Raw genomic sequence first — 57,671 nt, 5'->3', positions numbered from 1 at the left:
TCTGATTAAAAACCCTATACTCCTTTTACAACAGGAATTTAGGCTTCATTATATTGCTCGGCACTGCTGTTTCTCTTTCGATAAAAATGGAATCAGCATTGGGAAGTTTCGCTCCGAAATTCAGCAACTACCCGTTTACACTTGGTGTTGCTTCTGGTGAAGAAGCATAAAAGATATTGAATCATTCTTTGATGCAAAAACTTGGTGAGTTTACCTCCAAATAAAACCTAAATATGTCGTTGTAGCAATCAGTATATGAAAAATAAAGATGTTAAAAAACAATACGTTAACTTTTCCAAATAATTAATCTCTATAAATGTATATTTTAATAATAATGATGATATAGCCAAGTTAAATTTAAAGATATATTATATGATAACACATAATATATAATGACATATATGTTAAATTATGTTTTAAAACTTTTACCAAACCGTTCCTTTGATAGCGTTCTTTGCTGCTTTACAGCCAGTTGTTCTCTTAGATTTTAGAGGGAAGCGAGATGCCAAAAGATGTTAGGCTGCGTCTTTTGCTGCCTTTCATCCTATGAGCAGACCCTTAGGGCTCTCCAAAGAATATTTTGATCAGATAGCGTCTTTGAATTTATTCTGAGTATGCTTGCAAGATCGCTTCTGTTGAAAGGATTTTTGGGTGGCAGAAATCGAGTTCTTCGAATCTACCTAGAAAGGTATTAGAAGAAATTAACTTTTCTTTTAATAAAGGTTTATTTCTTCCTTTGTTCTATAAGGAGTGGAAAAGTATTCTTATTTAATTAAGATGTATGATGAAAATACTATGCAACACCAATTTTTTTGCAAAAAAAATAACCTTCAAAGAAGGTTTGCTGTCTGCACATTCCTGTTCTAATAACGTTCTGTAAGCCATGTTTTGTACCTTTGTACTGCAATCAGTTTTAACCTCGTACTCCGGTGGCAATCATCTATCTACGGTTAAAGCTCAACCGTCTATCTCTCCGTTTAATTCCTTCGAAATAGTTCCCCTACCAAATTTGGGTTTCTCGCTCGTGGGGTTTACCGCGTTCCATCTCCATCGTTTCCAATGAAGTTCGTCACTGTGGCACGTTAGGAGGTACTAGACCGTATCCTTAGACTTAGGTGTTTTCCCTCGCCGTCAATCCAGCTTTACGCCGAACTGCCCTAGCTTATTGATTGGCTAGGCACGAACACTACGGGCATCTCAGCTCCGTGCGAGCATGGACTTTCCTCTACGCATAAGCGCAGCGATTACCTGAACGCTATTTCGAGTGTGCATGAATTAGTATAGCAAGTTAATGACTACTATGCAAAAGCAATTGTTGGAAAACACCACTCAACACAATCTGCAAAAGTCACATAAAACGAACGAAAGGCCTCTCAACATTTTAATTGAAATCTTCACTAAGATTTTGTAACTTTTCTGCGGCTTCACTTCTTGATTAGTATGAAATCTCCGTTTTCTTAACCTTTTACGAATACGAATCACACAATTTCAGCTCCCTTCCAGCTAAAAATTGCTATATAAATTAAAAATATTTATAAATAAATGTTTTACATCTTTGACTCACTTTTAAAGAAAATCCTTTAGAAGTTGTTTTAAAAAAACAATTCTATAAATACATTTGATACAACGATTTTTTGTTCTTATTATTTTTACCATCAATTACAAAAACATGTAAAACTCTCCTGAAAAATGAGATAGTGGGAGACGGCTAGGGTTCATCATAATAGACTGATTCTAAGGGGGGGTTACTTAGATTAGTTCGGAGGAAAACCAGTTTACTATACGTTCGGTTACCCGAATAAAATTTTGATTTTGAGTCCTCCCTGGTTAAGTAAAAAGGGTCTAACTCTTTAAAAAGCAGACCCTTTTTATACTGTTTTTTTGTTTCTTATATTATTGAGCTTTAAGTTCCGTTGCTAAATTTATAGGTTCTTCTTTTGGCTTTCCACCAATAGTCAACGCGGTAACAGCTGCTATAACTAAAGCCGCAATCATTATGATGAAAGAGGAATTGAAGGAACCGCTAGTTTCGATCATGTAACCCATTAAGAATGGAGAGATGAAACCTGCAATAGATCCAAAACAATTAACTGTTGCTGAACCGGATGCCATAATTTTTGCGGGAAGAGTTTCAACAACCAGACCCCAAAACCCACCTTGAGCCATGAACATAAAGAATGCTGCAAGACATTGGTAAACGATGACCATAGTTAAAGAGGAAGCTTGAAACATTAAAAATAAAGCTAAACCACCAGCTAGTGCGTTAGGGATAAACACCCATTTTCTATTTCCTTTTACTCTGTCTGATAAATAACCACCAAGAACGATCGCTACTGTACCAACTAAATATGGTAATGCACTAAAGATACCCGTATCCATAAGAGAAAGACCTTTTTCGTTGATAAGATAAGAAGGAAGCCAAGATGTAAAGCCCCAGAACGTAATATCAAAGAAGAACCAAATGAGCGACATTTGCCATAAAATCGGTTTTGTTAAGAGTTGTTTAAAAGATACATCCGATTTCTTTTTGGATGGAGAATTTTCGTCTAATTCTTCATCTAATTCTGCAAGTTCCTCGCTGGCCATTTTTGGATGATCTTTTGGATTATCTTTTAACTTTATCCAAATATAAATTCCGAGGAAAAGACCTGGAATACCCATAACGATAAAGACTGCACGCCAGCCAAATAATCCTATGATCGAAGCTGCTACAACAGCCGCTATAGCCGGTCCCAAAGTGTTTACTGTTGATTGAATTCCTGTTGCTGTACCGCGTTGCTTACTAGGGAAGTACGTAGCGATTCCTTTGAATGATGCACCCGGTAAACACGCTTCACCTAAACCGAAAACAAAACGAGCAATTAACAAAAGAGGAAAAGTGAAAATAAATCCCGTTAAAGATGTAAAAACGGACCACCAAATAATGGCGATACTCATAACACGACGGAAACCAAATTTATCTGATAACATTCCGCCTGGAATCTGGAACAATGCGTAACCGGCAAAGAATATACTTAGTAGTAATCCTTGTGCTGTTGCATTTAAGTTAAAATCTTCCCCGATAAATGGTAAGGCGATGGTGATAACCATTCGATCCAAGAATGAAAATAACCAACATAACCATAATACTAATAACACTGAATAACGAACTTTCCATTTTTTGTTTGGCTTTGCTTGCGATTGATCATTCATTGAAGTTCCTCCTTTAATATTTTTTCTTAATTCAAACCTTTTAATAAAAGCGCTCTCATTTCTGGGAATAATCACAAATTCCTACTTAAAATTCTATTTACCTAAGGTAACCTTTCTTAAGTTATAATTTTCTGAATATTCCGTAATTCAGATTATATAAAACCATTTGTAAATTTTGTTAAATTAGTGACGAAATGTGTTTATTTACAGATAAAGCGCTTTCATTTAGAGGCGAATGGCATCTACTTAGATAAAGTAGTTGTAATGATATAAATGACCGTATAAAACAAATTCTAAATTCTAACTTCTATCTTTTAACCCAACATTCTCCAACCATAGTAGATTTAGATAAATTAAGACAATAAAAAACTGACGTAAAATAAAACGCCAGTCAATTAAAGAGAAACCTTCTAATTTTAAATAGTAGAATGATAGGATTTTGTTAAAAACCTAAGTGTTTGCGAACGTTTTTTATATAAGAACGGCTAACTGGAACTTTAGATCCATCACAAAAAATTATATTATAGGTACCGTTAAACCATTGTTCTATTTCATTAACAAATTCAAGGTTAATAATATATCCACGATGCACTCTTAGGAAAGAGAAATTTTCTAATTTTTGTTCTATCTCATATAGGACAGAATCAATTACGTACTTATCATTTAGTGTTTTTACAAATACTTGGCGATTTTCTGTTCCAATATACATAATGTTATGGATATCCACCAATATAATTCGTTCATCTTTGACTACCGCAAGCTTATTTATATTTATGCTCGGCTTTATTTCTTTTACGATCTGTGATTGGTCATCTTCTGTTTTTAATCGATTCCACTTTACTATTTTTTCTATTGTTTGTTCAATTCTTTTTTCATCAAATGGCTTTAAGATATAATCTACTGCATCAAGCGCAAAAGCTTTTACAGCATACTCATCGAAAGCGGTTACAAAAACAACAAAAGGTGGCTTTTTTAATGTACGAAGTTGTTTAGCTAATTCAATCCCGTTTCCTTTTGCCAAATGAATGTCTAAAAATACAACTTCGGGCTCTAATTGATGAATCTCCCAAATGGCTTTTTGTATTTCATCTGCTTCACCTACTACCTCTATTTTATTACTTTGACAAAGTAAATCGTTGAGGTCCTCTCTGGCAAATATCTCATCTTCAACCAAGTAAGCTCTTATCACATACTTTTCCTACCTTTCATAGTGTAGCGGAACCACAATCGTAATGATTGTTCCTTTTTTAAACTGACTTTTTATAGAAAAAGAAGCTTCTGAACCAAAAACTAATGATAGCCTCTCCCTAATATTTTGTATCGCTATCCCAGTCCCTTTATTTGATGGGGTTGCTTGGCTTCCTATTTGTTTCAGTCTTTTGCTAGTAATTCCTATACCATTGTCTTTAACTGAAATTTTCAAGAAACTTTCTTCATTGTATACACTAATTTCAACAGTTTCTTTTATAAGCCGTTCTAAAAATCCATGAACAATTGCGTTTTCAACTAGAGGTTGAATGGTAAAGGGCGGTATCAATGCCTTTTCAAGACTGGAATGTATAGAAGTTTTAAGAGTAAATCGTTCGGGAAAACGGGCTTGTTCTAAAGAGAAATAAGCCATTACACTTTCCATTTCCTTCTCAATAGGTATTAAAGTCTGGCTTGTCGCTCTCGTATTATTACGAAGAAAGGTACTTAATTGTATAAGAAGTTTCCTAGCAAACAAAGGGTCTCTTTTGCATAGAGCGACAATAACATTAATCGAATTAAAAAGAAAATGAGGATGAATTTGAGCTTGCAATGCTTTTATTTTTGCATCCTGTAGTAATTCCTTATGACGCTCAGCCTCCCCTATTTCTAACTGTGTGGAAAACAACATGATTAACCCTTCAGCTAATTCCTTTTCCGATTCATTAAGTTTAAAAGGATTTGTATAATACATTTTCAAGGTGCCAATAGGTTTTTCCCGAACAAATAATGGGACAATAACGACTGCTTTCAATGGATGCCTGGTATTTATAGATCTATCCTCGCTAATAGATTTTAAAGTAAATATCTCTCCTGTTTTAAGTACTTGTTTCATGGCATATTGATCATTTTCCTGCAATAATTGATCATAATTTTTCCCTTTTCCTACATGAGTCAAAACTTCATTTAAATCGGTAATAGCTACAGAATCTGCATTTGTATGAGTACATAGTATATGTGCTACTTTTTCGCAAGAGTGCTTATTTAAACCTTGACGAAAAAATGGCAATGTTTTATTTGCGATAAATAAAGCCTTTTGGGTCTGATTCGCTTTTGCTTTATCTTCTTCACGTAAGACACTATAAAAGATTAACGCACAGATCCATATTCCAATACCATTTACAATGATGATGGGTAATCCTGTAAATTTTATTAATAGAACTCCCACTTCATGGGATTCAATTAATACAGGGATTAAAATAATTTGAATGAATAAGATACAAACACTTATCATTAAAATATATGATGGTTGAATCCTTTCCTTATAGGCAATTTTCCAATTGATCCAACCAGCAATTAATCCACCTACTACTGTTAGAATAAAAGTTGCCGTGTTAATAAATCCTCCTAGAAGGTACCGATGTGCTCCTGCAATAATTCCAGCGCCAATGCCTACTGCTGGACCGCCAAAAAGACCTCCTATTATTACACCTATATTGCGAGTATCAGCAATTGCTTTAAAGGATTCTATATTATGGAACGAATAATCAAATGGTATTTTTGAAAAATCTGGTTGGATAACAACCCCTGTATAATTTCCGATTATTCCGAATAAACCAAAAATAAAAATCATAACTACTTTACCCTTCCAGCTTAAACGCTGGTAAATCATTTGTCTAAAAAGATTAAGTCGAGTAATCAAGAATGCAATCGTAACAATCATACACATCCGCCAAATCATTTGATACATTAAATCCAACATAGAAACTTCTCCTATTTTTTTTAATTAAAAAAGTGAGAAAAATAGAGATGACTGTTGAAAAGTCCATCCCAAGTGTATATATAAAATTAAGAGAAGCGACTGTCTTCATTACAATCGCTTCTCTTTAATCATTTATTTCATTAATAAGCATCAATCGATTTTTAAAGAAGGATACTTAAATTGTTGTTCATAATACTTCAATCTACCTGTTTTCAAATATCATTGCCAAAATTGAAAAAGTCTAGTTATATCCTTTTTGTTCCTCTATAAGCAACGATGTTTCGTTTTGCGGGTAAAATAAAACCTTTTATTCTATATTTATACTATCACCACTAACTTGGCTTTTCAATAAAAAATTTTAAAATTCAGAATGTTTCTGACGTTGAGAGGCAGCTCTTTCCAACTTGAGAATGATGTAACCGAGCACTTTATTTCAGACCATTAACACTCGTTGATTTTAAATCTTTTTCTGTTTTAAATGTGTTTGATAATTTGCCAAGTTTATCAATTTTAACTTTTACTACATCACCATTTTTTAACCAAACTCTCTTTTCTTCAGGAAAGCCCAAAATAACCCCTTCTGGCGTACCAGTAAGAATAATGTCACCCGGTTGGAGAGTAATATGTTCTGAAATATAACTAATAAGTTCTTCACAACTAAAAATCATATCGGATGTATTAGAGTTCTGTCGAATTTCTCCATTTACATATGAGACGATATTTAAGTCATTGGGATCCCCGACCTCCTCCTTACTTACAAGGTATGGCCCGATTGGACAGAATCCATCACTCGTTTTCCCAAGGAGCCACTGCGAGCTTTGAGATTGTAAATCACGTGCAGAAACATCATTCGCATTACAGTACCCATACACGACTGAAAGTGCATCTTCCTTTTTAACATTTCTCGCTTTTTTTCCAATGATAATTGCTAATTCTGCTTCATAATCTACTTGTGATGAATGTTTAGGCAGCATGATTTCCTTTTCGTGAGCATTAATGGTATTGTTAAATTTACTAAATATTATCGGGGCTGCTGGAAAAGTCATATTACACTCCTCAGCGTGTTTTTTATAGTTCAATCCGATACAAATAATATTTTGAGGTTCAGGTACACAAGGACCATAATCAAGTGAAGCTTCTTCTAAAATTAAAGAATCTTCCCTTAAAGAAGCGCCGATTAACCTTGAAATTTTTTGTTGTAGATTTTCTCCTTCAGTAATGAGATCATATACTGATCGAGAAACATTATTAATAGAAGGAAATTTCATAGAAGCAGCTTCAACGTCTAAAATCCCCTTTTCCGTTTTAATTCCCAAAACCAATCGATTACCTTTATAAAAAGTAACAGAAATCATTTTTATCCACCTCCCAATTTATTGATTCCTATAACAAAGTCTATTTATCTATTCATTTTGAAAATATTTACATTAAGTTTCAAACGTTTTCCATTCATGATATAATAAATACGGCATCTGCACTTTGAAAATAGCATACATAAGGGGTTGAGACAGCCAATCTTCTGTCCGTAAAATGTTATGGAGTCGTCAGAGAAGACGTTAATTCACCATGCAGATACCTGTTGTTTATTTACTAATGTAAATGAACAGAGCATTGCAACCCCTGCACGGGTTGAATGCTCATCAATGGTTACTAAATTAGCTATTTTGATTTACTCTTGAAAATACTTTTCCCCAGCCTTTAATAATACTTGGATCTAAATCTACCATTTTTAAACACTCCCACATAAGGACATTGATGGTGTCATACATTGGCAAATTATATTTTTCTTCATAGTATTCTACTTTATCTACCGCAGGGAAGTTAGTACAAACCACACTTAATGCGTCTGCAGGTGAAACGGATACAGCTTTGATCTGTTCTTCAATTCTATCTTGGGGTACTAGGCTAAAAGAACGATTTACTGTTTGACCAAGGCCTTGAATATTAATCGTTTCCACGTTACAGTGCTTTTTGTATTGTTCCGCAATCAATTGGTTGATTTCTGGAATATATGGAGTAACAAGGTGTACAGATTTAATATTATGCTCTTTAAACGCTCTTACTTGAGATAACATTGAAGTCGTAGCTGGTATACCTGTTCTTTTTGTTATCGCTTCGCAAAGTTGTTGGTCCACTTCGAAACCAAGCCATCCGCCTGATGTTCCATTCCAGGCTATAACATCTACTTCTGCATGTGCTAATAATTCTGCTGCCTTTAGCATCGGCTCGAAATCAAATTGACTTAAAGCATCCTGTTCTAATGAAATTTTAGTAACCTCAAAACGAGAATAGTGGCACGTCACTTCCGGAACATTGTATAACAATTTGGAGCAGATCGGCTCTAGTGTAGTATTTGATGAAGGTGTTAGCATTCCAATTTTTTTAGGTTCTTTCATTTTTTAATTCCTCCTAATAACTGATTTAATTTGCACTTCCAATTTTCTTATTATAGTTAATTAAGCTTGATACTGTTGCTAAAAGAAGACCTGCTACAACAAACACCATAAGAGCTAAGAAATATGAATCTGTTAACGATACAATAACACCAATATAGATCGGAGTTAGAACACCTGCAATATTCCCTGCAAAGTTCATACATCCACCAATTGTACCAACATGCTCACGTTGAGAGATTGCAGCAGGTACACTCCAATATAAACCTCCCCAACGAAGAAAGAATAATGCAAATGAGAGCGTGGTAATTGCCATTGTTACCGAAGTAGATTTACTTAGCAGGAAGATCGAAAGTGCAGTCATTATTCCAGCAATTGACAACATTGTCCTCATAACCCTGTTAAAATTACCACCCTTATCACGCCATTTATCTGTAATCCATCCACCAATAATTTCTCCAACAAATCCAGAGCCAAAGATGATTAAAATCGATCCACCGATTGCTTTTATATCCAAATTTTGTGTTTTAGCAAGATAAGATGGACCCCAAGTCATTAATCCGTAAAAAACAGTGTTAAACGAAAACCAACCAAGACACATACACCAGAAATTCCGTGCTTTTAAGTAATCTTTTGCTCCGATTTTAATCCCTGTAGCATTACGTTTATGCTCTTCGTATTCCTCTTCGAGGGCTTTCCTAATATGTTCACGTTCTACCTCATTAACATTTGGATTTCCATTAGGACCACCCTTGATGACTCTCCATACTAACCAGGCGATAACAATTGTAAGGATACCAGCTCCAATTAAGGCTCCACGCCATCCTCCAAACCATGCCATAAAGGCAATAATAATTGGTCCTCCGACTGCAGTTCCTAGTGGTGCACCGCTATCAATGATAGTTGCCCCACGACCTCTTTCTTTTGAACTCAACCAAATCGACTGTAACTTCGAACATCCTGGCATTACTGGAGCTTCTGTAATTCCGAGCAAAACACGGAGAAACATAAGTGATTTTGCCCCAGTTATGAAACCTGTCATCATTTGGACAATACCCCAGGCAAATGCAGCACCATACACAATTTTATCTGGACGATATTTATCCGCCAACCAGCCTGAAGGTACCTGCATAAGTGCATATCCCCAGAAAAAGGAACTTAGTATTAAACCTACAATGGCAGGATCTAAAGATAAATCCTTTTGTATCTCCGGCATGGCAATTGATAGAACAGCACGATCAACATAGTTAATTGTTACAAGAAGAAGGAGCATGATAAATACTCGCCAACGTATATTCGTTGGTTTGGCAGTTAAATCGACTTGTGGTTCTAATACTTTCTGACTTGTGTTACCACTTGGCATAAAAATCCCCCTTAACTAAAAATGTGTTTTGCCCTGAACTATTATTACGTATGTTTTAGGCTAATCACCCCCTTAAAATACTAAGCAAACACACCTGGGGACTTATAATTAAGTTTTTTATGCTAGCAAGTAACTCTTGTCTCAATATTTGAATTTTTCTTCCTGAATAGATACTGTCCTCGTCCTTGTTCGCCAATAACATATCCATCTCGAACTATTTCCTCGCCACGCGAAAGAACTCGTGTAATTGCTCCTTGGACAACCCTACCCTCATAAAGGTTATAATCCACATTTTGATACTGTTTTTCTCTTGAAATAACTCTCGAAACATTAGGATTAAAAATGACAATATCTGCATCGAAACCTATTCCAATTGATCCTTTTTTCGGATAAAGTCCGAATAATTTAGCAGGTCCAGTAGAAATGATTTCCACAAACTTTTGTAAAGAGATTCTTCCTTCATGAACCCCATAGTGGTAAACAATGGGGAAAATATCCTCAAGACCTGGAACTCCATTAGGTATCATCGTAAAGTTGTTTCTACCAACTGTTTTTTGCCCTTCAAATAAAAATGGACAATGATCTGATCCAACGGTTGAAATGAGACCAGAGGAAATTCCCTTCCAAAGAAGGTCTTGATTCCACTTTTCACGAAGCGGAGGGGAGCAAACATATTTTCCTCCTTCAAAATCTGGTAATTCTAAATAGCTTTCATCAAGCACTAAATAATGTGGACAAGTTTCCGCAAATGCTTGTACACCGCGCCTTTTAGCCTGTTCCACTTTTTCTAAAGCATCAGCACAGCTAACATGGACAATATAAATAGATGCATTCGCTGCTTCTGCTATTGAAAGTGCTCTGCCGGTTGCTTCAGATTCTGTAATGGGAGGACGGGTATAAGCATGAAAAATAGGGTCTGTATTTCCGTTCGATAGCGAATCTTCAACCAATTCATCGATAATATCACCATTCTCAGCATGAACATTTGTAATAATTCCAACTTCCCCAGCTTTTTTCATTATTTTAAACATTTCACGATCATTGACCATTAACTCACCCTTGTAGGCCATAAATAGTTTAATAGAAGTAACACCTTCTTGTTCGGCGAGGATTGGAAGTTCTTGAAGTACATGGTCATTGTATTCACTGATTATCGAATGAAATCCGTAATCTATTAAAGATAATTCACCCTTTTTCTTCCACTCTTGTAAATTATCAAGAAGGGTTTGCCCTTTTTTAGGATTCGTAAAGTTGATAATACTCGTAATCCCACCTGCAGCCGCAGCTCTGGTACCGCTTACAAAATCATCAGCAGTTCCGGTGCTTTGAAATGGCCAGGCAAGATGGGTATGTACGTCTATCCCTCCGGGAAAAAGGTATTGTCCACTGGCATCAATGACATGTACATCTTTTTCGGGGATGATTCGATCAGCTATAGCTGTTATTACTCCGTTTTCTATCAATAGATCTCCCTTGTAAATATCAGCAACGGTAACAATTGTTCCATTTTGAATGATCGTTTTCAACTTATAGTCCTCCTTTTTTTATCTGATGATTTCGGTAACCCTAATCGTCAACTGTCAACAGCAAAAACCTAGCGGGTTGCCTCTGTATCCAAATCCCTTATTCAGATGTCGTCTGTCGACACTTTATGTCTTTCACCTGTAAAACTCATAATTTACCTATACCATTCTTGAAAACGGTGGCATATTCTCCTTGTCTAAGTTATTACTGGTTCCGAACATTTCTTTTAAATGAATTAAGTCGTTTTTCATATGATTTTGCATCGCTTCACATGCTTTTTCTTGATCCCTATTCACAATTTGAGTAAATATTTCTTGATGCTCGTTAAAAACATTCCATTCTCTATTTTCACCCTGGAAATTTAAAACTCTATAATAATGACTTAAAGATTTTAAATCTTTAAGTTGTTTTTTCAATCTTTTATTTTGACTATATTTCATGATTAGATCATGAAATCTTGCATTTTCCTTAATTAATCCATCCCTTTTTTCTTCACAATAATCCTCAAGGTATTCACTGCTTTTTATAAGAGTATCCTCTATTTCTTCTAATTCTAGTTTCGTAGCCAGCCTCGTTGTTAAACTAGCAGCTAAAGACTCGAGGACTATTCGGCATTGATAAATATCTTCAATATCCTTCATGGTTGGTTTATATACTGTAATTCTGGATTTTTCATCAATTTCTAATAACCCTTCTTTTTCTAAGGCCCTTACAGCTTCCCGTACTGGGCTGCGGCTGATATTTAATTCTCTTGCTATTCTAGCTTCATAAATACTATCACCGGGTTTTAAGGTGCCTTTGACAATCATTTCTCTAATCGAATTATAAACTTGGTCATAATATCTCAATGGTTTTTCTATAGAAAAAGTATCCATAATTCTCTCCTTTCTTGTCGTCTGTCGACACTTTTTTTTGAATCTTTTTAAGAAAAAATTAAGTTCCTTTGAATTTTGTTGTTCATTAAGCAACTTCGTTTCTTTATTTTTCTTATCTAAAGAATATCATCTTAAATTACCAATATCAATATTTATTTTTAAATTTTCCCAAAATTCCATTAACTTGTAGATGTAAAGGGCGTAAAAGGAACCAAGCAGAAAATTGTAGTAATAAACACAAAAATACCTGTTACAAAAATAGATCTTCTGTATTGATTCTGTTAAACCTTATGCTTGTATACATCAGCAGTAGCTTGAATAGATGCAAAAGAATTCGTTAAAGTCAGAAGGGCTGCAAAAAACGAGACGAAAATACTTGGAATCAATCGGTTTTTTATATAAATTCCAAATCTTCGCTTTTGACAACAATAAAATTAAGAGAAGCGAATGTCTTCATTACAATCGCTTCTCTTTAATCATTTATTTCATTAATTTTTATAGCATTAATCGATTTTTAAAGAAGGATACTTAAATTATTTAGTTCAACTTGTTTAAAGTTTAATAGATTTATTTTTAATACTAATATCTAGTTATATCCATTGGCAATGAACCAGCAGCAAAGCCCACAAACACGAATCGGTCTTTTCCTGTATTACGCATTCCGTGAATTTGGTTAGGTTTGGCCAATAATACCATTCCTTTTCTGATTGCGATTTCATTCTCTAAGTCTGGGAAATATGTTCCTTCCCCCTCCATGCAAACCCAAATATCATCAACATTCGAATGGGAGTGTAAATATAATTCCTGCCCAGGCTCAAGACACCAAATTGCCCCAACCGTTTTATCTGTTTCATAGAAATAGTTCTTTTGCGCTTCATTTGGATCAAATTTTGCTATCTTATCAATTTCAAAGACTCTTTCTGCTGTTATCTCCTCGATTTTTGACAAAGTCGCTTTCTCTTCCACTTCTATACACCCCTTTTTATTAATAAGTTTTCGAATACATATTAATATGAAGAATGTGACTTTTACAAGGCTGCATCACGGTTACAATCTTTAGAGTAGACATATGTTAAATTTTCTCTTCCTACCGCATAAGCTGCCTGATGTACGTATGGACCCATAAATATATAATCCCCTTTTTTCACTGGAATCCATTGATTGTCTAGATTATACATACCTTCTCCTGAGAGTAGGTAAGCACCATGTTCCTGCACATGTGTTTCGATAAATGGATGACATGCAGCAGGATCAAAAGAAAGAATATGAAAATTCATATCAAAATCTATATCTGCAGGCAAAAGATCTTTAATATTGACATTATGCATGTCATCATAAATCCTATATTCAATCTTGTTGGCATGGTTTGAATAGACCCATGGCTTCCGTCCTTCGAGTGGACGATATTTTTGCTTATAAAGGAATAGTCTGGAATCTCCAGCCCATTGATTCTCTAAATACATTTTTGTACCTGGTGGACAGTATAAATAACCGCTTTCTTCAAGACTAAACTCTTGTTCACCTGCAGCAGCTTTAATTTTCCCTTCAATAACATAGACGAATGTCTCTACATCTTCTTGCCCACCAAACCCCTCGGTATTCTTTCCTTCATTTTGCATTGTCACAATGTAATCAACAAAGCTCGCTCCAAGTTTTGGAGAACCCAAAATAGAAATGATACAATTCTCAAACCCTGGTATAACATTATTAACTAACCCTTCAGGTGCAATTAAAGCATATTTACCGTGTTTAATTATTGATCTGCTTGATAATAAATCTTTAGGATAACCCATTATTAATACTCCCCTTTTAATTGTTTTGCTTTCTTATTTACATGTTATTCGCTATTACATCATTAGTCATTATGACTAATCGCTAAAAACACTTTTAGTTTTTGTCTATTATAAATAAAATGCTTCCCTTTTATAAACCTAGATTTATAGTTTTTTCTTATGAATTGATTTCTGTTTTTTCCACAACTGTTATGTTTCCATCTTCAAAGACTACATTCCCATTGACAATCGTAGTCGTTACTTTTCCTTTGAATGTTCTGCCTACATATGGCGAATGCTGATGGCGGTAAAACAGATCTTCCTTTTTCAGCTTGAAACTTTCGTTAAGGTTAACAATTGCTAGATCCGCGTCGCTATCAACGGCTATTATTCCTTTATGAGGATAAAGTCCAAACAACTTAGCAGGATTCGTAGCCGTTAACTCAACAATTTTTTCTAAAGGAAGATTACGGTTAAAATACCCCTCTGTCAACATGATATTTAGTGTAGACTGGGCACCTGAAATCCCCCCCCAAGCCTTGAAAAAGTCTCCATTTGTTACCTCTTTCATGCTTGCTGGTGCTGGTGAATGGTCAGAAGCTATGAGGTCTATTTCACCATTTGCTAAAGCAACCCATAATTGTTCAACTTCTTTTTCATCACGCAGTGGAGGACAACATTTTGCCAATCCGCCTTTTTCCTCTAAATCTTTTATTGTCAAAGATAAATAATGAGGGCAAGTCTCTACTGTAATATCTATACCTCTTTGCTTTGCCTCATTAATGACATCGACTACTTTTCGGCTGCTTGCATGAACAACATGTACTTTACAGCCTGTAACCTCAGCATATGAAATGATTCTTCTTACAGCTTCAATTTCAGAAATAATCGGTCTTGACTCGATAAAATCCTTTGCAGATGTTTTATTTTTGCTTTGTTTTTCTTGAGCAAGCTGATCACAGATAACTGTACTTTCAGCATGAACGGCTAAAAGAGAACCGACAGAAGCAATTTCATTCATTCCTTTAAAGAGCGTAATATCATCAACATGATTGAAATCGGCAATTCCACTCGGTGACATAAATGCTTTAAATCCAATGATGCCATTTTCATAGAGTTCCTTAATATTCTCAATATTTTCTGGTACAAGTCCACCCCAGAAGCGAAAATTAACAATAGATTTCGCTTCTGAACAAGCTCTCTTTAATGCCAAATTTTCTTTATTAATTGTTGGAGGTGTACTGTTTAATGGCATATCAAAATAGGTTGTTACCCCACCTGCAGCTAAACTTCTGCTCCCAGTTTTAACACCTTCCCACTCCGATCTGCCCGGTTCATTAAAATGAACATGAGTGTCAATTAATCCAGGTAAGATGTGTTGTCCTTCAGCATTGATTTCTCTTATTGCATTAGCTGCAAGGTTTTTACCAAAAGACACTTCTTTTATTTTCCCTTCTTTTATTCCGATATCACCTTGAACAATCGAATCCAACGTTACAATTTTTCCGTTTCTAATAATTAAATCAAATGTAGCCATAACTCCCCTCCCCTTATTAAAACCAAAGTTATAAGTCTTTACTAATTTTAACTCTTTTTCATTAGAGCTTTAGTTTTTACCGGGAGATTTCCTTCTCGATGATCATGATTGTTTTGTAGCTAGTTTAATTACCGTAGAATAAAGAACTTCAGCTCCTGCACCCATATCTTCTTCAGTAACGAATTCATCAGGATGATGACTAAGTCCATCTTTACAACGAACGAAAATCATTGCAACATTAGTTACATCAGCCATAGCCATTGCATCATGACCAGCACCACTCACAAGACTGACAGCGCTTCCACTTCGCTCACTAATGGACTCTTCGATTAATTTAATCATTTCTTCGTTACAGTATACAGGGTCAGCTTCCATTACTTGTTCAAACTTCATTTGAAGTCCTCTAGATTCAGCTATTCTTTCGCTTTCAGTTAAAATAGCATCAATAGCTTTTTGTTTGCGTTCAACATTTAAATCACGAATATCCAGCGTTCCTGTTACAAGACCAGGTATAACATTACTAGCACCTGGACTAACAGTAAGTTTACCAACAGTTGCAACTAATGGTTCATTTTGTAGAGCAATTTTCTCACTGTAAGAAATCAGATCAGCAGCACCTAAAAGTGCATCTTGTCTAATCGCAACAGGAACTGTCCCTGCATGACCAGGTTTTCCGATAATTTCAAATGAGAATCTTGTAGCACCAGCAATCCCACTAACTACTCCAACAGGTTCATTCTCCTTCTCAAGGACAGGCCCCTGTTCGATATGAAGTTCTAAATAAGCGAGAAGTTCTTCTGGAGTCCGACTAGCGTTTTTATAAGCATATGGATCAGCAATTCCAATTCCTTTTAATGCTTCAGCAATTGTTATTCCTTTTTCATCTGCTCTTTCTAAATCTTCATCAATAAAAGTTCCTGCAATTGCCTTACTTCCAAGGAAAGTTGAATGAAACCTTACACCTTCCTCATCACAGAAACCAACCACTTCGATTGGATTGTCTAAAATAAGGCCATTATCTCGAAGAGTTTGAACAACTTCAATTCCAGATATAACTCCTAAAATACCGTCATATTTACCTGCTTCAATCACGCTATCTAAATGGGAACCAATCATTAAGACTGGAGCAGAAGGATCTTTCCCCTTATAACGTCCGATAATATTGTTAAGACCATCTTTTCTTACTGCCATTCCGGCTGCTTTCATCCACTCTTCAACTAGTCTTTCTGCTTCTGAACTTTCCACTGTGAAAGGTAGCCTTGTGACACCAACAGATGTTGATGAACAACCAGCAAGTTCTTCGATTCTAGTACTGATTCTTTTAGCATCAATGTCATGCTTGAGTTTAATCAAACGATCACTTCCTTGCCAATTTGATCTCCAGAAATATTTTGTTATTTATTACAAAACATAGTTTATTATTTATGTTTAAATACTAATAACATCCTGGTTAGATTAATTCCCCAACTAAAACGTAGATTAGTATGTGATTTAATTTTATATTATACTCAAATGAGTTTAACTAGCGACAAGCAAAAATACTTGTCGCTAGTTTAATACAGAGAGGATCCATCGAGATTTGGTTAGCTTACTAAACTACTTTTTTTTGAATGTAATAATGACCATGCATCAACGAGAGTACGTTTTGACTGTGCAATTACAATATCTGATGACTCTGTTCCTACAGGTTTTACTTCAAAAGCAACAATATTCTTATTCCCCTCACCGATATATCCAATTTCTAATAGTGCTCGTAAGTACTCTGCCAATTCTGGAACATCAACTTCACTTCCAGGATAGCCGAAACGCGGATGCTGATCACCGTAAGCAGGATCAGAAGTATCTTTAATATAGCAGTTTCCGATATGAGCATGATTAATATAATCACGAGCAACAGTTAATGCATGATTAGAAGTTTCACGTTGCATTGGTAAATGACTTAAATCAAGCATTAAACCGAAAGTAGGATCCACTTTACGAACTTCTTTTGCCACTTCAACCGCAAGTGTATTAGAACCGATTAAACATTTTTTATCAGTCTCATCATCAAAAGTTTCAAGTGAAAGAATTAAATCACCTTTAGATTTTGCATATTCACATAATTCTTTGATTGATTCCGTTAGTAATTGTAATGCAATGTCTTGTTTAGTTTCTGGTTTAGCACCACTTAAGAAACCAAATTTAGAAGCATTTAATTCATAAGCTTGGTCGATTCCACCTTTAACTAAATCGATAGCTCTTCTACGCTCAGCCTCATTAAATGAGTTCAGGTTTCCCTTGTTTCTTAAAAGAATTGGTTGTGCTCCAAATCCTACAGTCATTCCACCAGATTGTAGAGTTTGAATAACTTCTTTACGATCCTCAGAATTGTTAATAGATGTAATCTCAATCCCAGAGAAGAAATCATCTTGTACTATTTTCTTTATTGTTTCAACAGTTGGACCGTCTCCACCCATTGTTTGCGGATAAGCCATAAAATGAACAATTCCGACTTTCATTGAATTATGAAGGTTTGCTGACATTGTTTCGCCGACTTTTCGGCTTCCCTCCTTTAATAATTAAACTTTTTTATAAACCTCGTTACATTGAAGTAAAGTCAATTTTACTTAACATTATTTAGATGTCATTGAAGCAATCGTAAATGACCAATTGCTTCAATAAAATCTCACGTTTTTCAAAAGCCATAATTATTTAGAAAAATTAATTTGGTTAGAGTATTTAAATCCGCTAAGTGCACCGTTGTTTGAGAACTCGCATGCTTTATTAGGATCAGGATCAACAATAACTTCGATTAAATATGGTTTTCCTGAGTCAACTGCACGTTGTAGAGCTGGTTTGATATCATCATAATGAGTAACAAGCTCACCACGAACACCCATTCCTTCAGCAGTTTTAACGAAGTCGATTCCGCGCTCTTCATTATCACATAATTCATTTTTGTAAATTAAGTCTGTAGAAATTTGGCGCTCATCATAGAACCAGTTTTGTTGTTGGCGAATTAATCCAAGTAATGAGTTATTCAAACAGAAAATAATTACCGGAATATCATGTTTTGCAGCTGTAGCGATATCTTGTAATGACATACCCAAGCTTCCGTCACCAAGAAGGTTTACACTTTGTCTTTCAGGGAATGCAAGTTTTGCTCCCATTGCTGCACCAAGCCCCCAACCCATAGTACCTGCACCACCAGTTAATAGGTATGTTCTTGGTTCATAAGTTTCAAATAATTGACAAGACCAGATTTGGCTGATACCGCAGTCATGTGATACGAATGCATCGCGATCTAAGAATTCACGAAGTTCGCGTATTGCACGCTCTTGTCTGATTGGAAGTGATGTGTAATCAGTTTTACGAGCCCATTTTTTACGGTCTTCAGTTAAGTCAAGTTTAGTACCTGCTTCAGCAGTTGCAGCTACAGTAGCACTAAGTGCTTTATGAGTATCGGCAAGTTTAACCATAAATGTTTTAACATCAGAAACGATACCTAAAGTAGTTGATACAACTTTACCAATTTCTTTGTTATCAAGGTTTACGTGGATAATTTTCTTACCGTTTTGTGTGAATACATCAACATTACCAGTAGAACGGTCAGCGAAACGTCCAGCAAGGTTGATTACTAAGTCAGCTTCAACAATTGTTTTGTTACCGAATGGAGTATCAAGCATTGTTCCCATACGCCCAGCGAATAATGGATGATCGTTAGGGAATGTATCCATACCCATACCAGAAGTTACAACAGGGATTTGAAGTTCTTCAGCTAATGCTTTTAATTCAGCAGTAGCGTTTGCAATGTTAACCCCACCACCAGAAAGTAATACAGGTCTTTTAGCATCTTTTAATAATTCTAAAGTTTTCTCGATATCCGCGTCAGTAGCTTGTGGTAAGGTATCTGCTGGAGTAGAAGCGATAAGTGCATCTAAGTCAACTTCTACTACAACTTTTTGTTGATCAACTGGCAAATCAAGTAAAACCGGGCCCTTTCTACCAGTAGTAGCTGTTACCCATGCTTCTTGGATAAATTGAGCAGCTTTCGAACCGTCTGTTAAACGATATGAAGCTTTCGTTACAGGCTTAGCCATTTCAACGATAGGAGCTTCTTGGAATTGCATGGTTCCAATTAAACTATTTTTTTGTTGGCCAGTAATAGCAATCATTGGAATTGAATCCATCCATGCACTGTAAAGGCCTGTTAAGAAGTTCGTTCCACCTGGACCTGAAGTTGCAGCACATACACCAACTTCACCAGTTGCTCTTGAATAACCGTCAGCCATGAAAGCACCTGTTTGCTCGTGACGAACAACATATGATTCAATTTTCGTTAATTCTTTTATTGCATCGTAGAATGGTAAAATTGCAGCTCCCGGTACACCGTAAATGTGTTTTACCCCTCTTTTTTCTAAATACAATGCAATTAATTCTGCAGCTGTCATTTTTTGTCTAGCCATTTAATTCTCTCCCTTTTGATCGTTTTTAATATTTTCAAAGATTTGAGCAATCGATTCTTTTTCCCCTACATTGCCCGGAAATACTATATAAGGTGTATCTTTGAACTTAGCTTCACTTCCAGTTAACCACGCTGGCACACCGGCTATTGCTTGCCCTAAAATTTTTGCATATTTTATTTCCAAGCCGTCAGTTGCCACATCACTAGAAGTTATACCGCCTTTTGCAATGATGAACTTTGGCTTAACTTTTAGTGAACGAACCACTTCAACCAAGGAACCTGAAATAGTTTGACTAATTTTTAAATTTTCTTCTATTTCTTTTGCAATAATTACATCTCTACTTGTAAAAACAAGCGTATCGCGATTAGAAGAAATATTATTATCTACTAATTGGCATACTCGTGTTAGCTCTTCAGCTCTAGTTTCTTCATTTAAAACTTTTACAACATTAATTTCGATTTGTTCAATCGGGTATTTCTTCATAAGTTCGTTGATTTGTTCCGTTGTTTTTTTCGTGTGAGAACCTACAACGATAAATCCACCATTGTCACGGCATTCATCTTTTGAAACAATCTCATCAGCTGACAAATATGGACGATCATAAATTCCAGCAATCGATTTTACAAATGATGCTGCAGTTCTAAATAAGAATTGTTTACCAGAATCAATTGCTTTAAGGACAGCTAATGATACGATGTCTAAATCATAATAAGATTTAGCATTCACTATAATAGGAGTATTATTGTTTGCAGAGAGTAAAATCTCGTAAACTTTATCAATACCACCATTATGAATATCTTCAAGTGAAATGATCAATGCGGACTCTGAAGCTACTCTTCCATTTGTCTTCTCTTCAATCCATTTTGGCAAATTAGCTGTATTGAAGCCGAAAACTGAATCATTCGCAAATTCGGTTTCACTTACTGGGACAAGCTGCCCATCTACACCTAAATAATGAGTATTATCTAATGTATAACGATGAGCTTCAAAGAAGGCCGGTACGATTAAATGACCTGAAATCTCAACATTAAAAGCCTTTAAAAGTTCATCTTGTAGTACATCAATTTCCAGTGGATAATGTCCTCTTAATGTTGAGTCACTTCTACTAATAATTGAGAAGTTAATACCCAACTCTTGAGTGACTTCAACAATGTTTCGAATAATCTCTCTATTGATGTTTTTAGTTTTTTCTTCATTGTAACTTCTTGTGTTTGTTAAAATGTAAAGTACACTTCTCTCATCAGATAAACCTTTTTTTATCCAATCTTTTCCCCAATCCGTAATGACAAAAATATCATGGACAGTTTGGACACCAGTTGGGTCATCATCCAAAACAATAAACTTATGTTTTGTTTGTTTTAAATGACCTTTGATTTTAGCACGCAAACTATCATCCGATTTAGAGAAGAGAGGATTTTCTAATGTATCTTTTAAGTTTGGATATTGGGTTACGTTTGACAAAACCCCTCCCCCTTTCATTATCTAAAAAGGTAATTAGCTATTTACTTTTTCACCTAATAGTTCATTTGCCGTTGATACAATACGATGTGCTCTTAATTCAAAGAGGTCAAGTAACTCATCCATTTTTCCAGAAACTCCGAAACGGTCATTTGTACCGATTCTTCTTAATTTAGCTGGTTGGCTTTCTGATAATACTTCAGCAACTGCACTACCTAATCCACCTATAATTGAATGCTCTTCAACGGAGATAACATTTTTTGTTTTGGCAGCTGAAGCTACAATTGCTTCTTTATCAATAGGTTTAATTGTATGAATGTGTAATAGTTCAGCGCTTACACCTTGTTTTTCTAATTCTTCTACTGCCTTTAGTGATTCATCAAGCATAATACCAGTACTGATGATTGTAATATCAGAACCTTCACGGTATTTAATTGCTTTACCGATTTTGAAAGGTTCTTCTTTCTTTGTAACTATTGGTACTGGTAATTTACCAACACGAAGGTAAATTGGTCCATCATGATAATAAGCAGCTTCTACTGCTTTTTCCATTTCCACAGCATCTGCTGGAACAATTACAGTCATACGTGGAAGTGATCGCATTAAAGAAATATCTTCAAGCGGTAAATGTGTTGCTCCTTCTTGAGCAGCTGATGTACCAGCGTTATGACCGACAATTTTCACATTGTTATTTGAGTAACATACAGAAATTCTCATCTGATCAAATGCGCGTCCAGTAAGGAAGTTTGCATAAGCATTCGCAAATGGCACTTTACCAGCTATTGCCATACCAGCTGCAGTTCCTACTAAATCACATTCAGAAATACCGATGTTAAAAAATCGTTTTGGAAATCTATTTTTAAATAGATTTGTCATATTTGATTTTGCGCAGTCCGCATCAAGTACCACTAAATTATCATGTTTTTCTCCAAGTCTAATTAGTGCATCAGCAAAACCTTTACGTGGTGCTTCTAGATTTGCCATCTAAGCCAACTCCTTTAAAGCGATTTCTAATTGCTCATCATTTGGAGCCATTCCATGCCAATCATGTGTATCTTCCATATATGAAACTCCCTTACCTTTAACGGTATGAGCTAGAATTGCAGTAGGTTTACCTTTTGTACGTTTAGCTTCTTTAAACGCTTCGTTTACTGCATTGATATCATGGCCATCGATTTCAACTACGTGCCAACCGAAAGCTCTAAATTTATCTCCAAGATTTTTAACACCTTTTACATTTTCAACGAAATCATCAAGTTGGATTTTGTTCCAGTCGATAATTGCACAAACGTTATCAAGATTGTAATGTGCACTTGTCATCGCTGCTTCCCATATTTGACCTTCTTGTAATTCTCCATCACCAATCATGCAATATGCTCTTCTATTGCTACCATCTAGTTTTGCAGTTAAACCAACACCATTAGCAACTGATAATCCTTGACCAAGTGATCCTGACGATATGTCTACACCCGGGATATGCTCTCCACATGGGTGTCCATGTAATCTACCGTCTACATCCCTGAATGTCATTAACTCTTCAACTGGGAAGAATCCTTTTTCAGCTAATACTGAGTAAAACACAGGTGTACAATGTCCTTTTGATAGGAAGAAACAATCACGATCTTGCCAATCTGGATTGTTAGGATCAACATTCATCTGTTCAAAAAATAATACGGACATTAGTTCAGTAGCTGATAAGGATCCTCCTGGATGCCCACTTCCAGCATGATTGGTCATTTTAACTATGTGCCGGCGGATTGTTTTGGTTAGATCATTATAAAATTCGCTTTTCTCTTTCGAAAAAACCACTATTATTCCTCCTCCTTGTTTCTCAATAAGGAACAATGTTCCATTATATGATTAAAAAATAAAATGCATTAGTCTCGCAATAAGCAACCGCGTTTCATTTTATAATCAAAAAAATAAGTTATACCGTTGCTTATCAACTAACTGTGTTTCTTATTTTGATATTATCATCGTTTTTTGAATATTTCAAGTATTTTTGTCATTAAATTTTTTATAAAAATTTTCGAAGGGCAAAAAATCAGATTGCCCATTAAATAACAGTCTCACAAGCTTTTTGGACATTGAAAGTCTAGAAAAAGTTCGAATTTTATTTAAAAATTAATTAATTGAAAATTCCAAAGATAAATTAGTTGTTTTCGTGGATACAAAATATCTCAGACAAATCCTTAACTTTCGAAGATAACTCACAATCAATAATTTTCCATATAAAAAAAGAACTGGTCTTATACCAATTCTTATCTTATTTCACATCATTTAATTGTCTGTGTAACCAAGCCTCTTTGAAATCTTTTTACCTATATCCATTATTATTGGTTTAATTTCAGCCAATCTTTCTTCAGTCATTCGGATGCTTGGCCCTGAAATACTAACAGCACCAGTAATTTTCTTCCGATTATCAAAAATTGGCGCTGCAATACAGGAGATACCAGGTTCGTTTTCTTCAACTTCTGTACCAAAGCCTTCGTTCCTTATTTTTCCCAATTCTTTAAAAAAAGAATCTTTATTTGTAATCGTTTGTTCAGTATGTTTTGGTAAACCATACTTGTCAATTATATCTACAATCTCATTTAGCGGCAGATGTGCTAAGATTACCTTCCCAACTGCCGTACAATGCATCGGGGCCCTTCTTCCTACTTGTGAATGTGTTCTAAGGGTTTCACTTCCCTCAAGTTTTTCAATATAAATTACCTCTCCTTGATCATATACAGTCAAGTGGATCACTTCATTAGTATGTGATTCTAACTCTTCCAAAAAAGGCTTAGCTTGAGTTCTCAAATCAATAGATTCAAGTAACATCGTACTTAATTCTAAATATTTATAGCCTAATCTATATTTTTTAGTTTCAGGATTTTGTTCGATGAATCCATGTTCTACAAGAGTACTTAATAATCTGAATATAGAGCTTTTATTTAAATCTAGATTGGAGGCCAGCTCAGTAACACCCATCCCTTCTTTACGCTTGCTGACCAATGAAATAATTGTTAACGCCCTATCTACTGACTTAACCATTTATATTAACCTCCGATTAATGCCTAAATTACTGATCCTGTTTCTTTATTTTATCAAAAAAAATGTTGCGTAGGAAGCAATAATGTTTTAACAATACCGCACTTAAGTATTTTCAAATAAAATTTTACCATAAATTTGAAACTATTCAAATATTTTAAGATTCCTCTTTGCCTCAAGTGACTGATTTGAAAGAATTACAAAAGAAATACATCATTCAAAATTTATGCTTTCTGATAAAACGAAAAGAAGGTATGACGCTATTAAGAGCACCTTAAGTACCCTTTTTTAGGTCAACCTTCTTTAGAGAATCACACAAGTACCTTTATTTAGTTTCAACTTGTGACTTCAAAGAGCTAGGTGCTGGTAGTTGCTAGGCACCGTCCTGTCGTAGCATCTGCACTAGCACATCCTGTGCATCAAAACGACACAAGAATTCTGTCTAAATATTCATCTTTATGCTTCTACGAAACTACTTTTTGCCGAGATAAATTTCCCAATTGGCTGACTTACAATTCCTTTCTTAAGGTCAAATACTAGATGTCCTCTTACAAACGTTTTCGTCACTCGACAGTTAATATTTCTTCCAACATAAGGGCTATGTTGATGACGGTAATACAAATCTTCTGGCTGAACGATGTATGATTTATTTGGATCAAGGAGAATGATATCAGCGTCATAGGATACTTTAATGCTTCCTTTATTTCTTATGTTAAATATTTCTGCAGGCTTTGTTGCAATCATCTTTGAGAATTCGCTTACAGAAACACCACGTTTTTTTACAGCCTCGTCAAACATTAAATCAACATTATTTTGGCAACCACTAATCCCTCCCCATATCTCAAACATATTATTTGTGTTGCTCTGCTTCATTTCAGGAGGGCATGGGGAATGGTCTGATGTCAGAATATCAATTTTCCCATCCTTAAGGGCTTCCCATAATTTATCTTGTTCTGTTTTAGCACGAAGCGGTGGGGCACATTTCGCAACAGGACCTATTTTTTCAAAGTCTTCCGTATCTAAAGTAAAATAGTGAGGACAAGATTCTAACGTTACCTCTTGTCCTTGTTGACGTGCTTTAAGGATTTCCTCAACAGCCTCTGCACTACTAATATGAACAAAGTGTAATTTACATCCAGTTTCTTTACCTAATAACAATGCACGTTTTACAGCATCAACTTCAGTAAAAATTGGGCGGGACTCTACATAATCTCTTGCTCTTGTTTTCCCTTGTTTTTTCTTTTCAATTGCTAGTTTATCAGTAAGCTCTGCATTCTCTGCATGTATAGATAAAACATGTCCCAATTCTGCTAGTTTTTTCATACCTTGATAGAGTGTAAAATCATCAACATTTTTAAAATCTCCAATTTCCTCACTACCACATGTTGCCATAAAACATTTGAAGGCCACTACACCTTCGTTAGAAAGATCCTCTAAATCTTCGATATTATCAGGAACTAATCCACCATACAAAGCATAATCAACAAACGCCTTATTTTCAGCAGATTTTAATTTTAAATGCAGTGAACTCTTTGTAGTCGTTGCTGGCAGAGCATTTAAAGGCATGTCAACAAATGAAGTAGTCCCCCCTGCAGCTAGTCCTTGAGTTCCTGTTACAAACCCTTCCCACTCCGTTCTTCCTGGCTCGCAAATATGAACATGGGCATCTATCATCCCAGGCATGACATATTGATGAGAAGCATCCACAATTTCAGCAGATTCCCCGGCTATTTCTTTTGAAATTTCAGCAATTTTACCATTAAGTATACCTATATCAAGTTGTTCTACTGAATTTCCCATTACAACATTACCGTTTTTTATCACTAAATCAAACTTCATTCTTCCAACCCCTTCATTTTTAAGAATTTTCTGTATTCTCATTCCACTCGGCTACCTTGCTTATTTCATCCTCTATTTTCTCTACATAAATGTTTTTTGTTACAGGAAAACATTAAGATACGATAAAGAAGGATTAAACATTCAATGAAGATAATTAACACTACTATTCCTGTTGCAACAAATGCCCGGAGATGATAAACCTATAAAATAAGAATATTCCACCATTGGCAGAGTTTAACCTCGTTCTCATTTAATTCTCGTCTTCGTATGATGTAATAATTTGCAATACAACTGCCCAGTCAGTATAGATAATAGATAGCATTGTAGTGGATGATAAAAGTACATCCACTCCTTTATTATTTACTTATTGATTTTATTGGATCAACAGGTTTTCCATTATTCTCAAATATAGTACCCTTTTTGAATTTTGAATCTTTAAATGCAAATTTCATCAAAAGCAAATATGCAATACCTGCCACAACAACCCCGATAATCCATGCCAGCTCCACTTTCACAAAGGCTGCACCGGCGCCGATAAGCAATGCAAGCACCGCTGCTGGATTATACCCAGCAAATGGACCGTCTTCCTTATACAAATCTGCAACATTTACTTTTTGCTTTCTTAATATATAATATTCGACTAATAATATAGAAACAATCGGTCCTAAAAATGCAGAATATATAAGAATGAACATTCCAAGACCCTTTGCCGAAGAATCCTGCACAAGAACCCAAGGGAATGAGCAAAATGCAAGCAGTCCGGTTATGGTAACTGCAGGTTTATATTTCATTTTTGTAAGCAATGTAATAACATAGGTTGGCGGAATAATATTGGCAACCATATTTACTGCAACCGCACCCAAAACAATAAATGCGGATACAAAGAGTGTAATATAAGAGTTATCCACCACGACCGCAAACGCTTTCACTGGATTGTTGATGCCGGTTGCGGAAGCAAGCATTCCACCGATTGCAAGTGTCAAGCCGTATGCTATTAAAATAGGAAGAAAGTACAAAAACCCGCGTTTTCTGTCGCTAATACCAGATTTTAGCTCCCTTGAATAGTCCGCTGCACTTAAAAAGATAGCCGCATAATTTCCCATAAACATCATTATCAATGCAAAGAACGGCAAGCCCCATGAGCCTTCTGCATGAACCCATTTTTCTGTAATAACAGTGCTATGGGATGTTAGTAGAACGCCAAATACATAGAGAAGCGCTAATATAATAACAATAGATGCGAGCGTTTCCACCCATTTAATGGCATGAAAGCCGTACAGCGAAAGCCCGATTTGCACCAGCTGAAGCACCACAAAGCAAATGGCGACATTATCAAAGGCGCCGCCCGTAATAATCTTTGCAATTTCATTTAAGGCCGTACCGCCAATCCAGCTTTGAAAACCGTACCAAACGATGGCGGGGATACCACGCAAAAGTGATGATATGATGGAACCTTTCATCCCAAAGGACATTCTGAGCTGTACAACATATGGTATTCCCGTTCTGTATCCAAGCCTGTCATTTAAAGCAAAAAAAGTTGAAATTATCCCAATTGCTATGATAGCTGCAGCAAATGTCTGAAAGATGTTTAGCGTAGCGATTCCCGCTACAACCAAACTAGCCCCAAGCGTCATATTGCCTAAATTAACACCGTCTCCAACCCACATAAAAATATAGTCTATCGGACTTACCGTCCTACCCTTATCGGTTTTCGGCTTTAGTGATTCATCCACACCCGTATCATGTAGGATCTGCGTCTCTTCTGTAACGTAACTTTCTAAATTTGTAGACATTGTACGCCCAACTCCTTTTTTTGTTTGCCGTATTTCTGATATAATGCATTGGTTTACAAATTAGGTCTTGGATGTTGGCCAATAGGCTTTGATACAATCTTTCCATATTAAAAAACAGTTGTTCCCCTGAGAATTGTGGTGTCACTGTCCAACAAAACAGTCAACAACACAAGGGCTTACTTTGTTTTAGAAAAGAGCCTCCGCCTAAAATGATGCAAATTCTTCTCTGTTCTTCATTCACAGGTATTAAATCATGGTTTGAAAGTAGTTTGCTTTGTCAAACGTACTAATTCCCATCGAAACATCCCTCACCATTTTATTGAATTGTTTGACAAGAGGCGTCGTTGCTCATTAGACAACTTAGTTTCCTTTAGAGTGTAAAAAAACAGCATGTCAAAATTCTCATTAGTTTGTAAATGAACTCGATGGGCTTCATCACCTCCTTTAGAAACCCTATAAGTAAGCGCTTTCAATAAATACTAAATATTAACTTACAATTAAAGAAATATATCTGATAAGGAAGACGAGTATTGTAATTCCTCACTAAAATGAAGATTTGACTCAATTTCACTAAGATGATCGAGGGCTAAGCGTTCTGCAAGATCACCATCCCTTTGCTTAATAGCATTAAAAATTTGCAAATGATCGTGAGAACCGCATGTTTCCGCTTTCCCTCGTCCGTAGATTGCTATAATCACATAAGTTAGGGAAATTAAGTCTTCGAGATATTGATAAAAATACGAATTCCCTGCAATTTCAGCTATTTTCAAATGAAAATCCCCTGATATTTGTAATGATTCATAAAAGTCCAGACTACCATAAATATGTCGTTCTTCTTCAACCAGCGTCTCTAGTTCTTTTAATTGTTCCTCGTTAAAGAGTATGCATGCTCTTCGCACAGCTTCCCCTTCTAAGATTCTCCTCATTTCAAATACTTCTTTTGCCTCTTCAATCGTTGAGCAAGAGACAAAAGTACCTTTATGCTCTTTAATTTTCACTAATTTTTCATATTCCAATCTACGCAGTACATTACGAACTGGGGTACGACTTACTCCAAACGATTCAGAAAGATCCTTTTCTATTAGTTGCATATTAGGCCTAAGCTTTTGCTGGATAATAGCTTGCTTGATTTTTTTATAGATTTCTATTTCTAAATTATTCAACTCTCTATACCTCCCCTCAATGAAGAGTACAAAATCGAGTGCAGTATTGTATACAATAGTAGGTAAAAAATTATTTGAATTGAATAATTTATGATACTAAATTGTATACAACCTGGTCTTCAAAAAGTGAAATCTTAATTACTATAACTGAAAGAAATCCATTTAATTCATACCAGTTACTAAAGATTTGTAGCGCTTTCAAATCTTTTCTACTTAGTTCGTCCTTGTTCAAAGATATGAACATGAAAGTCAATCATTCCAGACAGCATTAATTATTTCTCTATCATAGACTACCATTAATGATAATAAGAAGACTTAAATTAAGTTGTTCATAAATACTTCAATCTACCTGTTTTCAAATATCATTGTCAAAATTGAAAAAGTCTAGTTACATCCTCCTTGTTCCTCTGTAAGCAACGCTGTTTTGTTTTGTGAGTAAAATAAAACCTTTTATTCTATACACTATAATCACTAATTTGGATTTTCAATAAAAAATTTTAAAAATTCAGAATTCTTTTGACACCTAATAACAAAAATTGAAAATAAAATATTACCATAGCAAGACCCAATTTGTTAACTTTATCCCTTTTTCCTTTAAGGTGATAACAACTTTTTTAATGCAATGTTTGTACACCCTCACCTCATTATTTAATAGAAGAAAGAGGCTAACCCTGGGCTGTTGACAAAAATTGTTCACAGACCTGTTGAGAGGCAGCTCTTTCCAACTTGAGAATGAGACCATAATATATTGAGGAATAAGAGTTTTTCATGCAATAAACATTTTTCTTTGGATTAAATGAAAAACAATATGCATCCTCCAACCTAGTGTATATTGATTTTTATATCACTTTTTAACTTTTATTATTGACTTAATTGCTTCTAAAGCTGCTTCATAGTTAGGATGTTCCGTAATTTCCGGAACGTATTCAACATACTGTACAATATCTATTTCATCTACAACGAATACTGCACGGCATTCTAAACGATATTCCTTTATATAAGTGCCATAAGCTGTTCCAAACGACATCTTAAAATGATCTGAAAGGGTTTGGACTCGTTCTATTCCTGCTGCTCCGCACCATCTATTTTGTGCAAATGGAAGATCTACACTAATTGTTAACACTTCTACATCATTTCCTAGATTGCTAGCTAACTCGTTAAATTTCCGTGTTTGTGCGTCACATACTCCTGTATCAAGAGAGGGTACACATGAAATAAGGCGAACTTTCCCTTTTGAGTCTTCCTGTGTAACTTTTGTGAGATCGTTTGCTAATACTTCAAAATTTGGTGCTTTATCACCAACACGAATTTCACTCCCAATCAACGTTACTGGATTACCAGCAAAGGTTACTATACCAGATCTTTCTTGAGTCATATTATTTTTCCTCCTAATCCCTTAGCAATATTTCTAAAAATAAGATTATCTTCCACGATAAGTATTATAGCCATCTAATATGTGGTTAAAGGTTTTTTTATGTCTGTCTACAATAGGGGGTACAGTTCAAGTTCATGTAATGTTACTGCTTAAACATAGTAAGAAGCACTATTGATACTTATTAAAAAGTTTTCAATTTTTTCTTTTACTACGTTCTGCACTGTGTTTTGGACTAAAGTTAATGTTTCAGTCGGTAGTTCCAACCACTCTTTTTCTGTAACATAATTTTCTCTATTAAGAGTTTTTATCATCGTATGTTCTAAATCTGTTGCAATATTTACTTTACTAATTCCACCGTTAGAAATTTGAATTGCATTCTTAATCATCTCTGAAGGAGTGCCTGAACCGCCATGTAACACTAAAGGTACAGATGTTAACGCACGAATTTCTATTAAACGTTCAATATCAATTTTTGGATCTTTAACAAGATAAATTCCATGTGAAGTTCCGACAGAAACCGCTAATGCATCAACACCTGTCTCTTCAACAAACTGTTTTGCTTCTTCAGGCTCTGTAAATAGCTCTTCATCAACGTCTGTTTCAATAAAGTCAGTTGTCCCAATCTTACCTAATTCAGCTTCAACTGTTACACCCTTTGAATGTGCAAACTCAACAACCTTTTTTGTTATCTCGATATTTTTCTTAAACGGATGCTCTGATGCATCAATCATAACAGATGTAAAACCAACTTCGATAGCTTCAGCAATTACATTGAAATCCTTCGTATGATCTAAATGTAATACAGCAGGGATGGTAATATTCTCCTCTTGGATCACACGATAAAACTCTCTGCTAAATTCCGCTAAATTTATCCCATATCGTTCTTGCTCTCTCTCAGAAGTCTGAACAATAACTGCAGAATTCATTTCTTGAGCCGCTCTAAGTATAGGAGCTATCATCTTTGTAGCTCTAGGAGTAAACGATCCGACAGCAAATTGATTTTGAGTAGCTACTGCAAGTACTTTAGTTAATGAACAAACATTGTTTGCTTTTAAATTTGTTTCCATTCATTTCTCACCTCCTTTCTGTTGTAGATACAATAATTTTAAATTTAAACTCTTTTTAAAACAGTTTGATGTATTTCTTTAAACCATTTTCGTTACCCAATAAGCAACGTCGTTCCAATTATATTTTAATCATTTTTCAAGAATATTTCAACAATTTTTACTCTTTCTTTCCACAAACTACAAAAAATACCTCTGCAAAAGGTTTTAATAGAAATAGGAAAAAAATATTAGTTTTAGCACTTAAAAATACCACCAAATTTTTCGAGGATTTAGGAAAATTGTTAGTAAACACTTCATTGGCTGATACTTACAAATATGCTAATCCATTCAAAATATTAAATAAAAATGCCTTAAGCGATTAGAATAAAAAGGGGCAACTTCTTCCTAACGGTTTCCCTTTTGAGGTGCAAACATTGCAAATCACATCATATTTTTTGTCACTAATATCAATGCAATTCTCTGAGTAAATAACATCAATAAACGCAAAGAAGGGATAGCTTAATGGCTATCCCTTAAATTCTCTATCCACTCCCGTTAGTTAAATAAATTTGTTGTCTGTTTTTATTGAGTGTCTTCGTCGCTTTTGTACTCCAAAATATCACCTGGCTGACAATCCAAAGTCTTACATATCGCTTCTAATGTTGAAAAACGAACCGCTTTTGCTTTCCCATTTTTCAGAATGGAAATATTCGCCATAGTAATTCCAACCCTCTCCGAAAGCTCCGTTACGCTCATTTTTCGTTTTGCTAACATCACATCAATATTAATAATAATTGCCATATCCTCCACCTCAGACCGTCAAATCATTTTCTGATTTTATGTTAATCGCTTCTTGTAGAAGCCGTTGGAGGATAGCAGCAAAAACGGCGATAACCAACGAAGCAAAAATGATGATGAGTGCTATTAATGCAATAGGAGGGTCAACTTTCTTCGCTATAAAATGAAAGAGTGGCAAACCTAATACATACAAACCACTGATTGTAATCGCACAGCACTTTATGTTCTTTAACGCCTTTACAGATAATTCCGAGAAAGCTGTGTTCTCGTCAATATACCGTAAAAGATTGAAGGCCTGATTGAGAGCAAAGTAAAAAGGCACAGCCACTCCATACATCACGATGAAAACGAGATATTTCATTGGGGCAATATTTGGATACATTTTTGCTGCGAAATTCGCCATATGGGGCACTAAAAATATACATAAAGCAAGCACTGCAATTCCACCCAGAAAAATAATTACCTTTAAAAAAGTGGTTGAGCCTCGTTTAACATTCATTTAAAACACCTCACTTATTTAGTGACAACATGATTTTAGCATATTATTTATCGTTTAACGATAAATTAGTATTGTTTTTTATTATATTATTATTGTTATTGAAATATCCTTTTAATTTTGACAAAAATAAAAAGCATTTCTCATTACAAAGAAATGCCCTTACTTTAAAATGTTAATTTTACAACTTGTTCTACAAAACTTCCAAATAGTTTCTTCTGCGAATTTCCACTTCTTTGGGTTTTCTTGGGTTTAAAAAGCTCCATATCTGTTCCTCCTTCATAATTCACAGTTAAATTCACACTGTACAATAATTATTTCCATATTCGAGAATTGGTGTGCGAAATCTTGCTTGAATTTTAATAAAAACATCAAAGAGTGTAGTAATTTCAAGGAAAGAAAAAACGTGAATTCATGTGTGAATTCACGTTAAAAATGTATTGTGAAATTGATTTTTGCACCCCAAAAAGAACCCGTTAACTTCTTCCCTACTCCTTTTATTCCTTCTTCATTTTTGATGTTATCGAATATCCATGATAGGAAACGTTCACCTTTTGTTTTGAATCATTCAAATTACTATTCTAATGAAAAAAAGCTAGCCTTAAGCTAACTCAAAATTGTGTATGAAACTATCTCTCAACAGTTAACATGCAAAATATGTTTCAGGATCCTGAAAAAGGATACCTACGCGTTCGCTTATTTCACGAAAACTTAATACATTCGGTTTGTTACCATCTACCGTTACTGTACCAGTCATTTCAGCTTCAATTGATCACGGAATAATCCCATTGAGCGTAAGAGCTAAAGTACTTCTTCCACCACCGCTAGGACCAGGAATTAGTACTTTTTCTCCTTTGTTCATCTGTAGGTTAATCCCTTTCAACACGTTTTTTTGTTGAAGGGGATAGCTTACTGTTAAATTATGAATGTTGAGATAGTTCATCTTTTTTCACTCTCTGTTGCCGATAAATTTTTCCCAATACAAAGTTATCTAGTACGCCTGTGCGACTTAAGGCATCAGCAATATTTTTGCTTCCCCATCCAGCTAAAAAGCCCAGCTGTAGGAGATAATCTAATCCATTAAAAAAAGCCGCTCCAAAGTGGAGCGACTTTAATAAAATCTTAGGAGAGTGGAAAAAGTGAAGTAGTTTGGTATCGGGAAGCCACACAACTCAAAGTACATTAAAGAGTTTTAGGAGAAAGAACCGGAACAAAGAATGAATTTTGTAGGTGCATAGGGAAGAAGACTTTCTTCTTAATTAAGAGACCAAATCAAAGAAGCCTATTTTTTAAAAAATGCTTTTTTCCCAAAAGTCTCGGTGATTCTCGGAAACATATTATACCATTTCCCAGCTAAATCCATCCAGCCAGGGAGGTTGATTTCCCTCTTATTAGTCAGCATAGCCGCCACAATTTTGGCTGCGACATCCTCCGGCTTAAGCATGAATTTTTCGATATTTTTCACGTATGCCCCAGATTCATCCGCAATGCTAAAGAAATTCGTTTCTATTGGCCCAGGATTGACCGTGGTCACAAAAACATGATCTTCCATTAGTTCAAGTCGGAGAGCGTTTGAGTAGCCAAGCACCGCAAACTTGGTCGATGAATACAATGTAGATTTGGGAGTGGCAATTTTACCGGCCTGTGAGGCGATATTAATAATGTGCCCCGATTTTCGCTTCTTCATATATGGGAGTACAAGTTTTGTGCAGGCCATCAATCCAATCACATTGACAGCAAACATCGCTTTTGTCTCATCTAATTCTGTATCCAGAGCTTCTTTAAACGTGCCGAAACCAGCATTATTAACCAATACATCCACTTCACCGATTTGAGCATGGATATCGGCAAATACCATTTCCACCTGGTGGGTGTCTGCCACATCAAGTTTATATGCATATGCATCAACTCCATATTGATTAGTTAGTTCATCCCTTAGCAGGTGTAATTTATCCAGGCTTCTTGCCAAGAGAACAAGGCGCCCTCCCTGCTTTGCTGCTTGAATCGCCACTTCCTTACCATTCCCTCCGGAAGCCCCGGTAATTACAATAACTTTCCCTTGCAACTTATTCAAAAAATTATCCTCCTCGAGAACGTTTAAGCGATTGAAAACAGAATTACTCCTGATTGAGTTTCTGTTTCGATTTCACCTAAGTCTTCTAAATAGTCTAGCTGACCGATCGTTTCCGATAGTGTTAGGCCGACTTCCTGAAGATATACTTTCGGGAAAAGTTGCTGACACACTTCAAATGCCGATAAAGGTTTATCTTGAAGCATACTTTTCACCTGCATGGCACGATTATGCTGCCGCTCATATCTATATTGAATCAAATCGGCAACCGCGTCTCCATCTACTTCAGATCCATGCCCAGAGTATACAGTGGATATAGATATTCCTAAGAATTTCTGAAGCGAAGCGTTGTATTGCAGTAGCGGACGTGGACGGTCACCGCCCGGAAGTAAAGGCGGTTCCATTAACGGATTAGGTGAAATTTTCGCAAGCAAGTGGTCACCCGCAATCATCAAGCCATCACTTTCACGGTAAAAGGATAAATGACTTTGAGCATGTCCAAGAGTCTCGATTGCTCGCCATCCTGGAAGTCCCGGAAGTTCATCTCCCTCAGCTAAAAACCCCTGTAACTTTCTTTCACTAAGGAATTTGATTTCGTCACGGTAATGAATCAAATTATTTTTCAACTCTTCAGCTACTCCAAACTTCGTAGCATAGTCCAGGAAAAAACGATTATGGTTTTCAAGGAACTCATCACTGATAGTCAGCCACCGCTGATTATTTTTATGTCCGTAAACAGGAACTTCTTTATCAAAGAAGTCGAGTGCACCGGCATGGTCCGGATGATGATGGGTCAAGATGATTTGTTCGATATCAGACAGTTTTAGCCCCAATTCGCCAAGCCCGTAAGTCAAAGCTTCTTTTGATTGTTTTGTTTTAACGCCAGTATCAATTAAAGTTAAAGCATCCCCTTTAACTACATAAACATTTACATCGCCAACTGCAAATGGCGTTGGCAAAGCAAGTTTAGCAATATCTCCATTCCAATTCACCATAATCATTTCCACCTTAAATATTATATTTATATAAATCTTTTTATACGCAATACCGATAAACCTGTCCATTTATCAAGAAAATGAATGTTTAATTACCATTTTACATGTATTCTTAAATATTGTCATTATTTTCACATAATTCGCGTATTTTTTTTGAAGCTAATTCATATATTATCATTGACAGAGTACTGATTCATCCTTCATAATCACAAGTAATTAAAGACGGCATGGCTGTGATTAAGGCCAAGTAAATTTATTGATGGCGTAAAGAGAGTGAAGCTCGGAAAGTGCTGAAAGGCTTCATCGCCCTCTCATTATTGAACCTACCTTATGAGCCTTCAGGAAAACCTGACGTAAATCCCGCGTTAGAGGAATCAAGTGCAGCTTTTCTATTTATTTTTTATGGAAAGTTGAACAAAGGTGGTACCACGGAAGCTAGACCTTTCGTCCTTTATCGGATGAGGGGTCTTTTTATTTTCCAAAAAAAGCGGACCATAAATAGTATGTACAAAAGGAGTGAGAAGTATGAAAAAAATCGCATTTATCGGAGCTGGATCAATGGCTGAAGCAATCATTTCGGGATTGGTCACTCAACAGGTAATTGACTCAGCAAATATTTTTGTTACAAATAAATCAAACGATGAACGATTTGATTATTTAAAGAAGCAATATGGTGTGACCGCAACAAGGTCACTGCAGCAATTACTACAAGATGCAAATCTAGTCGTACTAGCAGTGAAGCCAAAAGATATTTTAGAAACGATGCAATCAATAAAAGAATACATTCACGAAGAGATGCTGTTTATTTCCGTTGTGGCAGGGGTTCATACAACAAGTTTGGAAGGAATTGCCGATAAGCAAGTCTCCATCGTCCGGGCTATGCCTAATACATCGGCAGCTGTCGGAAAATCAGCAACGGCTCTTGCCGCGAATAGACATACAGACGAAGTACAATTACAAACAGCGATTACCCTTTTTGAAACGGTAGGGTCGGTCTCCATTGTTGAAGAAAAGCAGCTCGATGCAGTAACAGGCTTATCTGGGAGCGGCCCCGCTTATATTTATTACTTAGTCGAGGCATTAGAAAAGTCAGCAGAATCGATAGGGCTCGATTCTGAAACCGCGAAGCAATTAATCCTTCAGACACTAATAGGTGCGGCCGAGATGCTACAGAAATCACCGAAAACACCTAGCGTGCTTCGAAAGGAAGTAACATCACCAGGCGGAACCACAGAAGCCGGTTTAAAAGCCCTTCAAGCGCATCAAGTTCAGGAAGCGTTCATTGCCTGTGTTGAAGAAGCGACCGAGCAATCTAAGCGGATGGGTAAACAAATTAGTAAAGAGCTCGCCAAGTATGTAGTACCGCAGTAAAAAAGGACATTATAATAGGCTGTTGACTTAATACCCCATAATCGGAGGTGTTAAGTCAATAGCCTATTTAAAAGGAAGTAGTTCTTGTTAAAGAATTTAGCACTAAAACGTTGGTTTTTGTTATCTGAGCAAAAAGGGACCAGCCCCCTCAATTGTTATAACTATTACTTGATAATTAGCATATCAGCTTCATCAAAACTCCAATCCTCCGAATACGCAACTTCCCAATAGTAACCATCGAGGTCTGAAAAATAGCCACTATATCCTCCCCAAAAAACACGTTGTGGTGATTTCTCGATTATTCCTCCAGCCTTTTCAGCTTTTTTAATAATATCATCAACTTCTTCAATTGATTTAGCGTTATAAGCAAAAGTAACACCTGAAAATCCATTACGTTTAGGCGGTTCTTTCTCATTAATGTCTTTTGCTAACTCTTCTATAGGATATAAAGAAAGTTTTGTTCCTGCATTATTAAAAAAAACAACAGCAGGATTGTCCTCTTTACTCGGTGTATGGAATCCTAATCCATCCCTATAAAATCTTAGAGATTTATTAATATCACTAACCCCTAAAGTAATAAGGTTTATTCTGTTCATACTTGTCCCCCCCCTTTTTCTTTCTTCATATGATAATTCGACACTTAGATTTTTTTTCCTTTTTTTATTTTTGAACATCACAGTTACTAAAATAGCGCAATAAAAAAATCCATTCTTTATCAACCTCTAAAAAACGAGCAGAAAATGCCTAAGTGATTTCTTTAATCATCCATTTGGATGCAAATTACGTAGGAAATTCACTTTCTTTGCCGAATGATTACTTGTTTTGTCATCTGTAAAGGAATTCGCTCTTACATCTCGAATTCTACACCCAAAAGGGGGAATCTCAATGAATACAAGTGCAGTTGCCCGGTTACTGAATGTTTCCCATAGTACGATTCAACGCTGGGTTACCCAATTGAACATGGAGGTAGAACGAAATCAGCTCGGACACTATCAGTTTTCAGACGATGACATTGCATTATTGAGAAAAGTCCAAGATCAGCTGAACGAAGGAGTCATTCTCCAAAAGGTCAGCATATCAGAAAAGAAGATTAGAAAAGCAACCGTACAGAAACAGCATTCTGAAACGAATAAAGAACAACATGATCGAATGATAGAGCGGATTGTTAGGCTTGAAAATGGACTAAAGACAAAAGCAGATGACGTTGTCTCCTATCAGATTTTACAACACAGAAGCGATATGGAAGACATGCAAAAACTCGTTAAGAAGCTTGAAGCACGTATTGAAGAGTTAGAAACAAAAAAAGTTCCGCCAATCGATAATTTTTTTCTGGCTGCTGAAGAAACGGCTGCCACTAAAAAAACGAAGAAATGGCCGTTCATGAAAACGATTTTTGGAAATAACTGAACGTGTTGCTTCTTCATAGAGCACAGCCGTCAACGATTAATACAAAAGAATATGATTACCTTCCTTCTTCTACCTGCAAATTTAAGATTATACGAATGCCATTTGACCTCGATGTATATCCTTTAGCCCAAGACTCTTCGAACACAGAAATAATTCAAGAGCCTGAGCTGGTAATTAAATTACCTCAAATATAAAAAGGCCGCGGCCCCAAGGTTAAATTCCACCTAAGGGCCGGGCCTTTTCATCATTTAAATAAGCACAGCACGGTCATTGAGCATTTTTTCACCTTTAATACGCTGGAATTCGTTCAACAGTTTTTCAACAGTAAGCTCCTGCTTTTCGACGCCCCTAGCTTCAAAAATGATTTGACCTTTATCCATCATGATTAATGAATTTCCAAGATCTATTGCCTGCTGCATATTATGAGTCACCATCAGTGTCGTTAACTGATTTTTTTCGACGATTTCCTTCGTCAGATTCGTTACGAGCTCTGCTCTAGAGGGATCAAGAGCAGCTGTATGTTCATCTAGAAGCAGGATTTTAGGATCTGTGAAGGTTGCCATCAACAATGATAATGCCTGCCGCTCCCCTCCAGATAATAATCCGACTTTTGCACTCATTCGATTTTCCAAGCCTAAATGAAGCGTACTCAAACTTTCTTTAAAAAGTGCTTTCCGTTTTTTTGTCACCCCGAAGCCCAAGCCTCTTCTATTAGTTCTGCCATAGGCAATGGCCATATTTTCCTCAATCGTCATATGCGGGGCTGTACCAAGCATCGGATCTTGAAAAACACGGCCAATCATTTTCGCACGAGCATGCTCCTCGATTGTCGACACATTTTCACCATCAATGATGACTTCACCGGCATCAGGGAGAATCTTTCCGGATATCATATTCATCAACGTCGATTTACCTGCGCCGTTACTGCCAATGACCGTAACAAATTCACCCTTTGTCATTTGTAATTCAAGATTTCCGAGGGCTAGCTTCTCATCCGGTGTTCCTTCATTGAAGACCTTATAAATCTGATTTAGTTGAAGCAATTATTATCCCCCCTTCGATAAAGTCTCGATATGACGCACCTGTAATTCTTTGAGACGCTTTTTCTTGCGGCTTTTTTCCTTTTGTTTATCAGAAATTTTTGGAATAACAAGTGCTCCAACCACGATAAGCGCGGTAATTAATTTAACATCACCTGTATCAAGGAATTCTACACGAAGTGCCAACGTAACGACGATTCGGTATATAATCGCTCCACCAATAACTGCAAGCGTCGCCCGCGCAATCGTTTTTGCACCGAATAACGCTTCCCCAATAATGACGGATGCCAATCCAATAACAATGATTCCAATCCCCATCCCAATATCACTAAAACCGTTATATTGAGCGACCAAAGATCCAGAGAAAGCAACAAGTGCATTTCCAATTGCAAGTCCTAAAATCTTCATATTACCTGTATGGGCGGAAAAACTCTTAACCATGGCTTCATTGTCACCTGTCGCCCGTAGTGCAAGACCTATTTCCGTTTTTAAAAATGCTGACATTCCAGCCTGAATAATTACAGCTGCAATCAGCATCACAATTAAAATAGCCCATGTTTTTGGCAAACTATCACCAAGGCCTATGATCGATAATAGACCATTCAACATATTGTCCAACCCAGTGCCAGACCAGGCATCCTGAATATTCGTAATAATTGTTGTTTGAGAAAGCAACGGAATGTTCGATGCACCCATAATTCTTAAATTGATAGAATATAGGGCAATCATCATTAAAATACCTGCAAGAAGTGGATTAATTTTCCCTTTCGTATGCAGCAGTCCCGTCATTGTCCCTGCGATAAACCCGGCAACCATGGCACAAAACGTGGCTACAATCGGCGAGAAACCGTTAACAATCATAATAGCGGCAACAGAGGCCCCTGTCACAAAACTACCTTCAACTGTCATATCCGGGAAGTCGAGAATCCTAAATGTTAAATAGACACCAAGTGCCATAATCGCATAAATCATTCCCGACTCAAAAGAGTTGAATACGGCTGAGAACATTTTTTTCTTCCTTCCCTGAACTAAAGCAGAGTTTATTTTACAAACTCAGCATCTGCTTTCCATTCTTCTTTTATTTCAACACCCATACCTTTTGCTGCTGTTTCATTAATAACCAATTTCAACTTTTGTGGATATTGAACGGCGATGTCTCCCGGTTTTTTACCATCCTTTAAGATTTCAACCGCTTTTTGTCCTGCCTCATAGCCAATATCATAGTAACTGAAGCCATATGCAGCGAAACCACCAGCTTTTACAGAATCAAGTTCACCAACAAATAATGGAATATCCTGATCATTCGCAACCGAGATGACAGATTCTAATGCAGAGACTACTGTATTATCAGTAATTATATAGAAAGCATCTGCTTTCCCGATTAATGATTCTGCTGCCTGTTTGACCTCAGCAGAAGTCGAGACAGATGCTTCCACGACTTTTAATCCAGCTTTTTTCGCTTCCGCTTTTACACTTTTTATTTGGACGACGGAATTTTGCTCCCCTGTATTATAAACGGTTCCAATTGTCTTGGCGCCAAGTTCTTCCGCTAGGAATTTCATTGACTTTGCAATCGCTTCAGGATGGGAATCCGTCGTACCCGTCACATTTCCGCCTGGCTTATCCAGGGATGTAACAAGTTCCGCTGCGACTGGATCCGTTACAGATGTAAATACAATAGGAATATCCTTTGTTGCATTTAAAGCACTTAAAGCACTTGGAGTCGAATTAGCAAAAATCAAATCCACTTTATCCCCAACAAAGTTATTGGCAATCGTCTGACTGTTGTTTTGATCGCCCTGTGCAACTTGGAGATCATATTTGGCATTGATGTCGCTGTCCTTCAATGCCGCCTGGAATCCTTCATATGCCTGATCGAGAGAATCATGCTTAACGAGTTGTGTTACACCAATATTGAAGGTATCCTTACCGCTTTCATTTTTCGCAGTATCATTCGTTTTTTCATTTCCACAGCCTGCCAGTAATAAACCTGCGACCAATGTCATAGCTGCAGTTGAATATAATTTCTTTTTCATATTTTCCCCCCGCTTTTTTCTTAATTTAAGAATATGTCTTTCTAACGACGCCAGCTTTTTCGCTTTTATTTCCTAAATTATAATCGTTTAGTCCCAATTATTCCAATATATTTTTTAACTTTTTAGAATTTTGCGAGTTTTTATGTTTTAAACAATAAAAAAAGCTGCTGTGAAAGTTATTATTACTTTCACAGCAGCTTACTAAAATGTCAGTGTTCGACGACTTGGTTAACAATTTTGGTAACAGTCGCCCGATCGATTTTTTCTTTTCCTTCTTTCAAGACCTTTAATGTAGCCTTTGCCAATTCTAATGGTATTTTACAGAATTGGATAATTTCCTTTGTTTCAATATCTCCTATATACGTATCAGCTAATGCAAGATTATGTTCCGTATAGGCAAGCATCTCGTCGAAACCCCAACCATCTGGATAAAAGTTAACACCGCGCTCTGCATCTTCCTCACGGTTTCGAAGGATATTAACAGTTTGAAGTCCACGGCCAAATGCAATAGCAAGCTCATGATCTGTTTCTGTTCCATCATACCAGTTCCAAATATCAGATAGCATGACTCCAACTAAACCCGCAACATAATATGTGTAATCATCAAGCTCTTCCTTATTGTGAATCTGCCAGTCCTTCGCAACCCACTTTGCCATGCCTTCGGCCATTTCCTGTGTCGAGCCCAAAACTTTTGCGGTCGCACTAGGCGGACAATATTGAATCCAATCCGAAAGAAGCAAAGTCACTTCAGGTAAATCGTCCTTATACGGTTCAAACAAGGTCTGAAGTTCCTCTTCACTATAATCATCAGTCTTAAGCAGCTCACTAACAGCCTGTAATAAGGAAATCTTACTATCGGCAGGCAATTCGGGATGGTCTTCAATTTCATCGATAGCCCGCATGCAAAGGTAAGCAGCTCCAATGGCTTCCTGTAATCCCTTTGGAAGGTAGCTGATTGGAATGAAAAAAGTACGGCTTGTTTTTAAAAGAAAATCCATTGCCTTAGTATGTAGATTACTTTGGTCAGTCATTTTTTACACTCCTTTAAATATCCATTAAACAATTGAATTATTATACCAAACAATCGCTATGATTTCAGCTTCCCTATTCCTCAACATATAAGGGAATTTTAATCGCCATTAAATCTTCTGCCATTATCGTGTTTGCGAAAATTGCTTTACTTTCCTCTTTTAGCCGTTCCGAATCCTCAAGAGTATAGCGAGAACTAATATGAGTAAGAATTAGCTTCTTAGCTCCTGCTTTCATCGCCGTTTCTGCAGCCTGCACGGTTGTCGAATGAAAATAGGCCGATGCCATTTCAGTCTCTTCTGCTGAAAAGGTAGCTTCATGAACAAGAAAATCAGCAGATTCAGCAAGAATAAGAGCATTACTGCATACTCTTGTATCACCAAGAATCGTGATTACCCGGCCTTTTTGAGGAGCACCAAGATAATCTTTTCCATTCAAGACGCGACCATCATCGAGATGAACCATTTCACCGTTTTTCAAGGCTTTAAAAAGTGGCCCCGGCTTCACACCTTCTTGAAGTAACTGGTCTACAAGTAAGCTTCCTGGACGATCTTTCTCTACAATTCGGTAACCTACACTATAAATACCGTGATCAAGCGGCAAAGCAGTCACTGTAAACTGCTCGTCCTCAAACACTATACCTTCCTCTATTTCAATAATTTCCAATGGATATTTTAAATGAGTGCCACTGACTTGTAAGCTTGTCGTAATATAGGCATCAATACCTTTTGGACCATACACAGTCAATTTTTCTACCCCGCCCTGAAAAGACCTGCTACTTAATAAACCAGGAAGGCCAAAAATATGGTCACCATGTAAATGGGTAATAAAAATTTTTTCTATTTTACGCGGTTTAACTGCCGTTTTTAAAATTTGATGCTGTGTTGCTTCCCCACAATCGAATAACCAAACCGTTCCTCGTTCTTCCAATAATTGAAGAGCGATTGCCGTCACATTACGCGCTTTTGCCGGAACACCAGCGCCTGTACCTAATAAAACAAAATCCACATTCCTACCTCCGTTGCAAAAAACTTATACTGTAACTATAGCATAACAAAGAGGCTCTTTCATTTATGACTCTTTTAAAACAAGAGCCATTTTTAACTTTTAATGAAATATGAGAAAAAATGCGCAAATTGATTGCTTTGAGGGAAAGCTAACCGTAAAATTAGAAATTGGTACATACACGGAAATTCCAACTTCATACGACAGAATTAACGGAAAGTTGAGGTTTTAACATGACAGAAAACAATAAACCCACAGCATTAATCATGATTTTTGGTGCTACCGGAGATTTAGCGAAACGGAAATTGTTTCCTTCCATATATCGACTATTTCAAAAAAAGAAAATCAACAAATTTGCGGTCGTTGGTGTAGCAAGAAGGCCATTGTCCACCGAGGAGTTTCAATCAAGTGTAAAAGAATCCATCCTTACGTTCGGGCATGCGGAAGAAAGAGTCGATGAATTCATTTCCCATTTCCATTATCATTCTCATGATGTAACGAGCTCTGAATCGTATTTGCAGTTAAAAGGTTTTGCTGAAAAGTTAGACGGACAGTATCAATTAGAAGGTAATCGAATCTTTTATTTAGCGATGGCACCGGAGTTTTTCGGGACAATTGCAGAGCAGATTAAAGCACAGGGCTTGACTGATACGACTGGCTATAAGCGCCTTGTCATAGAAAAGCCATTCGGACACAGTTTCGAAACAGCACAAATATTGAATGAGCAAATTCGTACCGCTTTTGCTGAAGATGAAATCTATCGAATCGATCATTACCTAGGAAAAGAAATGGTTCAGAATATTGAAGTCATCCGCTTTTCCAATGCGCTCTTTGAACCGCTTTGGAATAACCGCTATATTTCTAACATTCAAGTTACATCAAGCGAAACGCTTGGGGTTGAAGAACGGGGTCGTTACTATGAAACCAGCGGTGCCCTTAGAGATATGGTCCAAAACCATTTGCTGCAGATGGTTGCCCTACTTGCTATGGAACCTCCGATTGCGTTGACAACAGAAGAAGTGCGCAGCGAAAAAGTGCGAGCACTGCGATCGCTGCGGCCAATGAAAGTGGAAGAAGTTAATCAATACTTTGTCCGTGGTCAATATGGCAGCGGACAAGTAGGCGAGCAAACACTTTCGGCTTACCGTGATGAATTGAACGTAAATCCAGATTCCAACACAGAAACCTATGTTGCAGGTAAATTGATGATTGATAACTTCCGTTGGGCCGGTGTTCCTTTTTATATACGAACAGGTAAGAGAATGGATGTAAAATCAACGAAAATTGTCGTCCAATTCAAAGATATTCCAATGAATCTGTATTATAAAACGGAAGAAACCTTGAATCCGAATCTTCTCGTTATCCATATCCAGCCTGATGAAGGAATCACATTATACCTAAATGTTAAAAAATCCGGGACAACGTCGAATACGAAGCCTGTGAAGCTTACCGTCTCTAACAAAGGAATCGAACATATTAACTCTCCTGAAGCATATGAAAAGCTTTTGTTTGACAGCATGCGAGGAGATGCTACAAACTTCACTCACTGGGACGAAGTTGCTCTTTCATGGAAGTTTGTCGACACCATTTCTAATGCATGGGAAAATACTAAAGAAGAATCGTTCCCTAATTATGAAGCAGGATCGACAGGCCCCCTTGCTTCCGATGAGCTTCTAGCCGAAGATGGACATATTTGGTGGCATATCGAGAAATCCGAAAAGAATAAAGATTAATTAAATAATAAAGAGGATGCAGTGAATCTGCATCCTCCAGTTTGTAGACAAAAGGGGTTCGGAATTAAAACATTCCGAACCCTTTTGAAATTCCCTTTGAATTTTGCTTAATATTAAGGAATTGGGTCTCTACGAGCCCACTATGTTAGGCCATTTTTGGACCTTGCCATGTCCAATTGGCCATCTTCTTTAAATTTATGGATGCGAAAGTAAGCATCGCCTGCATCGACAATTTTTCAAGTCCCCTTAAAGTAGTCCAACGCATACCATGCTTTTCTTTTGCATCTGCGAAAACACGCTCAATCGTTTCTTTACGTTTCGCATAGATAGGTTTTACATCTTGATGATGACGCAGATGATCTGCTTCTTCCATATAATCTTGCCAAATATGACGTGTCACTACTATTTGATGGTCTTTACTTTCGGTACACTTTGATAAAAATGGACATGTCACACAAATGTGTTTTGGTGATTTGTACTCGCGATAGCCCTCTTTATTCGCTGTTGAGTACTTTAAAATCTCGCCCGATGGGCATAGATAACAATCAAAATGTTCGTAAACATAGTCATACTTGCGAAAGAACCCTTCTTTTGTTCGTGGACGTGTATAGGGTAAAGCTGGTGTGATTTCTTTCCCAAAAAGGTAGCTTGTAATGGCTGGTGTTTTGTAAGCTGCATCTACGGCAACAGCTTCAGGTTTTCCAACTTTCTCAATCACTTGTTCAACAAGAGGCTCTAAGATATGACTATCATGCGTATTTCCCGGTGTTACAATCGTCCCCAGCACAAAACCGTTGCGGTCTGCAGCCGTATGAAATGAATAGGCAAACTGTTTTGTTCGTTCATCTTTTACATAGTAGCCGCTCTCAGGGTCAGTTGTACTTTCTTTAATCTCTTTGGTTTCTTCTTTATCAAATTTATCCGGTGGAAAAGGCTTCTTTCCATTATTTTCACGATCTTGATTTTTTTCTTCTTGAAGGCGTCCTTGATATGCTCGTGTTTCCTTACGAACGATTTTCTTTTCGAATTTTCGCTTATTCGCACTGGCTTTCACATGTGTTGAATTATGTTTCGAAAGCATCGTCATCACCTCAAGTTTTAATACTCCTATTTTAAAACAAAAAAGACTGTAGGCAAAAGCGGTTATATCTAATTGTTAAAACAAAGTTGATTGGAACGGAAGGCGCGAGACTCCTGCGGGGAAAGCGCGTTCCGTTCCAATCAGCGTTCGAATTTTTAAAACCCTCAAAAAAACTGTAGACAAACTCGATTTTCATCGAGTTTGTCTACAGTCTGGAGGATGCAGTGAATCTGCATCCTCTTCTCTATTCATGAGGCACTCTTCCTGACTAATTTCTCTCGGATAATATGAATCATTTCCTTGGATTTAGACTTTTCTTTATCTGTTTCTGAATTAACCCAAAATGATACACCAAATTCAAAGGCAATAAAAAATAACATAATAGCTAAAGCCACCCAAATGATATACACAGTTACCCGCTCCTTCTTTCTCTTAACGTCATACTGTATCGTTCAATCTTCATTAGACCTTACCTAGCCATTCCTTTTATCGCAGGTGTTTAAACCTAAAGAACAAGAATGAATGCCATATATAATACTATGATTTTTATCAAAAAAGAAAATGCAAAAGCCCTATTTATTACCAGTATAATATTACCATTTAACCCCTGTTCCAGCAATATATAAAAATTTTCTTCCTCATGCTTTAATTCGTATTACCCTTTTCATGTTCTATGTGAGGATGAAGTGGATTACATAGTAAAATGACAACTGCATTGGCGTAAAAAGGGCAAAAAAACCGGCTTAAAAGGGCAATCTCCCTTTTTAAGCCGGCTACTTTCATTTATTTTTCCATCCATTCTGTATGGAAAGTTCCTTCTTTATCGATACGTTGATACGTATGTGCACCAAAATAGTCGCGTTGAGCTTGAATCAGGTTTGCTGGTAGCGTTTCTGTACGATAGCTGTCAAAATAAGCAAGCGCAGATGACAAGCATGGAACAGGAATTCCATTCATAACTGCTGTAGACACTACCTCACGTAAAGCACCTTGATAGCTTTCGACAATACCTTGGAAATAAGGATCAAGAAGCAAATTGTTCAAGTTCGCTTTACGATCGTATGCTTCTTTGATTTTTTGTAGGAATTGTGCACGAATGATACAACCCCCACGGAAGATCATTGCGATTTCTCCATATTGGAGATCCCAGTTATTTTCTTCGGATGCTGCCTTCATTTGAGCAAAGCCTTGTGCATATGAACAAATTTTACTCATATAAAGAGCTTTCCGAATACTTTCAATCAAGGCCTTTTTATCACCAGTAAATGACTCTGTTTTTGGCCCCCGTAGGATTTTGCTCGCTTCAACACGCTCTTCCTTGATTGCTGAGATAAACCGCGCAAATACAGATTCCGTGATGATTGGAAGCGGTACTCCAAGGTCAAGGGCACTTTGGCTTGTCCATTTTCCTGTTCCTTTTTGGCCCGCTTTATCTAAAATGATATCGACCATTGGCTTGCCAGTTTCATTATCATATTTTTTGAAAATATCAGCAGTAATTTCGATTAAATAGCTATCAAGCTCTCCATTGTTCCATTTTGTAAACACTTCATGGAATTCTTCAGCAGTCAGACCAAGAAGGTTTTTCAAAAGGAAATAAGATTCGGAAATCAACTGCATGTCTCCATATTCAATTCCATTATGTACCATTTTGACATAATGTCCGGCTCCGTCTGGTCCGATATACGTACAGCAAGCATCGCCATCTACTTTAGCCGATATATCCTTCAAAATTGGAGCGACAAGTTCATACGCTTCTTTTTGACCGCCTGGCATGATAGAAGGACCTGTTAAAGCTCCCTCTTCCCCTCCTGAGACGCCCGTACCGATGAAATGAATACCTAATTGGCTTAACTCCTCATTGCGACGCTGAGTGTCCTTGAAGAACGTATTTCCACCATCAATGACGATATCGCCTTTTTCAAGCAGTGGTTTTAATTGTTCGATAGTAGCATCAGTTGCAGCACCAGCTTTAACCATCAATAGAATTTTACGTGGTGTTTCCAGAGAATTCACGAATTCTTCTAGGCTATACGCTGCTAATACATTTTTACCTTCTGCTTCTTTCATCATTTCGTCTGTTTTTGACCCTGAGCGATTATAGACGGAAATTGAATATCCTCTGCTTTCAATATTAAATGCAAGATTTTTACCCATTACGGCTAGTCCGATAACGCCAATCTGTTGTTTTTTCATGGTTATCTTTCCCTTCTCTATATCTTTACACAACTTATTAGCTAATCTTTGTCACCTGAAGGATTTTTCCTCCTTGATTGCTCAAAGAAATCTTTGCTGAAGCTTGTGTCTGTTCCGATCGAACGGTTTTTCAAGGATAATCCCTTTTTAATAATATTTTCTCCGTACTTATTTTGCAAGTGTTCCATCGCTTCGTACAAAGGTTCTTTTTCGGCGTCTTCTTGAAAGGAAAATATATCCAGTTGTTTAAAGGCCGATTCTTTTTCAATAACATCATAAGCGGTGACACCAAGAAGCCTAATTCGTTCCCCATTCCAATTTTTCAAAAACAAGTCTACAGCTCTATTCAAAATATCCGCTTTTTCAAAAACTGGATTAGGAACTGTTTTACTTCTGGTAATGGTGCGGCGGTCTTTATAGCGGATCGTCACACCAACTTTCTGACCAAGCAGGCGTTTATTTTTTAATCGGACAGCAACCTTTTCTGAAAGCTTTTCCAATATCCCAATCAGTTCTTTTTGATTAGAAGAATCATGTGGGAGCGTTGTCGAATTTCCAATGCTTTTATGGTCAAAAATAGCTTCCGGATCAACAACCCGAGAATCGATACCATTTGCTCTATCCTTTAAACGAGCGCCATTGATACCAAGCAGTTGCTTCAGCTGCCTATCGTGAGCATGAGCAAGGTCCCCAATTGTCATAATACCGATGGAGTGAAGTTTTTCCGATGTCTTACTGCCGATGCCATGCATTTCTCCCACTTGTAAAGGCCAGAGCGTTTCAGAAATATCTCTTTTTCTTAACACGGTGATACCCATTGGCTTTTTCATGTCAGAGGCCGTTTTGGCCAAAAATTTATTAGGTGCAATGCCGATACTACAAGGGAGGTCCATCGTTTTATAAATTCTTTCCTGAATGCTTTTGGCAATTTCTAGAGGTGAACCTAATTCGACACATTCGCTAATATCCAGATACCCTTCATCGATGGAGACCGGTTCAACCATTTCTGTATATTGTCGCAATACCTCAAAAATAGCCAGTGATGCTTTTCGATAACGTTCGAAATTCGGTTTCTGAATAATTAATTGAGGGCAAAGTTTTTTCGCCTGCCAAATAGGCATAGTCGTTTTAACCCCGAATTTCCGTGCCTCATAGCTGCATGTGACAATGATGCCTCTTCTTTCCTCTACATTACCGGCTATGGCAAGCGGCTTGCCTTTCAATGAAACATCATAGGACATTTCCACAGAAGCATAGAAACTATTCATGTCTACATGGAGAATGACCCTGCCATTTTTGGGATACATGTCCTTCATGTGACTGTCACATCCTTGTACAAGAAAAAATACCGTAAATTAGGGTCAATTAAAAATAACTATTTCTATATAAGGTACCCATATTTATCCTTGGTAACCACAGTGAAATGATACTTCTACTCCAAGAAAAACAGCCATCATATTATTGATGACTGTAGATATATCCCTGCAATGCTTGAACGCCTTATAGAGATGATACAAACTTTTGCTAATTCAAAGTATTACATCGGGCTGCCTGCACAACAAGTCCGATGGACCCAACTGTCCTTATCGCAATCCATCTATGTTCATGCTTGTCCGTCACCGATTTACTAGGAAAGAGCACCTTATTCATTTCACTCATGGTTTTACGGTCGATTATTATTCCCCAGCAACTTCCTTAATGATACTGACAACCATTTCAGCAAGCTTCGTTAATTCTTCAACAGGAATTCTCTCGTTCGTAGTATGAATATCTTCATAGCCTACAGCTAGATTGACAGTAGGAATTCCAAACCCTGCAATCACGTTCGCATCGCTTCCACCGCCACTTTTAACTAACTCGCATGGACGTCCGATATTCTCCGCTGCTTTTCTCGCGATTTCGACTACATGATCACCAGCCCCATATTTAAAGCCAGGATACATGACGTTGACTTCCACTTCGGCCCGTCCACCCATTTCGATGGCTGCGGTCTCAAATGCCTCTTTCATTCTTGCTACCTGTTTTTCCATTTTTTCAGGAATTAAGGATCTTGCTTCAGCTAAGATTTCAACATGGTCGCAAACAATATTGGTTTGCTGTCCACCTTGGAAACGTCCGATGTTGGCTGTTGTTTCATCATCGATACGACCTAGGGGCATTCTTGAAATTGCCTTTGAAGCAATAGTAATCGCTGAAACGCCTTTTTCAGGAGCAACACCAGCATGAGCTGTCTTACCTAAAATTACAGCTGAAACTTTAGCCTGAGTAGGTGCGGCAACCACAACATTCCCTACTTTTCCATCACTATCGAGTGCAAAACCAAATTTGGCCGTCACAAGGGAGCGGTCCAGTGCTTTTGCCCCAACTAACCCTGACTCTTCACCAACAGTAATAATGAATTCAATCGTACCATGTTCGATATTCTGTTCTTTAATTACTTTAAGCGTTTCTAATATAACCGCTAATCCCGCTTTGTCATCCGCTCCTAAAATAGTCGTTCCGTCTGACACTATGTATCCATCTTTAATGGAAGGTTTGATTCCGTTACCAGGCACTACCGTATCCATATGAGATGTGAAATAAATGGTATCTACACCCTCTTTGGTACCTTTCAAAGTACAAACCAAATTGCCTGCACCATGGCCAGTAACCGCCGTTGTATCATCTTCAAAAACATTTACACCAAGAGCCGTGAATTTTTCTTTCAACACTTTGGCAATTGCGGCTTCATTTTTTGTTTCAGAATCAATTTGTACTAATTCCATAAATTCGCTAACCAAACGTTCTTCATTAATCATAAAATAAAACCTCCAAAAAAGTTTTCCTCTTTAAGTATACTTCTAAAAGTGGTAACCCGGCAAATAATCCGAAAAGGAAAGAAGACTTCCTTAAAATAGCTTGTGTCTTCTTACATGTCGATAGGTCAAATTGAACTAGCGAATGCCGAGGATGACACGGATCTATGATAAGTGATTTACTTGTTCATATATTAACTTCGCCAGTAAAAAAGAAGCCCGAAACAAAATTTGTTTTGGGCTCCTTACAAGTTAGAATCACAACGGAATATTTCCGTGTTTTTTCCATGGTCGAGTTTCTTTTTTGTTGCGTAGCATTTCTAGAGACTGAATAATCTTGATCCTGGTTTCACGAGGATCAATAACGTCATCTACCATCCCAAGACTTGCAGCTACATATGGATTGGCGAATTTCTCACGATATTCTTCAATTTTATCTGTACGAGTTGCTTCCGGGTCTTCACTATTTTGTATTTCACGGGCGAAAATGATATTGGCTGCTCCAGCAGATCCCATAACCGCAATTTCGGCATTAGGCCATGCAAACGTAAGGTCCGCACCGATCGATTTACTATTAAGAGCCACATAGGCACCACCGTATGCTTTACGGAGAATGATTGTCAATTTTGGCACTGTTGCTTCAGAATACGCATATAGAAGCTTTGCTCCGTGACGGATTATGCCTCCGTGCTCTTGTTTAACACCAGGGAAGAAGCCAGAAACGTCTTCAAACGTAATTAATGGAATGTTAAACGAATCACAGAAACGAATAAAACGGGCAGCTTTATCAGAAGAATCAATATCCAGCCCTCCTGCCAATACCTTTGGCTGGTTACAGACAAGTCCCACTGATTTACCTTTAATACGTGCTAGACCGACCACAATGTTTTTCGCAAATTCAGCTTGTACTTCCATGAACGAACCCTCATCGACAACTTGCTCCAATACTTTACGAACATCATATGGACGAATCCCTTCATACGGAACAACATCCGTTAAGTCTGGACGGTAGTCATCTTCATCGTCTGCCTCCAAAACTGGTGGCTTTTCTTCATTGTTTTGTGGCAGATAACTTAGAAGACGTCTAACATCTTCTAAAACTTGTTCCTCTGATGCTCCCTTGAAATGAGCATTGCCACTTATGGTGTTATGTACAGTTGCTCCACCTAATCCTTCAGATGAAATCTTTTCACCTGTTACTGTTTCGATAACTTTTGGACCTGTAATGAACATCTGACTCGTTTTTTCAACCATGAAGACGAAGTCCGTTATCGCTGGAGAATACACTGCTCCACCCGCACAAGGTCCCATAATAACAGAAATTTGCGGAATAACACCCGAATAGATAGAGTTACGATAGAAAATTTGACCATATCCGTCCAGAGAAACTACTCCTTCTTGAATACGTGCTCCACCGGAATCGTTTAAACCAATGAACGGGGCTCCATTTTCCGCTGCCAAATCCATAACATTGGCAATTTTCAGAGCATGCATTTCCCCTAGTGCTCCCCCAAATACTGTGAAGTCTTGGGAAAACAAATAAATGTCGCGCCCATTGACTTTTCCGTAACCAGTGACAACCCCTTCTCCTGGCCCTTCTGCCTTTTCCATACCAAAATTAGTATTACGATGTTTGATAAAAGGATTTAGTTCAATGAACGTGCCTGGGTCCACTAAAAGTTCAATTCTTTCCCTTGCTGTAAGTTTACCTTTCTCATGCTGCTTATCGATTCTTTCTTCACCGCCACCTAGTTCCACTTTCCGGCGTCTGTCGTACAAGTCATTAATTGTTTCATATATGTCTGTCATTTCATTTCCTCCTTTGATTCAGCTCTTTCACAAAGCTCATATAATACACCCGCTGTTGATTTAGGGTGAACGAAAGCAACATCAGCATCGTGTGCTCCTTTTCTTGAGGTGTCATCAATCATTCGAATGCCTGATTCTTTAATTTCTTTAATCCGATCTTCGATATGTTCTACACCTAGGGCAACGTGATGAATACCTTCGCCGCGTTTTTCAATAAATTTGGCAATTGGACTTTCTGGTGACAACGCTTCCAACAACTCTAAACGAGTATTCCCTGCTAAGATAAATGCAACTTTAACGCCTTGGCTTTCTACTGTCTCAATTCCTTCGAGCTCCAACTTCAGCGTATCAGTGTAAAGCGGCAAAGTTTCATCAAGTGACTTAACAGCTATGCCGATATGATCGATATTTTTAATCATTCAAATAAACCCCTTTATGCTATGTACTATTAGACAACAACTCTATTAAAATTCTACTAATCTGGTGGAAAATTTCTTTAACTTTCGGAATAATAAGAACAATATACTTTTGCTTGTTTCTACTAAATGTTCAAGTTAAAATAAAATTAATCAAACTGTTTTGAGGAGAGAGCATAATGAGAAATAAAAAAATAAGAAAGATCGTTGTGTATTTAATGCTTATCTCGATGTTATTAACGACATTATTATCAGGTATCGCATTTCTTTTGTAATAGATATACGGAAGGAGAGGGGAGCCAAAAGCTTCCCTCTTCTTTATTTAATGGCTCCATATTTTTTTGCCATTGTTTTAAAATCCTCTTTGGATATAGTAATTAACACCTTTGATCCAATCGGGACCTTTTCGTACAAACGCTCCACATCGGATTTATACATCCGGACACAGCCATTTGAAATATATTTTCCAACTGATGCAGGTTGATTTGTACCATGTATCCCATAAATCCTGCCATCCGTATTTCGTGCGTCAAATCCTATCCACCTTGATCCCAGTGGATTCCTAGGGTCGCCACCCGGAATATTCTTTTTTCGATAATAGGGATTAACCGCTTTGACCTTAACCGTAAATAATCCTTCAGGCGTCAATTCTTGACTCTTTCCTGTGCCGACCGGTAGTATCTCCTGAACCTCGTTATCATCGATAAAAGCCAATTTATTGTTAGCTTTATTGATGATTATAAACGGGTCGCCGGTCTTTACTTGTTGAGCCTGTACCTGAAGTGGCAACAAAGACAGGATAAGCAATAAAGAAAGGATCCATTTCATTTCTATCAATTCCTTTACTTTTTTGCTTAGTTTAAGCCAAGTGCCTCTTTTTCATTCGATTATTGGTTAGCTTAGGTAATCCTTTGAAGGAATGCTTAAGCAATAAATAGCGCTCCATTTCCTTCATGAGCTGCAGTAACGCGGCCCTTGATTCAAATTCTTCTCGGGTTAGCGGAAGTTCCATTCCCCTAAAAAATATCACCATTTCTTCAAGCTTCTTCAGATAAAGTATGGCTGTATTTTGTGGGTGAACATTTTCTGCAAGATCTTCAATAAAATCAGCCACTATCCCGCTTTGCTTAACTATCAGAGGAATATTTGTGACTAAAGGAAGAATCCGCTCAATTATTTCAAATTGCTTTTCACGCATTTTGAAATAATGGTAATAAAGGTCTTCTTCCCTTAAAAAATGATTTTCTACGTCCCGGAAAGCAAGGCTTTTGGCTTGATTAAGAAGATTAGCTGTTTCTGTAATTTCCTTTCCATCCCAGGTGTGATCATTATCCCGTAAATAGCGAACAATTCCCATCAAAATCGCACTAAAATTAGTTTCAATTTTTTCCTGATAGGCAAGCAGTTTCTCATCAAGACTAGGCATGTACAGATTCATGACAAGTGCTACCCCTACTCCTACTGCGATTAATATTGTTTCATTAATCAAAAGAGCAAAAGTGATGTCACCCGACCCATATAGATGCATGATGATGACGCTGCTCGTTACAATCCCTTCATTAATCTTCAAAGCAACTGTAGTTGGAATGAAAATCAAAAGAATCAATCCTATTATCAATGGATGGTAAGCAATAAACTGAAACAATAGGGTGGAATAAACCATTGCAATTAAACAAGCCAAAAATCGATGCCAGGAGGCATACACCGATTTCTTTTTTGTAACTTGTATGCATAAAATCGTAATGATTCCCGCAGCCGAAAAATGATCCAGGTTAAGCATTTGTGCAATAATAATTGCCAAGGTTGCCCCCAAAGCAGTTTTAATCGTTCTGTATCCGATCTTAAACATTGTTATGTATCACCTGGCTCTTTCACTATCTATTATAATACTATCAGCAATTTAGATAATTTTACAGTCCTTAGAACGAAAATTTTCAATTTTTAAAAATACATTCCCTCAAAAATACATTATATGGATAAAATAAAAAAAGGTAACCAAAAGTTACCTTTTTTTATAATTATATACTAATACTTTAGCTTATAAAACTTTTTCTAAAAAGTCTTTTGCACGCTGACTTTTCGGATTGGAGAAGAATTCTTCAGGAGCACTTTCTTCAACAAGTTGGCCTTCGTCTAAGAAAAGCACACGATCGGCCACTTCTTTAGCAAATCCCATTTCATGCGTTACAATCAGCATAGTCATCCCTGTATGAGCTAGCGACTTCATAACTTCGAGTACTTCTTTTACCATCTCAGGATCAAGTGCTGAAGTAGGCTCATCAAATAACATTACTTCCGGGTTCATCGCCAATGCGCGAGCAATGGCTACCCTTTGTTTTTGTCCACCGGATAGACGGTTAGGATAAGACGATTCTTTATCAGCCAACCCTACTTTTTTCAAAAGCTCACGACCTTGATTTACCGCTTCCGCCTTCGATAATTTTTTCACCTTCATAGGCGCGTATGTCAGATTCTCTAGCACGGTTTTATGTGGGAATAAATGAAAATGCTGAAATACCATCCCTACATTTTCACGTACTTTCATAATGTTGGTCTTTTTTTCAGTTATCATTTGATCCTTAAACCAAATTTGACCATCAGTTGGTGTCTCAAGCATATTGATACATCGTAAGAAAGTTGATTTTCCTGAACCAGAAGGACCGATAATCGCTAACACTTCACCCTGTCCTATCTCGGTGCTAATTCCCTTTAATACCTCGAGCTTACCATAATTTTTTTTGAGTTTATCAATTTTAATCACTGCGTCTCATTCTCCTTTCAAGTACTTTGCCTAAGATGGTAAGAACCATAACCATCACATAATAAATGAGACCGGCAAATAAAATCGGCTCGAAGAATTTATATGTCTCACCGCCGACAATATAAGAACGGCGCATAATATCTCCTAATCCAATAATTGTGACAACTGCAGATTCCTTCGTTAAAGAAATCAATTCGTTTACTAGAGATGGCATGATATTCTTGATAGCCTGCGGAAGAATAATGTTAAGCATCATGCTGGAATAGGGCACCCCAAGTGCTAGCGCAGCCTCACGCTGTCCTTTATCAACCGCTAAAATACCTCCCCTGATTATCTCTGAGATATATGCGGCAGAGTTTAAGCCGAAAGCTAAGAACGCTGCTTGAAATGCTTCGATTTGAATTCCTAATATTTGTGGTGAACCAAAATAAATAAGCATCAATTGCAGGACTAATGGTGTACCGCGGAAAATCGATGTATAAAAGTCAGCAATCCAATTTAATGGCTTAATTCTACTGATTTTCAGTATTGATAATAATATCCCCAAAACAAAACCGATGACAGCCGCAACCGCTACAACCTTTAAAGTAGTCGGTATTCCCCCCATAATATATGGAAGGGACGGCATAATCCTCTCAAAATCCAGATTCACTCCATTCATCCTCTCTTATGAAGGCCAGTACCTAGGCCTTCTTGCTTCATTTTCAAAACAATAAAGCGCGGAAAAACGCTCAGAAGGCATACTAAATCGCTTCTGAACGCTTTTCATCTCTCTGTATTATTCAGTTTCGCTGCCGCCAAACCATTTTAGTATTAATTTTTCCATTTCACCATTCTCTAACATTTTTTTCAATTCAGCATTAAATTTTTCTGT

Annotated in this window: 49 protein-coding genes, 1 other RNA gene and 1 pseudogene (1 of these 51 running past the window's edge); 4 read left to right on the top strand and 47 right to left on the bottom strand. The window is 36.9% G+C overall.

Going from position 1 to position 57,671, the window contains the following annotated elements; all coding sequences use genetic code 11:
• Positions 1-872: 872 nt before the first annotated feature.
• The 29 genes from rnpB to ACQKMR_RS05115 form a co-directional block, all read right to left on the bottom strand.
• Positions 873-1,256: RNase P RNA component class B (gene rnpB / locus ACQKMR_RS05255), an RNA gene on the bottom strand.
• 637 nt (positions 1,257-1,893) lie between these two features.
• Positions 1,894-3,192, bottom strand: a complete 1,299-nt coding sequence (locus ACQKMR_RS05250) for an MFS transporter (RefSeq protein ID WP_427696336.1) — start codon at positions 3,190-3,192, stop codon at positions 1,894-1,896.
• Positions 3,193-3,634: 442 nt separating this feature from the next.
• A complete protein-coding gene (locus ACQKMR_RS05245; protein WP_427696335.1) occupies positions 3,635-4,381 on the bottom strand; it encodes a LytR/AlgR family response regulator transcription factor in 747 nt (248 codons plus the stop codon).
• 9 nt (positions 4,382-4,390) lie between these two features.
• Positions 4,391-6,142, bottom strand: coding sequence for a LytS/YhcK type 5TM receptor domain-containing protein (locus ACQKMR_RS05240; protein WP_427696334.1), 1,752 nt, complete (start codon positions 6,140-6,142; stop codon positions 4,391-4,393).
• A 428-nt stretch (positions 6,143-6,570) separates the two neighbouring features.
• Entirely contained in the window at positions 6,571-7,497 is a 927-nt protein-coding gene (locus ACQKMR_RS05235; RefSeq protein WP_427696333.1) for a fumarylacetoacetate hydrolase family protein, read from the bottom strand.
• 300 nt (positions 7,498-7,797) lie between these two features.
• Positions 7,798-8,538, bottom strand: coding sequence for a maleate cis-trans isomerase family protein (locus ACQKMR_RS05230; protein ID WP_427696332.1), 741 nt, complete (start codon positions 8,536-8,538; stop codon positions 7,798-7,800).
• Between the two features lie 25 nt (positions 8,539-8,563).
• Positions 8,564-9,898, bottom strand: a complete 1,335-nt coding sequence (locus ACQKMR_RS05225; protein WP_427696331.1) for an MFS transporter — start codon at positions 9,896-9,898, stop codon at positions 8,564-8,566.
• 122 nt (positions 9,899-10,020) lie between these two features.
• A complete protein-coding gene (gene hydA / locus ACQKMR_RS05220) occupies positions 10,021-11,424 on the bottom strand; it encodes a dihydropyrimidinase (protein ID WP_427696330.1) in 1,404 nt (467 codons plus the stop codon).
• Positions 11,425-11,580: 156 nt separating this feature from the next.
• Entirely contained in the window at positions 11,581-12,297 is a 717-nt protein-coding gene (locus tag ACQKMR_RS05215) for a GntR family transcriptional regulator (RefSeq protein ID WP_427696329.1), read from the bottom strand.
• Between the two features lie 579 nt (positions 12,298-12,876).
• Positions 12,877-13,263, bottom strand: a complete 387-nt coding sequence (locus ACQKMR_RS05210; protein WP_427696328.1) for a cupin domain-containing protein — start codon at positions 13,261-13,263, stop codon at positions 12,877-12,879.
• Positions 13,264-13,325: 62 nt separating this feature from the next.
• Positions 13,326-14,090, bottom strand: coding sequence for a (S)-ureidoglycine aminohydrolase (allE, locus tag ACQKMR_RS05205; RefSeq protein ID WP_427696327.1), 765 nt, complete (start codon positions 14,088-14,090; stop codon positions 13,326-13,328).
• A gap of 157 nt (positions 14,091-14,247) precedes the next feature.
• Positions 14,248-15,606, bottom strand: a complete 1,359-nt coding sequence (locus ACQKMR_RS05200) for an allantoinase (protein WP_427696326.1) — start codon at positions 15,604-15,606, stop codon at positions 14,248-14,250.
• A 102-nt stretch (positions 15,607-15,708) separates the two neighbouring features.
• Complete coding sequence (locus ACQKMR_RS05195) at positions 15,709-16,959, bottom strand: allantoate amidohydrolase (protein ID WP_427696325.1); 1,251 nt, start codon at positions 16,957-16,959, stop codon at positions 15,709-15,711.
• Between the two features lie 230 nt (positions 16,960-17,189).
• Positions 17,190-18,128, bottom strand: coding sequence for a sugar phosphate isomerase/epimerase family protein (locus ACQKMR_RS05190; protein ID WP_427696324.1), 939 nt, complete (start codon positions 18,126-18,128; stop codon positions 17,190-17,192).
• A gap of 165 nt (positions 18,129-18,293) precedes the next feature.
• Positions 18,294-20,051 (bottom strand): thiamine pyrophosphate-binding protein, encoded by a 1,758-nt coding sequence (locus ACQKMR_RS05185; protein ID WP_427696323.1) that lies wholly within the window; start codon positions 20,049-20,051, stop codon positions 18,294-18,296.
• A complete protein-coding gene (locus tag ACQKMR_RS05180; RefSeq protein ID WP_427696322.1) occupies positions 20,052-21,512 on the bottom strand; it encodes a four-carbon acid sugar kinase family protein in 1,461 nt (486 codons plus the stop codon).
• Between the two features lie 33 nt (positions 21,513-21,545).
• The gene (locus ACQKMR_RS05175; RefSeq protein ID WP_427696321.1) at positions 21,546-22,493 is read right to left on the bottom strand and encodes a transketolase family protein; all 948 of its coding nucleotides are present in this window, start codon (positions 22,491-22,493) and stop codon (positions 21,546-21,548) included.
• A complete protein-coding gene (locus tag ACQKMR_RS05170; RefSeq protein ID WP_427696320.1) occupies positions 22,494-23,318 on the bottom strand; it encodes a transketolase in 825 nt (274 codons plus the stop codon).
• Positions 23,319-23,789: 471 nt separating this feature from the next.
• Complete coding sequence (locus ACQKMR_RS05165) at positions 23,790-24,545, bottom strand: IclR family transcriptional regulator (protein WP_427696319.1); 756 nt, start codon at positions 24,543-24,545, stop codon at positions 23,790-23,792.
• A 453-nt stretch (positions 24,546-24,998) separates the two neighbouring features.
• A complete protein-coding gene (gene allB / locus ACQKMR_RS05160; RefSeq protein WP_427696318.1) occupies positions 24,999-26,381 on the bottom strand; it encodes an allantoinase AllB in 1,383 nt (460 codons plus the stop codon).
• Between the two features lie 356 nt (positions 26,382-26,737).
• On the bottom strand, positions 26,738-28,174 hold the full coding sequence (locus ACQKMR_RS05155) for an NCS1 family transporter (protein ID WP_427696317.1): 1,437 nt from the start codon (positions 28,172-28,174) through the stop codon (positions 26,738-26,740).
• A gap of 497 nt (positions 28,175-28,671) precedes the next feature.
• Positions 28,672-29,337, bottom strand: a complete 666-nt coding sequence (locus ACQKMR_RS05150; protein ID WP_427696316.1) for a GntR family transcriptional regulator — start codon at positions 29,335-29,337, stop codon at positions 28,672-28,674.
• Positions 29,338-30,181: 844 nt separating this feature from the next.
• Positions 30,182-30,712, bottom strand: coding sequence for a thiol peroxidase (gene tpx / locus ACQKMR_RS05145; RefSeq protein ID WP_427696315.1), 531 nt, complete (start codon positions 30,710-30,712; stop codon positions 30,182-30,184).
• Positions 30,713-30,861: 149 nt separating this feature from the next.
• Positions 30,862-31,779, bottom strand: a complete 918-nt coding sequence (locus tag ACQKMR_RS05140; protein ID WP_427696314.1) for a class II fructose-bisphosphate aldolase — start codon at positions 31,777-31,779, stop codon at positions 30,862-30,864.
• A gap of 561 nt (positions 31,780-32,340) precedes the next feature.
• Positions 32,341-32,559, bottom strand: coding sequence for a helix-turn-helix domain-containing protein (locus tag ACQKMR_RS05135; protein WP_144565805.1), 219 nt, complete (start codon positions 32,557-32,559; stop codon positions 32,341-32,343).
• 10 nt (positions 32,560-32,569) lie between these two features.
• Positions 32,570-33,055 (bottom strand): DUF2975 domain-containing protein, encoded by a 486-nt coding sequence (locus ACQKMR_RS05130; RefSeq protein ID WP_427696313.1) that lies wholly within the window; start codon positions 33,053-33,055, stop codon positions 32,570-32,572.
• 769 nt (positions 33,056-33,824) lie between these two features.
• The gene (locus ACQKMR_RS05125; RefSeq protein ID WP_427696312.1) at positions 33,825-33,995 is read right to left on the bottom strand and encodes an ATP-binding cassette domain-containing protein; all 171 of its coding nucleotides are present in this window, start codon (positions 33,993-33,995) and stop codon (positions 33,825-33,827) included.
• Between the two features lie 339 nt (positions 33,996-34,334).
• A complete protein-coding gene (locus ACQKMR_RS05120) occupies positions 34,335-35,126 on the bottom strand; it encodes an SDR family NAD(P)-dependent oxidoreductase (protein WP_427696311.1) in 792 nt (263 codons plus the stop codon).
• A gap of 23 nt (positions 35,127-35,149) precedes the next feature.
• Complete coding sequence (locus tag ACQKMR_RS05115; protein WP_427696310.1) at positions 35,150-36,118, bottom strand: MBL fold metallo-hydrolase; 969 nt, start codon at positions 36,116-36,118, stop codon at positions 35,150-35,152.
• Positions 36,119-36,643: 525 nt separating this feature from the next.
• Between ACQKMR_RS05115 and proC the strand changes: the two genes are divergently transcribed.
• A complete protein-coding gene (proC, locus tag ACQKMR_RS05110; protein WP_427696309.1) occupies positions 36,644-37,489 on the top strand; it encodes a pyrroline-5-carboxylate reductase in 846 nt (281 codons plus the stop codon).
• Positions 37,490-37,653: 164 nt separating this feature from the next.
• Here proC and ACQKMR_RS05105 read toward each other — a convergent pair whose 3' ends face one another.
• The gene (locus ACQKMR_RS05105) at positions 37,654-38,085 is read right to left on the bottom strand and encodes a VOC family protein (RefSeq protein ID WP_427696308.1); all 432 of its coding nucleotides are present in this window, start codon (positions 38,083-38,085) and stop codon (positions 37,654-37,656) included.
• Between the two features lie 289 nt (positions 38,086-38,374).
• Here ACQKMR_RS05105 and ACQKMR_RS05100 point away from each other — a divergent pair, with 289 nt between their 5' ends.
• Complete coding sequence (locus ACQKMR_RS05100) at positions 38,375-38,896, top strand: MerR family transcriptional regulator (protein ID WP_427696307.1); 522 nt, start codon at positions 38,375-38,377, stop codon at positions 38,894-38,896.
• 248 nt (positions 38,897-39,144) lie between these two features.
• Here the strand turns inward: ACQKMR_RS05100 and ACQKMR_RS05095 are convergent, their stop codons facing one another.
• From ACQKMR_RS05095 to rnz, 5 genes are all read right to left on the bottom strand, one after another.
• Complete coding sequence (locus ACQKMR_RS05095) at positions 39,145-39,939, bottom strand: ABC transporter ATP-binding protein (protein WP_427696306.1); 795 nt, start codon at positions 39,937-39,939, stop codon at positions 39,145-39,147.
• 3 nt (positions 39,940-39,942) lie between these two features.
• On the bottom strand, positions 39,943-40,944 hold the full coding sequence (locus ACQKMR_RS05090) for an ABC transporter permease (protein ID WP_427696305.1): 1,002 nt from the start codon (positions 40,942-40,944) through the stop codon (positions 39,943-39,945).
• 32 nt (positions 40,945-40,976) lie between these two features.
• A complete protein-coding gene (locus tag ACQKMR_RS05085) occupies positions 40,977-41,972 on the bottom strand; it encodes an ABC transporter substrate binding protein (protein WP_427696304.1) in 996 nt (331 codons plus the stop codon).
• Positions 41,973-42,181: 209 nt separating this feature from the next.
• Positions 42,182-43,003, bottom strand: a complete 822-nt coding sequence (locus ACQKMR_RS05080) for a squalene/phytoene synthase family protein (RefSeq protein ID WP_427696303.1) — start codon at positions 43,001-43,003, stop codon at positions 42,182-42,184.
• Positions 43,004-43,076: 73 nt separating this feature from the next.
• The gene (gene rnz, locus ACQKMR_RS05075; RefSeq protein WP_427696302.1) at positions 43,077-44,009 is read right to left on the bottom strand and encodes a ribonuclease Z; all 933 of its coding nucleotides are present in this window, start codon (positions 44,007-44,009) and stop codon (positions 43,077-43,079) included.
• Between the two features lie 230 nt (positions 44,010-44,239).
• On the opposite strand from rnz, the gene zwf reads away from it, so the two are divergent.
• A complete protein-coding gene (gene zwf, locus ACQKMR_RS05070; RefSeq protein ID WP_427696301.1) occupies positions 44,240-45,739 on the top strand; it encodes a glucose-6-phosphate dehydrogenase in 1,500 nt (499 codons plus the stop codon).
• A 145-nt stretch (positions 45,740-45,884) separates the two neighbouring features.
• Here zwf and ACQKMR_RS05065 read toward each other — a convergent pair.
• From ACQKMR_RS05065 to mce, 7 genes and pseudogenes are all read right to left on the bottom strand, one after another.
• Positions 45,885-46,805 (bottom strand): annotated as a pseudogene (locus ACQKMR_RS05065) (transposase); the annotation flags it as partial.
• A 263-nt stretch (positions 46,806-47,068) separates the two neighbouring features.
• Positions 47,069-47,230 (bottom strand): hypothetical protein, encoded by a 162-nt coding sequence (locus ACQKMR_RS05060; protein ID WP_427696300.1) that lies wholly within the window; start codon positions 47,228-47,230, stop codon positions 47,069-47,071.
• Positions 47,231-47,603: 373 nt separating this feature from the next.
• Positions 47,604-49,016 carry an NADP-dependent phosphogluconate dehydrogenase gene (gene gndA, locus ACQKMR_RS05055; protein WP_427696299.1) on the bottom strand — a complete coding sequence of 471 codons (1,413 nt, stop codon included), beginning with the start codon at positions 49,014-49,016 and terminating at the stop codon, positions 47,604-47,606.
• A gap of 41 nt (positions 49,017-49,057) precedes the next feature.
• A complete protein-coding gene (locus tag ACQKMR_RS05050) occupies positions 49,058-50,332 on the bottom strand; it encodes a DNA polymerase IV (RefSeq protein WP_427696298.1) in 1,275 nt (424 codons plus the stop codon).
• 360 nt (positions 50,333-50,692) lie between these two features.
• Positions 50,693-51,814 carry a tripeptidase T gene (locus tag ACQKMR_RS05045; RefSeq protein ID WP_427696297.1) on the bottom strand — a complete coding sequence of 374 codons (1,122 nt, stop codon included), beginning with the start codon at positions 51,812-51,814 and terminating at the stop codon, positions 50,693-50,695.
• 255 nt (positions 51,815-52,069) lie between these two features.
• Positions 52,070-53,620, bottom strand: a complete 1,551-nt coding sequence (locus tag ACQKMR_RS05040; protein ID WP_427696296.1) for an acyl-CoA carboxylase subunit beta — start codon at positions 53,618-53,620, stop codon at positions 52,070-52,072.
• Positions 53,617-54,039, bottom strand: coding sequence for a methylmalonyl-CoA epimerase (gene mce, locus ACQKMR_RS05035; RefSeq protein ID WP_427696295.1), 423 nt, complete (start codon positions 54,037-54,039; stop codon positions 53,617-53,619). The genes ACQKMR_RS05040 and mce overlap by 4 nt, the downstream gene beginning before the upstream one ends.
• Before the next feature lie 176 nt (positions 54,040-54,215).
• Here mce and prli42 point away from each other — a divergent pair, with 176 nt between their 5' ends.
• Positions 54,216-54,311 carry a stressosome-associated protein Prli42 gene (gene prli42 / locus ACQKMR_RS05030; RefSeq protein WP_427696294.1) on the top strand — a complete coding sequence of 32 codons (96 nt, stop codon included), beginning with the start codon at positions 54,216-54,218 and terminating at the stop codon, positions 54,309-54,311.
• A gap of 43 nt (positions 54,312-54,354) precedes the next feature.
• Here the strand turns inward: prli42 and ACQKMR_RS05025 are convergent, their stop codons facing one another.
• The 5 genes from ACQKMR_RS05025 to ACQKMR_RS05005 all read right to left on the bottom strand — a co-directional run.
• Positions 54,355-54,864 (bottom strand): L,D-transpeptidase, encoded by a 510-nt coding sequence (locus ACQKMR_RS05025; RefSeq protein WP_427696293.1) that lies wholly within the window; start codon positions 54,862-54,864, stop codon positions 54,355-54,357.
• Between the two features lie 31 nt (positions 54,865-54,895).
• Positions 54,896-55,885 carry an aromatic acid exporter family protein gene (locus tag ACQKMR_RS05020; RefSeq protein WP_427696292.1) on the bottom strand — a complete coding sequence of 330 codons (990 nt, stop codon included), beginning with the start codon at positions 55,883-55,885 and terminating at the stop codon, positions 54,896-54,898.
• 189 nt (positions 55,886-56,074) lie between these two features.
• On the bottom strand, positions 56,075-56,797 hold the full coding sequence (locus ACQKMR_RS05015; protein ID WP_427696291.1) for an amino acid ABC transporter ATP-binding protein: 723 nt from the start codon (positions 56,795-56,797) through the stop codon (positions 56,075-56,077).
• The gene (locus tag ACQKMR_RS05010) at positions 56,790-57,449 is read right to left on the bottom strand and encodes an amino acid ABC transporter permease (RefSeq protein ID WP_427696290.1); all 660 of its coding nucleotides are present in this window, start codon (positions 57,447-57,449) and stop codon (positions 56,790-56,792) included. Before ACQKMR_RS05010 ends, ACQKMR_RS05015 begins: the two co-directional genes overlap by 8 nt.
• 126 nt (positions 57,450-57,575) lie before the next feature.
• Positions 57,576-57,671: the 3' end of a transporter substrate-binding domain-containing protein gene (locus ACQKMR_RS05005; RefSeq protein ID WP_427696351.1), read on the bottom strand. 708 nt of this gene lie beyond the right edge of the window; only the last 96 of its 804 coding nucleotides appear in the window; its start codon lies beyond the right edge, outside the window; it ends in the stop codon at positions 57,576-57,578.

This window comes from Peribacillus sp. NPDC096540 (assembly GCF_050278525.1).
In the GTDB taxonomy this organism is placed as follows: Bacteria; Bacillota; Bacilli; order Bacillales; family DSM-1321; genus Peribacillus.
This window is presented reverse-complemented; position numbering and strand designations above follow the sequence as displayed.

What these genes read in the sequence shown, in the direction of transcription:
- ACQKMR_RS05130 (WP_427696313.1), bottom strand. Translation starts at nt 33,055, where the DNA reads ATGAATGTTAAACGAGGCTCAACCACTTTTTTAAAGGTAATTATTTTT.
- ACQKMR_RS05090 (WP_427696305.1), bottom strand. Translation starts at nt 40,944, where the DNA reads ATGTTCTCAGCCGTATTCAACTCTTTTGAGTCGGGAATGATTTATGCG.
- ACQKMR_RS05135 (WP_144565805.1), bottom strand. Translation starts at nt 32,559, where the DNA reads ATGGCAATTATTATTAATATTGATGTGATGTTAGCAAAACGAAAAATG.
- ACQKMR_RS05025 (WP_427696293.1), bottom strand. Translation starts at nt 54,864, where the DNA reads ATGAAATGGATCCTTTCTTTATTGCTTATCCTGTCTTTGTTGCCACTT.
- ACQKMR_RS05020 (WP_427696292.1), bottom strand. Translation starts at nt 55,885, where the DNA reads ATGTTTAAGATCGGATACAGAACGATTAAAACTGCTTTGGGGGCAACC.
- ACQKMR_RS05105 (WP_427696308.1), bottom strand. Translation starts at nt 38,085, where the DNA reads ATGAACAGAATAAACCTTATTACTTTAGGGGTTAGTGATATTAATAAA.
- tpx (WP_427696315.1), bottom strand. Translation starts at nt 30,712, where the DNA reads ATGACTCAAGAAAGATCTGGTATAGTAACCTTTGCTGGTAATCCAGTA.
- ACQKMR_RS05085 (WP_427696304.1), bottom strand. Translation starts at nt 41,972, where the DNA reads ATGAAAAAGAAATTATATTCAACTGCAGCTATGACATTGGTCGCAGGT.
- ACQKMR_RS05200 (WP_427696326.1), bottom strand. Translation starts at nt 15,606, where the DNA reads ATGGCTACATTTGATTTAATTATTAGAAACGGAAAAATTGTAACGTTG.
- ACQKMR_RS05185 (WP_427696323.1), bottom strand. Translation starts at nt 20,051, where the DNA reads ATGGCTAGACAAAAAATGACAGCTGCAGAATTAATTGCATTGTATTTA.
- ACQKMR_RS05235 (WP_427696333.1), bottom strand. Translation starts at nt 7,497, where the DNA reads ATGATTTCTGTTACTTTTTATAAAGGTAATCGATTGGTTTTGGGAATT.
- ACQKMR_RS05240 (WP_427696334.1), bottom strand. Translation starts at nt 6,142, where the DNA reads ATGTTGGATTTAATGTATCAAATGATTTGGCGGATGTGTATGATTGTT.
- ACQKMR_RS05080 (WP_427696303.1), bottom strand. Translation starts at nt 43,003, where the DNA reads ATGACTGACCAAAGTAATCTACATACTAAGGCAATGGATTTTCTTTTA.
- prli42 (WP_427696294.1), top strand. Translation starts at nt 54,216, where the DNA reads ATGAGAAATAAAAAAATAAGAAAGATCGTTGTGTATTTAATGCTTATC.
- ACQKMR_RS05045 (WP_427696297.1), bottom strand. Translation starts at nt 51,814, where the DNA reads ATGATTAATGAAGAACGTTTGGTTAGCGAATTTATGGAATTAGTACAA.
- ACQKMR_RS05165 (WP_427696319.1), bottom strand. Translation starts at nt 24,545, where the DNA reads ATGGTTAAGTCAGTAGATAGGGCGTTAACAATTATTTCATTGGTCAGC.
- ACQKMR_RS05155 (WP_427696317.1), bottom strand. Translation starts at nt 28,174, where the DNA reads ATGTCTACAAATTTAGAAAGTTACGTTACAGAAGAGACGCAGATCCTA.
- ACQKMR_RS05115 (WP_427696310.1), bottom strand. Translation starts at nt 36,118, where the DNA reads ATGGTGAATTGGAATGGAGATATTGCTAAACTTGCTTTGCCAACGCCA.
- ACQKMR_RS05040 (WP_427696296.1), bottom strand. Translation starts at nt 53,620, where the DNA reads ATGACAGACATATATGAAACAATTAATGACTTGTACGACAGACGCCGG.
- ACQKMR_RS05230 (WP_427696332.1), bottom strand. Translation starts at nt 8,538, where the DNA reads ATGAAAGAACCTAAAAAAATTGGAATGCTAACACCTTCATCAAATACT.
- ACQKMR_RS05190 (WP_427696324.1), bottom strand. Translation starts at nt 18,128, where the DNA reads ATGTCAGCAAACCTTCATAATTCAATGAAAGTCGGAATTGTTCATTTT.
- ACQKMR_RS05125 (WP_427696312.1), bottom strand. Translation starts at nt 33,995, where the DNA reads ATGAACTATCTCAACATTCATAATTTAACAGTAAGCTATCCCCTTCAA.
- zwf (WP_427696301.1), top strand. Translation starts at nt 44,240, where the DNA reads ATGACAGAAAACAATAAACCCACAGCATTAATCATGATTTTTGGTGCT.
- ACQKMR_RS05215 (WP_427696329.1), bottom strand. Translation starts at nt 12,297, where the DNA reads ATGGATACTTTTTCTATAGAAAAACCATTGAGATATTATGACCAAGTT.
- proC (WP_427696309.1), top strand. Translation starts at nt 36,644, where the DNA reads ATGAAAAAAATCGCATTTATCGGAGCTGGATCAATGGCTGAAGCAATC.
- gndA (WP_427696299.1), bottom strand. Translation starts at nt 49,016, where the DNA reads ATGAAAAAACAACAGATTGGCGTTATCGGACTAGCCGTAATGGGTAAA.
- allE (WP_427696327.1), bottom strand. Translation starts at nt 14,090, where the DNA reads ATGGGTTATCCTAAAGATTTATTATCAAGCAGATCAATAATTAAACAC.
- ACQKMR_RS05100 (WP_427696307.1), top strand. Translation starts at nt 38,375, where the DNA reads ATGAATACAAGTGCAGTTGCCCGGTTACTGAATGTTTCCCATAGTACG.
- mce (WP_427696295.1), bottom strand. Translation starts at nt 54,039, where the DNA reads ATGATTAAAAATATCGATCATATCGGCATAGCTGTTAAGTCACTTGAT.
- ACQKMR_RS05225 (WP_427696331.1), bottom strand. Translation starts at nt 9,898, where the DNA reads ATGCCAAGTGGTAACACAAGTCAGAAAGTATTAGAACCACAAGTCGAT.
- allB (WP_427696318.1), bottom strand. Translation starts at nt 26,381, where the DNA reads ATGAAGTTTGATTTAGTGATAAAAAACGGTAATGTTGTAATGGGAAAT.
- ACQKMR_RS05050 (WP_427696298.1), bottom strand. Translation starts at nt 50,332, where the DNA reads ATGAAGGACATGTATCCCAAAAATGGCAGGGTCATTCTCCATGTAGAC.
- ACQKMR_RS05250 (WP_427696336.1), bottom strand. Translation starts at nt 3,192, where the DNA reads ATGAATGATCAATCGCAAGCAAAGCCAAACAAAAAATGGAAAGTTCGT.
- ACQKMR_RS05140 (WP_427696314.1), bottom strand. Translation starts at nt 31,779, where the DNA reads ATGGAAACAAATTTAAAAGCAAACAATGTTTGTTCATTAACTAAAGTA.
- ACQKMR_RS05175 (WP_427696321.1), bottom strand. Translation starts at nt 22,493, where the DNA reads ATGGCAAATCTAGAAGCACCACGTAAAGGTTTTGCTGATGCACTAATT.